The organism is Carboxylicivirga sediminis, assembly GCF_018156225.1.
In the GTDB taxonomy this organism is placed as follows: Bacteria; Bacteroidota; Bacteroidia; order Bacteroidales; family Marinilabiliaceae; genus Carboxylicivirga; species Carboxylicivirga sediminis.
The window spans coordinates 1-57671 of sequence record NZ_JAGTAR010000010.1 but is presented as its reverse complement, the minus strand read 5'-3'; the positions used below and the strand labels follow the sequence as shown (position 1 = coordinate 57671).

The following is a 57671-nucleotide window of genomic DNA, read 5'->3' as shown; positions in this document are numbered from 1 at the left end:
TCGCGGCTGGTTACAATATCCCTGTAGAAAACAAACTTGCAAAGTCATCGTATCAGGTTTATCACATTCGGCCAGGCCTTAATACCTATTATATAAGGCTTAACACAAACTCTGAGCCTATTCCTATTCATCTGTACAAGCAAAAATCCTACGAACTAGCTGCCGATAAGCAAAAGATAGTCTATGGCATCTATCTCGGACTGATGATATTCGTTGTTTTAAACACCTTCTTTCTTTTTGTTTCGCTCCGTAAAAGGCTATACTTGTTTTATGCACTGATAGTCATACTTTATACGAGTTACGCTGCCGTAGTAATAGACGGATTTATAGTCTATTTCATACCTTATGCCAACTTGAAATTCCTCTACACAACCATACCTGCTTTTGGCATCACCCTGCAAACCATCTATTGCCTTGTGTTTCTGGAAGCAAGGAAATATTCACCCAAAGTATTCAAAGTAGTTACGGGCATCATTATATATTTTGCGGCCTGGATGATTGTAAAATTCTTTTTCCCATTCTCTGTTGTCCAACCAATTAATACGGCTAATGCACTGGTTTCTTTTTTATTAATGGGCGTTGTTGGTGTTAAAGTAGGAACTGAAGGCAATAAAATGGGTTACTACTTTGCCTTAGCGTATTTCTTCTACTTCTTATTGGTAGCAGTTCAGGCCGTTTATATTAACACAGGCACTCCCCGCTATATTGGCGGGCTAAGCTATGTTGCTTATGCCACATTAATTGAAGCGTTTCTTCTGTCATTCCTGCTATCAAGAAGGTTTGAATGGGAAAAGGAAGAAATTGAGCATGAGAAACTGGCAGCTCAAATGAAAGTGGTTGAGAAGACGCTGGAAAACAAACGCATTATTGAAGGCCAAAAAAGCAAACTTGAACAGGAAGTTGCCAGCCGCACTATTGAGCTTCAAAAAACGAACCGGCAGTTAACCGAAACAAATGAAAAATTATTGGATTTGAATCGTGAAAAAGACGGACTAATCAATATAGTTGCACACGACCTGAAATCACCATTGTGCAGCATCATCGGCTTTACTGAGTTAATAAAGCGAGAAGGCAAATTAAATCAGAAACAAGATGAGTACTTGTCTATCATCGACTCTGTTTCACAAAATGGATTGTATTTAATTGATGACCTTCTGGATGTTCACTCATTCGAATTCGGTTATTCTAAAGTCAATCACCAAAAAATTCATCTCTCTCAATTTATTAACGATTGGTTAAAAACATTTCATCAACAAATTGAAAATAAGGAACAAAAGGTACATTTTGAAGACAACATGACTAATCAGTCATACAGTACCGATCCATTTATGCTGAGCCGTATATTAAACAACATTCTTTCCAATGCCATTAAATTCTCCGATAAAGGGAAAACAATCCATGTGAAAGCGCATGATACACCAACATCAATTCATATCTCAATACGCGACGAAGGTCCAGGAATCAGCCAGGATGACCAGAAACTCATGTTTAAACGCTTCCAGAAACTATCGGCCAGACCTACAGATGGTGAAAGCTCTAATGGTTTAGGACTGTCTATCGTACAAGCATTAGTCGAAAAACTTAATGGAGAAATATCGGTAAAAAGCCAAGTTGGAGAAGGTACTGAGTTTAACATCAGCTTACCGTTAAACCAACTACCCGAAGACATAAAAAAAGAGAGCTGAAACCTCAGCTCTCTTACCTGTGGAGAATAGCGGAATCGAACCGCTGACCTTTTGACTGCCAGTCAAACGCTCTAGCCAACTGAGCTAATCCCCCATCACTTATTAAATAAGGCCCTTTTAACCTTAGCGAGTGCAAATATAGATGTTTTTTTATTTTTAGCAACACTCCTACTCAAAATGAACACCTGATTTTAGTCACAAAAATGCCTTTTTAGGATTTACTCTTGACAGCTACCCTAAAAACTATGGAAATTTGAATGAAATTTGATTTTAAAATTCTATTTTTATGCACTCAAAATTTGGGTGAGGATTGAAACGGTCCTATTTAAATTGAGAAAAACTGGTAATAATAGCTATCTTTAGGCACCAAAACTTTGATCTATTATGGAAGTAAAAAAGTCGCCGAAGGCAGATCTTGAGAACAAGAAAAGCGTCTTCATGCAGATCGGGTTGGTGGTTACCTTGGCAATTGTTTTAATTGCTTTTGAGTGGACTACTACCGATGTGGATGCATCTCAGTTTGAGATGGTGGAAGAGCTTGAAGCCGAGGAAGAAATCATGCCTATCACAAGGCAGGAAGAAGTAAAACCACCGCCACCACCGCCACCACCAAAGGTTGCCGATGTATTAAACATTGTAGAGGATGATGTGGAGCTGGATGAAGAATTAGACATCGAAGACACTGAGATGGAAGAAGATACTGAGATTGACTTCTCAGACTTAGCCATGGAAGAAGAGGAGTCTGACGATGCACCGGTCTTCTTTATTGTAGAAGACATGCCTGAGTTCCCTGGTGGAGAAGAGGCATTACGCAAGTACATTGCACAATCGGTGAAGTATCCTGTTATTGCTCAGGAAAACGGTATTCAGGGTCGTGTATATGTGTCTTTCGTTGTTAACACTAAAGGTAAAGTAACAGATGTGAAAATTGCCCGTGGTGTTGACCCTAACCTGGATAAAGAAGCTATTCGCGTAGTACAGGCGATGCCAGCTTGGAAACCAGGTAAACAAAGGGGTAAAGCAGTAAAAGTATCTTATACTGTGCCTATCAACTTTGTATTGCAGTAGTAACTACTACAGTAACAATATAAAAAACCCCGCGAATGCGGGGTTTTTTGTTGCTTCAAATTGAACTATATTTGCGCTCAAATAATAAAACTAAAAGGTTGTAAATGATAGAAAGTCCTTCATCACAAAAGGAGCTGGAAAAAGTTGTATTAGTTGCGGTTAAAACACCGGAAGTATCCATGCAACAGGTAAATGAATATCTGGATGAGTTGGCTTTTCTGGCCGAAACAGCAGGAGCCATTCCTTTTGAACGCTTTACCCAAAACCTGACTATGCCCGATCCCAAAACATTTGTTGGACGAGGCAAACTTCAGGAAATAATTGACTTTATGAAGGTGCATGAGGTGAAAACCATCATTTTTGATGATGAATTATCGCCATCGCAATTGCGCAATCTCGAACGCGAACTGAAGGTGCTTGTGCTGGATCGCACCAACCTTATTTTGGATATTTTTGCACGCAGGGCTCAAACGGCTCACGCTAAAACACAGGTTGAGTTGGCGCAATACCAGTATCTGTTGCCTCGATTAACGCGGATGTGGACGCACCTTGAACGCCAGCGAGGTGGTATTGGGATGCGCGGACCGGGTGAAAAAGAGATTGAGACTGACCGTCGTATCATTCGCGATAAAATTGCAAAACTCAAAATTGATCTTAAAAAGATTGATCAGCAGATGGCTACCCAACGTCAGAACCGGGGAAAAATGGTACGCGTAGCACTTGTTGGCTATACCAATGTGGGCAAAAGTACATTAATGAATGTACTCAGTAAATCAGAAGTATTTGCCGAGAATAAGCTTTTTGCAACATTAGACACCACCGTTCGCAAAGTGGTGGTCGATAACATCCCTTTCTTACTGGCCGATACTGTTGGATTTATCCGTAAACTACCTCACCATTTGGTAGAATCGTTCAAATCAACGCTTGATGAGGTGCGCGAAGCTGATATTTTACTTCATGTAGTGGATGTATCACATCCGGGCTTTGAGCAGCAGATAGAGGTGGTTACCAAAACGCTAAATGAGATTGACAATCGTGAGAAACCTTCAATTCTGGTATTTAACAAGGTAGATGCCTACGAATACACCCCAAAAGATGAGGACGACCTTACGCCTAAGAAGCGGGAGAACTATTCGCTGGATGACCTGAAAGAAACATGGATGGGCAAACAGCCCGATTGTATTTTTATATCGGCAAAGAACAAGGTTAACTTTGTAAAGTTTAAGCAGATAATTTACGACGAGGTAAAAAAGATACATTCGCAACGCTTCCCTTTTAACGATTATCTTTACAACTCCTACAATCAGGAAGGTGAATTGGAATAAACACAATACATATCAGGAGAATGTCGAACATTCTCCTTTTTTATATCTGCTGTTCAACAACTAAGCAATAAAGCCTGTATTTTTTGCATGAGAAGTGAAACTTATCAGGGCTGTTAAGGTAAACAGGATATTGATTCACCTCACATCTTGCTATTGAACAATCATGTTTTCACTGGATAAGCTTAAAATAAGAACCCTTAACTTCTTTCATTCGTTCTTTTACCACCTATTGTTTTGGCTGGCTTCACTGGCGATGTATGTGTTCATCACTGGAGATGAATCTACATTCATCAACTACTTTAAGCTATTTACAAAGGATGATATTTATGGCAATACAGTATTGCTGGCATCTATGTTATCTGTGTTGTTTACCAGTTTTGATCTGCTTTTCTCAGATAAACTGATGCGCTTCTCTCCCATCCGAATAATTGTATTACTCCGGTTTTTATTCTACCTGCTAATCGCTTTGCTTATTATATTTCTATCGGCCAATGCCACCATTAAGCCAGAGCAGTTAAAAGACTTTCAAATCTATTACCGTCTGATGCCTGAGCTAACCATTGAGCACGTTCGGTTCATTGTATGGTTTTACATTTCCTGTATTCTCAATAGTTTTTTCAGAGGTGTATTCAGAAAAATAGGTGTTGGCAATTTTTTGCATTGGTTAACCGGAACACTTAATAAACCGCGGGTTGAGAAGCGCATATTCATGTTTATCGACATGAAGTCATCGGTTACTATCGCTGAAAAGTTAGGGCACAAAAAATTCAGTTATCTGGTGCAGGATGTTTTCAGCGATTTAGCTATTGTTGAAAACTACCATGGCGCTATTTACCAATACCTTGGCGATGGGGCAATCATCTCATGGGATTTAAAGCGAGGCATTCGAAATAACAACTGCATTAAAGCATTTTTCGCTTTTCAAAAAGTGATTCAGGGCAAGAACCTTTTTTATGACACTATTTACGGCATCAAACCTGAGTTTAAAGCCGGCATGCACGTGGGCGAAATTATGGTCTTGCAGGTTGGGCGGTTTAAGCGAGACATCTCGTACAATGGCGACACCTTAAATACTACCGCCCGCATCGAATCCATGTGCAATCAATACAAACAATCATTGTTGATTTCTGGTGTTCTTTACGAGACGCTTCGCCATCCGGAAGAATTTGCGACCAAAGAACTGGAGACTATTAAGCTGAAAGGAAAATCAAGGGGAATACAGATTTACCAGGTCGGTCTTAAACGCAAGAAAAAGCGCAAATAAAAAGGAGCAATGCTTAGCATCACTCCTTCCGTATATTATTTGTTTAATATCTCTAATTAATCAGTCCTTCTTTAATCATGTATTCAGCAATCTGCACAGCGTTAAGAGCTGCTCCTTTTTTGATTTGATCGGATACACACCAGAAAGTTAAGCCATTTGGATTGGCTAAATCCTGACGCACACGCCCAACAAACACCTCATCCTTACCAGCTAAGAATAGAGGCATCGGGTATTCTTTATTAGCCGGATCATCCATTAATATAACACCATCAGCTTTTGAAAAAGCTTCCTTAGCCTGCACTGGTGTAATTGGGGCTTCCGTTTCTACCCAAACTGATTCAGAGTGTGCACGAAGAATAGGTACACGGACACACATAGCACTTACTGCAATATCACTATGCATAATCTTACGTGTCTCGTTAAACATCTTCATCTCTTCTTTGGTGTAGTCATTGTCGGTAAACACATCTACCTGTGGAATCAGGTTCATGGCTAGCTGATATTGAAAAGCTTCAACTTTAGTGTCTTCACCGTTAACAATGGCTTTTGTCTGATCCTCCAACTCCTGCATACCACTTGCCCCGGCCCCACTCGATGCCTGGTAGGTAGACACATGCACACGCTTAATATGCGACAACTCCTCGATTGGCTTCAGTGCCACCACCATCTGAATGGTAGTACAGTTAGGGTTGGCTATAATGTTGCGTGGGGCATTTTTACAATCGGCAGCATTCACCTCAGGTACCACCAGCGGCACATCGTCATCCATGCGAAAAGCACTAGAATTGTCAATCATAACCGCACCATGCTTGGTAATTGTTTCAGCATACTCTTTCGAAGTTCCTCCACCGGCCGAAGTCAAAGCGATATCAATATCTTTAAAGTCATCATTATGCTGAAGTTCTTTAACTGTCAACTGCTGACCTTTAAACGTAATTTTTTTACCTGCACTCCTTTTAGAGCCAAATAAAACCAACTCATCCAACGGAAAATTGCGTTCTTCCAAAACCCTTAGGAACTCTTGTCCTACAGCGCCACTAGCACCAACGATTGCTACTTTCATTACTCTAATAATTTAAACTGCTTAAATCATACTTTTCATAGTAAAACAAAAAATATGACCTCAACGGTGATATTAACTTTACATAGTAAGCAAAATGTATTAATTTGTTGTTTGTTGGTGGATTGTTCAATTGCTTACATTTCAATACAAAAATAGAAATATTTACTTTAACCCTTAACCGAATGATGCGATTTTTTGTCCTTTTACTATGTCTCCCACTCAACCTGACAGCCCAATTATATGAATCATTCAGTGACAACAACTTCACTACAGCGCCTCAATGGATAGGCAATGACGATAAGTTTATTGTTAACTCTGAGCAGCTGCTTCAACTTAATGATACTGATGCAGGCACAGCCTATCTGTCAACAGCGTGTAATATTGTTGAGGAAGCCAGCTGGACTTTTCGCGTACAGATGGGGTTTAATCCTTCATCGAGCAACCTGGCACGCGTGTACCTCATCAGCAATAATAGTCAGCTCATTGAGGCCTCCACTGCCGTGTATGTTGAACTTGGAAACACAGCAGATAACATCTGCCTGTATAAGGTTGTAAACGGCGAAAGAACGAAACTACTTGAAGGAGTGACTGGTCGTCTTAACCTGCCAGCTGTAGATATACTTGTAAGGGTTAGCCGAACCGCTAATACCTGGCAGTTGGACGTTAATGATGGTAACGGCTGGATATCAGAAGGAACAGTAAATTACGAATACAATAGTCCTTCAGCTTATTTTGGATGGTATTGTAAATACACCAAAACGCGCGCTGACAAATTCTTTCTGGATGACATTGTGGTTAATGGCCTACCATTCTCTGATAAAACACCCCCTATCATTACCCAGTTTGAACTCATTAATGGCTCAAGCATGCAACTCAGCTTTAATGAACCGTTGGAAGAAAGCAGTATTACCATTGACAACTTCTCATTAGCCAACAGTGGCCGCCAACCATCTTCCTACACCTACTCAAATGATAATCTAGAGCTTACCCTCTTCTTCGACCCAATCATTGACGATACAGATGCTGAACAATTAGTAGTCAAAAACATCAAAGACACAGCTGGAAATAGTATAGAGCCTGTCACAATTGAGTTTAGTTACCAGGTTACACGCATTAACAGCCTTAGGCTTATTGATACTTCAACCTTGGAACTGCATTTTACAAAATCCGTTAATGCGAATGGCTTTATGAATGCCATTTTTACCATTGATGATTATCCAATCAGGATTGGCGACATTAAGACAATTAGTCCGACAATATATAGTGTTACTCTTGCCGAAGCCCTTAATAACGGACAGACCTACCAGCTTACCATCAGTAACGTGACAGATGCAATTGGCGATATCATTCCTGAGAAAACCAGTTCAATTGTATTTTACCAACCCAAACGTTTTGATGTGGTATTTAACGAATGGATGGCCGATCCAACACCTTCAATGGGTCTACCTGAAGTGGAGTACATTGAGCTACTTAACACTTCTGAATTTGAACTGTCATTACATAACTGGAAGCTGTGGATTAACAACAAACAGGTGACCTTGCCTGCAGCCACTCTACCAGCCAGGGCAATGATTTGCCTGCTCAATTCTGCTGATGCAGATAACTGGCCGGAAGATGTACCTGCTATTTTTGTAGATAATATGCCAGCACTTAACAACACCGGTTGCGAACTCGTACTTTCGGATGCCGATGATAATATTATGGATGCTTTCCGCTATTCACCTGCTGCAATTCCAGGCGAAGGTTTTAAACGTGAGGGTGGCTGGTCTGTGGAACGCATTGATCCTCTCAACCAAAGTGGGCAAAAAGATAATTACCACAGGTGCATGAATTTGAGTGGAGGAACACCAGGCACAATTAACTCGGTTTATCGTGGAAATGCTGATATTCAGCCTCCCAACATCGCGCAATGCGTTCTTCAAAGCAACAGCACCTTACTGATTACATTTGATGAAACCATGTTATTTACTGATAATATATCCGTTGAGATAGAGCCTTCACTTACAATCCAAAGACAAGAATCAGACTCGGTCTTTCTGCGTGAGCTGACCATGCATTTCACAGAACCTTTGCATGTGAATGATGCTTATCGTTTATCGGCAATTGGCATTAGTGATTGGGCAGGCAACCTCATGCATTTGGAGTACCCACTATTGTTTGGCGTGCCAGATTCACTTGAAAAGAACGATTTACTTATCAATGAGGTGTTATTCAATCCCTATACCGATGGTAAAGACTTTGTTGAAATTTACAACCAATCAGATAAAATCATTAATCTAAGCGACCTATATCTGCCTGAAATTAATGAAGAGACCATTGAAAAGCTACATGCCATTGATAATATAAACCAGTTACTATTGCCTAAAAGCTACGTAGCTATCTCTCAAAACATAGCCCAACTGAAACAGTTTTACAGCTGCAAGGATGAAACGGCCCTACTGGAGGCACAAACACTACCGACCTACCCCGATCAGGAAGGAATAGTAGCGCTTACCAATAAGCAAGGTATCATTCTGGATGTGTTTAACTACAGCGAACAAATGCATTTTGATTTATTAAAAGACAAAGAAGGGATATCACTCGAGCGCTTATCATGGGAAAGCCCTACAAATGATGCGACCAACTGGCATTCGGCTGCATCAACTGCAGGTTTCGCTACACCAGGCTACACCAATTCGCAAACAACTGAACCATTTAATCCTGAATTACATGCCAAAACAATTTCAGTTACACCTGAAGTATTTACACCCAATAGCGACGGGACAACTGATTTTCTGAACATTTATTATACTACCGAAGAAACAGGCGCCATCGGCACCATTCGCATTTATGACAGCTATGGCAATGAGGTGCGTTACCTGATTAACAACCAGACATTGGCCCAAACTGGCTATTTTACCTGGGATGGTTTAGATGAACAAAGTGCTGCTCTGGCACCTGGTATTTATATTATTTATTTCCAATGCATATACGCCTCCGGCAAAACCGTTGAAGAACGGCATACATGTGTAATTAGTGCACAGAACACCAATTAATGACTTACATATAGCCGAATACGATGGTAAAAGTGTATTTTCATACCCGGAAAAAGACTCAAAGAACAAGGTAAAATGAACAGACAGGAACGTTTACGATTTTGCAAAGCCTGCAAACATCAGAAATTTGATACACACAAAGGTATTATTTGCAGCCTGACGAATGCTCCGGCAGAATTCCAGGTAGCCTGCACAACCTATAGTGAAGACCCGGAGTTAAAGCATAAAGTTGAAATGGAAGCCATACGCAACCAGCTTTATACACAGGAAGCTGACAAAGGCAAACGGTTTATTAATCACTTACTTGATGGCATTTTTGCCTATATATTCATGTTCTTCTTAGCCATTATTGTTGGTGTAATAGTGGCTATTGTAAATCCTGAGGCGGTTAACAGCTTTGAGAACAATATAGGTTTTTCGTATTTCATGATATTCTTCTCATTCTTTATCTACTACCTTGTTATGGAAGCAACTACCGGCCGTACACTGGGGAAAATGATTACCAGAACAAAGGTGATTGATGAAAACGGCAATAAACCTGATTTTTCGACGATTCTCATTCGCTCGTTTTGCCGTTTAGTGCCCTTCAACGCTTTATCATTCCTGTTTGCTGAGCGGGGCTGGCACGATGCGTGGAGCAAAACCCGTGTGGTTGAAAGTAAATAATCCTAGCATCCGGATAGTTAGTCATTAACTCAACGCACAGAAGCGAATAAATTATAGCACTATAACAATAACATCAAAAAGGAGAGTATGTTAGTTACATCTCTCCTTTTCTTTACCAATCTATCAAAAATTAAACTACTTGCTCATTGATGGAGGGAGATGGCTTGTACCCCATTGTTCATTTGGCTCAAGTCCCATCACTAAATTAAGTTCGCCTCCATTTACTAACTCTTCATGGGTAAACCATGAGCGTGATAGCTCCTGACCATTTAGAGTAGCACTTTGGATGTAAATATTTTCAGGTGAATTATTTTGTGTTGTAATTACAAACGATTTACCATTGGCTAAAGCAATAGTTGCTTCATCAAATAATGGAGTACCCAATATATAATTACCATCAGCCGGATTAACCGGGTAAAAACCCATAGAGCTTAACACGTACCAGGCCGACATTTGTCCACAGTCTTCATTACCACACAAGCCATCAACTTCAGTGGTATACATCGTACGCATAATCTCATTGGCACGTTCAGCCGTTTTCCAGGGCATACCAACATAATTGTAGGCGTAGGCCACATGATGACTTGGCTCATTTCCATGCGCATACTGGCCTATTAACCCGCTAATATCAGGTGAAGCATGCGCTCCTTTCACCTCTTCTTCTATGCTAAATAAAGAGTCCAGCTTAGTTACGAATTTATCGGCACCTCCATGCAGCTGCACCAAACCACCAATATCATGTGGAGCAAACCACGAATATTGCCAGGCATTTCCTTCGACATATTCATCATCACGGTGCGACGAGTACAATGGATCAAACTCCTGCTTCCATTCGCCATTGGCCAATTTTCCACGCATAAATCCGGTTGATGCATCAAAATGATTCTTGTAAAAGCCGGCGCGCTTGATAAAGGTTTCATACACCTCATCATTACCTACTGACTTGGCCATTTGTGCAATACACCAGTCATCGTAGGCATATTCCAATGCTTTTGATACCGATTCATTCTCCAAATCAGCAGGCAGATAGCCATACTCGCGATAATACTTAAGACCACTCTTATCGGTCATAGCACTAGCCACCATAGCTTCCAGCAATTCATTGCCATCAATGTCAGTTATTAAACCTTTCTGCCAGGCATCGGCAATTACCGGAATGGCGTGGTAGCCAATCATACAATTGGTTTCGTTACCCACCAGCTCCCAAACAGGCAGCAAACCGCTTTCGCGGTAGATGGCCATAAACGAATGAATAAAATCGTGTACCAAATCTTCCTGCACAATGGTGAATAAAGGGTGACTCGCCCGAAATGTATCCCACAGTGAGAACACTGTGTAACGCTCAAATCCTTCAGCCTTATTAACCTCGCCATTTAGCCCCTTATACTCACCATCATGATCTGAATGAACATAAGGCGCAATCATACTATGGTAAAAGGCTGTGTAGAAAATAGTTTTCACATCTTCTTCAGGCGTTGTCACTTTAATCTTTTGCAACTCTTTCTCCCAACTATCCGATGCATTTTGGCGCTGTTTCTCAAAATCCCAGTCAGCTATTTCCATCTCGATGCTTTTGCGTGCACCATCAATACTGGCCGATGAAAGTCCTACTTTTAGCTTCACTTCACCTGCCACTGACTCATCAAACTTAAGAACAGCCTTCACATCCTGGTCTGTCAATTCATCGAGCTGTTGCAACTCGCCTCCTTTAACCACCTGGAAGTCCTTAACGGCTTGATTGGTTTCAATGACAAAAAACAGCCATTGCTCGTTGGCCCAGCCCGATGACTTACGATAGCCCACAAAACGTGTATCCGTTTCCTTTTTGATGTATGTCTCAACCGGGCGATCCCAGTTAATGGCATGCCCCAAATCAACAATCACTGAGCGCGCATCGCCTTCGGTAAATTGATACCTGTGAAAACCAACTCTGCGTGAGGTTGTTAATTCGGCCTTGATGCCTTTGTCAGTTAAATCTACCATGTAATAACCAGGTTGCGCTATTTCTCTATCGTGCTGATAACTGGCTTTATAGTTTTGAAGAAAATTCTTACCGCCGGCCGTGGTATCTGACTCCACCACCTGATTAGTGGGCAGTATAATTAAGTCGGCCAAATCGCCAATGCCGGTACCACTCAAACACATATGAGCAAAACCAACCAGTTCGGTTGATGTGGTATGGTAACCTGAAACCCAGTCCCAACCACTTACCCCGTTTACCGGACTAAGCTGCACCATGCCAAATGGAGTAGTTGCACCCGGAAATACGTGACCATGCGCCCCTGTTCCTATAAACGGATCAACATAGTCGGTTAATCGAGGCTCCTTTTCTGCAGGCTGGCAAGCATACAAAAAAGCGACTGCTATTAACGCGAATAAAATCTTTGCCTTCATGTTTAGTTTATTTAATTAATTACTATTTGCAACCAAACAGAAGTTGAAGTTTCAAAAGGGTACAGGTTTCTGCACCCCTTTTATGCATTTACTGCTCTATCTGCTCAAGCTCTTTCCACACAACAGCGCTTGCTCCCAACACAGCAATTTTGGCACCATCCAGTTCCGATGGCAACAACTGCACTTTATTGCTGTACAGGAAGCACATATTCTCTTCCATGTGCTTTTGGGTTGGCTTAAAAATATAATCGCCAGCCTGTGCTAAACCACCAAACAGGAATACCGCTTCAGGACTTGAGAATGCCACAAAATCGGCAATGGCACGTCCAAGCATTTCACCGGTTCTTTCGAACGCTTCCAATGCCAGTTCATCACCTTTAACAGCAGCGTCATAAACCATTTTGGAGGTAAACTGACCTGATGGTACTTTTCGCAATTCACTTGGAATTTTTGTGTTGGCATTCAACTCAGATACAGTACGGCAGATACCCGTTGCAGATGCATAAGTCTCAAGGCATCCATTACGGCCGCAACCACACTCGCGACCATTACGCTCAGTAATCACATGTCCAAGTTCACCGGCAAATCCATCATGCCCCAGGACCAGTTCGCTGTTGATAACAATACCGCTACCAACACCGGTTCCCAGCGTTAACATGATAAAGTTCTTCATCCCTTTGGCTCCGCCATACATCATTTCGCCCACGGCAGCCGAATTGGCATCATTGGTTAATACAATAGCCGGGTAGTCATAGTACTGACGCAATAATTCGACAAATGGTACTACATCACCCCATCCCAGGTTTGATGCGCCTACAATTTCGCCGGTGTAGTAGTTGCTGCTTGGTGCACCAACGCCAATTCCCATTACTTCAACTTCTTCGTCAAGTTCAAAAACAGTCTCATTGATTTTGGCACTAAGCACATCCAGGTAGTTCTTTACATCGGTATTCGTTAAAGTAGGTGTTGAGGCTTCCGCCAGCAGGTTTCCCGCTCGGTCGACCACTCCAATTACTGTATTGGTTCCCCCAATGTCAATACCAATGGCTACTTCTTTCTTCATCGCTAAAAGAATTTTAAATTTAATTAAACACTTGTTGTTTTTTGGTTGATGGGTAAATAATGGCAAAACACTATTGCCCGCATAAAGATAAAATTTAATCACCATCCAACTAACAAGTCAATGAATTAAACCTGAATCAATTCCAGACTGTTATTAAAGCACTTAACTTCTAACGCTGTCAAATGTATTGAATTATAAAGGAGGATAACCTTCGCAGAAGAAGCAAAAAGGATGAATTGATAGCGTTTCGCCTTAATTTGAACAAAAGACCACCCAGGACCATTGCCAGTAGCCCTAAAACATCTTATTGCCAAAGAGTCCTTTCTGCCGTCCTTGTCTTTTCCCAAAATAATAGGTGATATCGAAAAATGGCAGAACAGCCATACTGTTGGTATCAACATAGTTAGCAAATGAAAGTGCATAACCAATAGTAAACGACAAACTAGGAATAATTAACGTTTGTAATTCGGCCTGATGCTCCAGTGCTCCATTCCCCGAGAAATTACCCCTGAAGTACTTAAAACCGCCACCAAGCATCAGCATGGGCGTCATTTGCCAGTCGGCCCTTAATTTTAGATAAGCAGAATACCCTGAGCCTGTTAGTGCCGGACTTCTGTTGGCCAGAAAGTGCCCTTTCATTTCACTTAAATCAGAATCGCCGAATGGAACTCCAAAATCAACCCCAAGACCACCAGTCAGAATAATGTACGGTTTATCCCTTCCACAACGGGTATCGCTCATAATTAAACGCGAAACCATTAACTCATTTTTCATTGAAAGAATAAACGGTATCTGCCTGGCATTATCAACCACCGAGCTGTAATTTTTATTATTAAACCAATGTAAGCCGAGCGTTGCTGAATACAAACCATGCTTACTGGCTACATACCAGGTGTCGTTTCGCCATCGTTTCTTGAGGTACACATTGGGCATCCAGTAGTTGAGCAATAGCACAGACGAAAGCTCAAGACCTGGCTTTAAACCATAGCGTGAAGCATTAATAAGACTAATATTCGCGGTGCCATCGTATATTGTATTCGCGGTTTCACCATGCCACAATAAATCATCACGACTGTCATTTTGCCTGGCTCCCATTGGTTGCTTCGGGTTAAAAGCATTAGTGTCATCCTTGTCATAGGCTTCCTGTTGTCGCTTTTTAATTTCTCGTTTGGATGTTCCTTTTTTTCCCTTAAAGCGCTTGTTGCTTTGCGACCATGCATTGGTAACCGTCAAACACATGAGGATGATCGATACTATTTGTAATGACTTCAACATTGAACTATTAAGTTTTTCCTATTGCTAAGAAAATCGTTTTTGACAAATTATAACACATAAATAGATGACGGGCAGTATATTATTGACGAACAGCTCTTCTTTAAGGAGTATTCTGATTAAAAAATCAGAAACTTAAGAAACTTTTAATACCACCAAAGTTTCCCAAGAGGAAAAAGTTTATACTTTTGCAGCATGGAAGAAAAACGCCTGGAAATAATTGAAAGTTCATTAAAGCTATTTTGCCAGTATGGCATCAAAAGCATAAGCATGGACGACATCGCCCGAGAACTGGGCATGTCGAAGAAAACCCTTTACCAACATATCGACGATAAAAACAAGCTGGTGGAAGAAGCCTTAGAACTGGCCAATATGAAAGATATTGAGGTAATGGCTGTTTTTAAGCGTTCAGATTTGAATGCCATCGAGCAATTCTTTGAATTTAAGAAGTTGATGGAGCCACACATTGGGCAGTATCAGCCAACCATATTGTTTGACTTAAAGAAATACTACCCAGCCCTCTTGAACGATTTCAAAGAGAAACAGAAAGAATTTATAATGGAGGCTTATATCGCCAATATTAAAAAAGGCAAACAGGAAGAACTGTACCACGAAGATATAAATGACTCCATCATTGCCCGCCTGCTATTGGCTCATCACCTATTTACATTTGATGACACCAATGGCCTTTTCTCGGTTAATGAACTACGCAATATGGAACTATTCAGCGAAGTGTTTAAATACCACTTCAGGGGTGTTTGTACTGAAAATGGATTAAAGGAAGTGGAACGCCTGTTTTGCGAAAACCAATAATATAACAAATAACACACAACTATGAAGATCAAATTAATCACAGCACTGCTTTTATTCACATCTGGATTAGCACCGCTGGCAGCGCAATCATCTGGCGATTCGCTGGCATTCTCGCTGCAACAAGCAATGGAATATGCCTCCGAAAATGCTTTTCAGAGCAAAAGCGCCACTTATGATATTGAAGCTGCCGAAAAGAGAGTATGGGAGTATATAGCCATCGGTCTCCCGCAGGTAAATGCCGAAGGACAGGTGACAAATAATTTATCCATACAAGAGAATGTTATTACGATGACGCCTGAAGATGGTTCGGAGCCTATACGCCTTAAAACTCAGTTTGGGCAACAATACAACTGGAACGCAACAGGTAATGTGAGTCAGCTAATTTTTGATGGTTCATACCTGCTGGGTATTAAGGCCAGTAGAATATATGTAGACATTAGTGCGAAGAACAAAACCAAGACTCAGATAGATGTGCGCCAATCGGTGGCAGAGGCCTATTATGTGGCGCTGGTAGCGAAAAAGAACCTGGAAACTTTTAGAAAGAATCTGGAAGTCAACGAGCAAACACTAAAGGAAACAGAAGCCTATTTTAACAACGGTTTCCGCGAGATGACCGATGTAGACCAGTTAAAGCTAATGGTTAATAACTCGCGTAACCTGGTACTTGATGCCGAGCGACAACTGACTATTGCCGAGGCAGTGCTTAAGTATTCCATGGGTTTAAGTATTGAGCAACCTATAAAGTTATCGGATGATATTGATTTTCTGCTAACGCCTGTGGAGGCATACTCTCCTCAATCCAATGGGTTTGATGTTAAAACACATATCGACTATTCGATTTTGGAAACCCAGGAAGATGCACAGAAAACCATTATTAAAAATGAGCAAGTGCAGTACCTGCCTAAGATAAATGCGTTTTATAACATCAGCTATATTGAGTTTGGTGATGAATTCAGCAACATGGACAACACCAACTCACAAATGCTTGGCTTATCGCTAAGTATGCCCATTTTCACATCGGGTATGCGCCATGCTAAAGTGAAGCAGGAGAAAATAAACTACCTGAAGTTGCAAAATGATATGCGCATGATGGAAGAAGGACTTAAACAGCAACTGATGGTGGCTGAGTCGAATTTTAAAAACGCAAAAGCGACTTATCTTAACGATAAAGAAGGTGAAGCCATCGCCTTTAGAATTTATGATCGGACGCGCATCAAATTTACGAAAGGGCTGGCATCAAGTACAGAACTATCGCAGAACGAAGGTCAGTATATCCAGTCACAAATAAGCTATATTCAATCAACGCTCAACTTACTGGATACACACATTAAATACCAAAAAGCAATTAACCAACTATAGCCATGATAACTAACATTAACACCCAACTAAACACGAACATCATGAAAAAGTTATTAATATTCCCTCTTATCGCACTAATGGTGGCCTGCTCGGCTAAGCAAAGCGATGATGACAGACAAGTAAAAGAAGAGCAACTCAACCAATACAAAAAAGAGCTAAGCGAACTTAAGAAAAACATTGCCAAGCTGGAAAAAGAATTGGCGGCTGATAAAAAAGAAGGAGCAGTTAATGTCGTGGCTACGCCTGTTGAACCAAGGTTATATGAACATTTTGTGGATGTAACTGGTAAGGTTGAAGCTGACAAAAATATTATCGTCAGCCCCGAAGCTGCAGGTAAAATTGTTTCTATTGAGGTGAAAGAAGGCGACCGGGTGAAGAAAGGTACCGTACTGGCACGACTGAATACAGAGATGACCAAACGTTCACTGGCCCAGATTGATATTAACCTGAAGCTGGCCACTACTACCTTTGAACGACAAGCCGACTTATGGCAGCAAAACATTGGCTCGGAAATGGAGTATCTGCAGGCAAAATCAAACAAAGAGGCGCTGGAACAGCAAAAAGAGGCGCTGGAAGCACAATTAGACCTGGCCATCGTGAGAGCGCCTATCAATGGTGTGGTTGATGAGGTGATTCAAAAGGAAGGTGAGATGGCTGGTCCGCAACTACCTTTTGCACGCCTGGTAAACATCGAGCAAATATACATTACAGCTGATGTATCGGAGATATACCTGCAGCAAGTGCATGCTGGTGATAAAGTTAATCTGGAGTTTCCTGTCATCAACAAAGCGACTGAAGCTAAAATTTTCCGCTCATCTTCGGTGATTGACCCGGGAAGCCGTACGTTCCGCGTGCGTATTAACATGAACAATCAGTCCAATGAAATCAAACCTAACATGCTGGCTGTGCTAAAGCTCAGAACCTTTGCCGCCGAAGATGCCATTATTGTGCCATCCATTTTGGTGAAGAAAGACTTTAGCGGTGAATTTGTTTTTGTTGCTGAAGAAGTAGACGGACAGATGCGAGCTAAAAAACGCTACATCGAAACCGGCATTAAAGACAATAACAACACATTGGTTGTTAAAGGCATTGAGCCCGGCGATAAAATCATTACCAAAGGCTATGCCCAGGTGGTTGACGGCTCTGCAATCTCTATTTAACCTGGCCTAAATCTGATGACAAATGCAAACAGAAAATACGAAGTATAAAGAAAAAGTGTCGACCCGAAAGTTTAAACCAACTTTCATGGCACTTGACAATAAAAATACCATCTACATCCTCACCCTGTTTTTGATTGTGGCCGGATGGATGGGCTACCAATCGATGCAACGGGAGCAGTTCCCCGAGATTGTGATTCCTTACATATCGGTGAGTACGCCCCACCCAGGCAACAGCCCCTTGGACATCGAAAACCTCATTACTCGTCCTTTAGAGAAAGAACTGAAGGACCTGAATGGTGTTAAGAAGATGTCATCCAACTCATTTCAGGACATGAGCCTGATCATTGTGGAGTTTGAAGCAGATGTATCGGTTGAACAGGCTAAACTGGATGTCAAAGACAAAGTTGACAAAGCCATAAGCGAACTACCTGATGATTTGATGGATGACCCGATTGTGGATGACATTGATTTTTCGGAGTTTCCGGTGCTGAATATTAACCTGTCGGGCGACTACAGTATCTATGAGCTAAAGAAGTTTGCCGAAGGTCTGCAGGACGAATTTGAAACACTGCGCGAAGTGAGGGAAGCTGATATCCGCGGAGTTGATGAGCGTGAAATTAAAATTCATGCCGATCCTCATCGTATGGCCGCCTACGATCTGACATTTGACGACATTGAATTTGCCATTATCACCGAGAACTTCACTGTAGGTGCCGGAGAGGTGAAAGTAGATGGTACGCGCCGCTCCATACGTGTGCAGGCCGACTACAAAAACATGGATGAGATTCGCAACACCATTGTAAAGGAAATTGACGGGCGTGCTGTTTACATTAAAGATGTAGCAGAGGTGATTGATGGCTTTGAAGAGCAAAGCACCATCTCACGACTGGATCATAAATCAGTAGTTACCCTCTCCATCGTTAAAAAGAGTGGCCAGAACCTGCTCGACGCAACCGATAAAATTCTAGGCATCATCAAGCAAAAGCAGGAAAGTGAGACATTACCAGCAGACCTGACAGTTACCGTTACCGATGATCAATCTGTATTTGTGCGTGACCAAATCACCAACCTGGAGAACAGCATCTTACTGGGTATGATTTTCGTAATGATTGTGCTGTATATGTTCCTGGGTTTACGCAATGCCATCTTCTCAGGGCTGGCCATTCCTATGTCAATGATTATTTCCATGATGGTACTGAAGCAAATAGGCTATACCATTAACACCATGGTACTGTTTAGCCTGGTACTGGCACTGGGTATGCTGGTAGATAATGCCATTGTGGTAATTGAAAATGTCTACCGGATGATGGAGCACGGCGTGAAACCGGAGAAGGCAGTAAAGAACGGAACCAGTGAGATTGCCATTCCCATTATCTCATCTACAGCAACTACCCTCGCGGCTTTCTTCCCCTTGGTATTCTGGCCTGGTATAGTGGGTAAATTCATGAGCTACCTGCCCATCACACTGATCATTGTATTGGCATCATCATTATTTGTAGCCTTGGTGCTTAACCCTGTATTTGCTTCCCGATTTATGAAACTGGAAGATATCAGGGCGCAAAAGAGTTTTAAGAAGTACTTTATAGTAACAGGAGCTCTGGCTGCGTTGGGAGTTGTATTTTACCTGGGAGGCAGCATTCTTTGGGGCAATTTATTTATCCTGCCATTGCTGGTAACAACACTTAATAAGTATGCACTTAAACCTTCGGCCATATGGTTTCAGTATACATTTTTGCCCATGTTGGAGAACATGTACGAGTCAACATTGCGCAAAGCGCTCGGCCGAAGCACCAGTAAATGGCTATTAGCCGGTTCATTAGGGCTTTTCTTGTTTTCATTGTTCTTTTTCGGCGTTATGCAACCCAATGTTTATTTCTTCCCCGAAAATGAACCCCGAACTATTTATGTTACCATGGAACTGCCACTGGGTACAGACATTGAAGTAACCGATGAAGTAACCAAAAATGCAGAAGAGATTTTGTACAGCACACTGGAACCCTACATGGACATTGTCAAGTCGGTGGGCGTAAGTGTTGGAACAGGTAAAGGTGGCTTATTCGAATCGGGGCGTTCCCCCAATAAATCGTTAACAACCATTACTTTCCTCGATTACCAATACCGACAGGGGCACAGTACACGCGACATCATGTCGAAGCTGTCGAATGCCTTTGATGGCTTTGTGGGCGCGAAAATATTCATTGAGAAAGAGGAAAACGGACCGCCCGTTGGTAAGCCAATTAATATTGAGGTAGCCGGTGATGATTACGATAAGCTGATTGCCGTTACAGAAGATATCAAACGTGTTATTAAGGAAGACCACATCTCAGGTATCGAAAATCTGGAAATGGACCTTAACACCAACAAGCCAGAAATGCAGCTTTTTATCGACAGAGATAAAGTGCGTCGTATGGGACTATCAACTCAGGCCGTGGCCATGGCTCTTCGCACCTCATTGTATGGTAAAGAAATCAGCAAGTATAAAGATGGTGAGGATGAGTTTGACATTATGTTGCGCTTGCAGGATAAATACCGCTACGATGTGTCAACCTTGATGAATCAAAAGATGAAGGTAGATAAAAACGGCGTTATAAGTCTGATACCAATCTCGGCTGTAGCAACTTACGAGTATGCCTCTACTTACGAGAAGATTATCCGAATCGACAACACACGTGTAATCACTCTAAGTTCAAACGTGGTGGAAGGCTACAACGCTAACACCATCAACGCACGCATCAAGCAAGTATTGTCGGACTACCAGATGCCGGCCAACTACACCTGGAAAATGACCGGTGAACAGGAAAGCCAACAAGAAACATCTGACTTCCTGGTGGGTGCCCTACTCTTTGCCCTTGCACTAATTGCGATGATATTGATCACGCAGTTTAACTCAGGTGCTAAGCCACTCATCATTATCGGAACCGTTGGCCTAAGTACCATTGGTGTGTTTATGGGATTAGGTACCTTCCAGATGGATTTCATCATCTTGATGACAGGCGTTGGCATAGTTTCTCTGGCGGGTATTGTGGTGAATAATGGTATCGTATTAATCGATTACATTGACCTGGTACGCGGCCAGATGAAAGATCAGAAAGGCCTAGGTGAGCATGGGCGACTATCGCGTCAGGATGAGATAGACAGCATTGTGCGCGCTGGTAAAACCCGTCTTCGTCCGGTGTTATTAACGGCAATTACAACTATACTTGGCCTGATACCTATGGCTGTTGGTCTGAACTTTGACTTTTTCAGCTTATTCTCAGAGCTGGATCCAAAAATTTACTTCGGAGGCGATAATGCCGACTTCTGGGCGCCAATGGCCTGGACGGTTATTTTCGGGCTAAGCACCTCAACGGTTTTGACCCTCATTATGGCACCAGTAATGTACAATCTGGCGGTTCGAATCCGAAATCGTTTTTCTCGAAAGGACGAAGGAGAGCTCTATGAGAAAATTGATGCGATAAAATAAAAATACAATCATTCTTTTAATAAACGGCCCTTTCACGAGGGCCGTTTTTGTTGTTATAATTTCTTTGTTCACAAGGATAAGCATACGTGAGTAAATTGAATGAATTACTACTCTCATTTGTTTATTTGTTAATATTTAACAATTTTTACAATTTCAAAATACAGAAGAAACACCCTCTCACAACCATCTTTAAAACCTAATAACCGATGCATGAAGCTGCCTGTAAAAGAAATTCGCTCAACGCAGAAGCATCCAACAGCGAATCAGATTCTCAAATCATAAATATTGATAGTCTGCGCATTAAACAGATACAGGACGGTAATGGCAACGCATTTAACGAACTTTTTAATCTATACAAGAACAGAGTGTTTTCATTCATAAAAAGATTAATTAGTAATGAAAATGATGCTGAAGAGTTAACACAGGAAGTATTTGTGAAAATCTGGATGAACAGAATGAGTATTGATCCAAAGAAATCTGTTAATTCATTTATTTATGCCATCGCCCGCAATACGGTTTACGATTTCCTCAGAAAGAAACTATCACATAAAAAATACATTGAAGTATTATCGGATGAATTATCCTCTGACGATTCCTTGATGAATTTTGTGTATTATAACGATGCCAAAAGCATCCTGCAAAAGCTTATAGCAGAACTTCCTCCTCAGAGGCAAAAAATCTTTCTGCTTAGCAGACTGGAGGGAAAAACCTACCGCACCATTGCCCTTGAACTGGGCATATCAGAAAACACAGTTGATACACAAATTCGTAAAGCACTGCGCTTTTTAAAGGATAAATATCCGGAGATAACAAAGTTACTCATCCTGTTTAGCTAATTTTTAGTTTCTGATTAACTGTGCGTTACAAAATTTCTTGCATTTTTTTCACATTCCCCTTCACGGAACATTCCTTTACAAACGTATTACTCTAACAGAATGGATAAACATAGCTACATATCAGAGCAAATTAATCGCATCATTGGCAATAAAAGACTTAGCAAACAACAGCTTGAAGAGGCTGAACATTTCATGAAGTCTTTTAATGACAAAGATGTTGACGATTACCTGCAGCAGGCCTGGAACCGTGCTGCTTCAGATCCTTCTGAAACCAACCTTATCTTTGAACAAATACAACAAAAAACTGGCCCTGAAAATTCTCATAGCCGGCTCAAAAGCTGGCTGACAGGCACTATTGCAGCAGCAATTATTGCAGGTATTTTATATGCCGGCTGGATGTTGACAACAATTGGTCAGCCATCGTCGATTGATTATACGGCCGACTCAGCAACACATGGGAAGTCGCCCAATGCGACAACAGTTGTACTCAAAACGGAAAATGATGTTTATGAGCTAACTAACAACTCCATTGAAGTACAAGACAATGGAATTGCCCTTTACGGACAAGAGCAAAAACTGGAACTCAATCGTTCATCACTACAGCAAGGTAACAAAACGTTGTTAAAGCAAAGCTGGAGCAAGTTGATTGTTCCCCGTGGCAAGGATTTTTATTTAAAGCTACAGGACGGAACAGAAGTATGGATCAATGCAGGATCGACACTTACATTTCCTGACTTTTTTGAAGACCAGCAGCGGATTGTTAAACTGGAAGGTGAAGCCTATTTCAGTGTAAAATCAGACGAATCGCATCCGTTCTTCGTTGAAACGCCAAATGAGACAGTATGTGTTACCGGTACCCAGTTTAATGTATGCACCTACCCTGATGAACCCGTAAGCCGCATTACTTTGGCCGAAGGAAAAGTGAGTGTAACCATCGATGACGAAGAACATCATTTGTTACCCGGAGAGCAATTACAGCAAACTATTACATCGGGCGAAATAAAAAAGGCACAGGTAAATGTCAGTCTATACACATCATGGAAAGATGGCCTCTTTGAGTTTAGCGATATGAGCTTGAAAGAAATCAGCTATCGATTAAGCAAATGGTATGATGTTGAATTTCAATTTGACAATGAGAATCTCGGCCAACTGCGCTTTTCAGGCATGACCAAACGTGAATATGAATTGGAATACTTTTTAAAAATAATTGCTAAAACCACTAATGTAAAATTTGAAAAACATAATTCAGAGATTAAAGTTTCTGAATTCTAATAATCTACACTTTTTAATCTTAAACTATGAAGAAACTGTTTTTATGCAGGTTCATTCAACTTATGAATGAGCATTGGAAAAGGTTCGTCCCATTTCGAATGGCTTTGCTAATAGCTATCCTACTCTTTTCCAGCCTATCTGCACATGCCAACCTCCAACACAAGGTTACAATCCTCAAAAATAAATTAACGCTTGAAGAGTTATTCAACGAGGTTAAGAACCAAACTGGCTTGACCGTTATTTATAGCAACGACCGCCTAAATAAAAATGAGCAGGTTGAGCTAACAAAAACGAGCTTCGAAGTGGATGATTTGCTCAACTATGTACTTGAAAATAAATCACTCGCCATCGAATTCAGAGATGATTATATCATTGTTAAACCCAGCAACCGTTTCAATACAAATGCGCAACAGCAACAGCATATAAAAGGAACCGTAGTTGATGAAGATGGGCTGCCTCTTCCGGGTGTATCCGTTATTTTTAAGGGGACTCAAATAGGCACTGCTACTGGTTTTGAAGGCGAATTTGATCTGGTTGTTCCGGAAGGCAGCACTACCATCGTGGTTTCCTTCATCGGAATGATAACACAGGAAATCAATATTCAAAAACAAACAGAAATTAGAGTTCAATTAAAAACCGAAGCTTCTGATATTGATGAAGTAGTTGTTACAGGATATCAGAAAGTGGATCGCAAGCTTTTTACCGGAGCAGCAACACGCATCAGTGCCGAGGAAGCCAAAATTGATGGTATGGTGGATGTAGGACGGATGATAGAAGGTAAAGCCGCCGGTGTTTCTGTACAAAATGTAAGTGGCTCATTTGGTGCAGCCCCTAAAATTCGCGTTCGTGGTGCGGCCTCTATCTTTGGCGACCAAAAACCACTTTGGGTGGTAAACGGAGTGGTATTGGAAGATGTGGTGGATATCTCACCTGACGAATTATCGTCGGGAGATGCCGAAACACTTATCAGCTCATCCGTTGCAGGGATTAACTCAGATGATATTGAGAGCTTTCAAATATTAAAGGATGCCTCGGCAACAGCGCTTTATGGAGCCCGAGCCATGAACGGGGTTATTGTTATCACCACCAAGCAAGGTACACAAGGTAAACCTCGTATCAATATTACTACAGAGTTTACAACACGTTTAAAACCAAACTATGTGGACTATGACATTATGAACTCTCAGGATCAGATGTCGGTCTTTCGTGAGTTAGAAAGCAAAGGCTCATTCAATCATGCCGATATCATTCGAGGTCAGCATGGTGGTGTTTACTACAAAATGTATGAACAGATAAATACTTATAATCCAGCAACCGGCAAATACAATCTGGCTAATACTACAGAAGCACGTGCCAAGTATCTGCAACAATATGAGATGGCCAACACTGATTGGTTTGATGAGCTTTTTAAAACATCTGTAGCTCAAAACTACTCATTAAGTATTTCATCGGGTAATGAAACGTCACGCTATTATGTATCAACCAGTTTTTATAACGATCCGGGGTGGACGGTTGCTGATGATGTAAAACGCTACACCACCCGCTTAAGAGGTGATTTTGATATTACAGATAAATTAACAGTTGGCATTTCAACATCCGGTTCTATCAGAGAGCAAAGTGCACCAGGCACCTTCGACCGTGTTGAAGATGTTGTGAATGGAGGCGTTAATCGCGACTTCGACATCAATCCTTTCAGCTATGCTTTGAACACCAGCCGCACAATGCGAGCAAGAGACGAAAATGGTAACCTGGAGTATTATCGTCGAAACTGGGCTCCGTTTAACATCCATAATGAAATAGCCAGTAACAGTATCAACTTTACAGTGTTAGACTTAGATATACAGGGTGAACTTGGTTATAAACTTAATAAGCATCTGGAATATAAGTTTATTGGGTCTGTTCGTTATGCAATGAGCACACAGGAGCACAAAATTAACGAAAATGCCAATGTTGCAGAGGCTTACAGAGCAGCCGGAGAATACACCATCCGCGAAGCCAACAAATTTTTATATAAAGATCCAGAAGATCCGAACGCGCTAAAGCAAGTTGTATTACCCAAAGGAGGATTCTACAACCGGGTTGATAACAAATTGGTCAATTACTACATCCGAAATACAATTAATTATAACAACACCTTCAACGACATCCATTCGTTTAACTGGCTATCAGGACAGGAAACACGCTATGCCGACCGTAAAGAAAGCTTTAGCAATGGTTATGGCTATCAATGGAATCGTGGAGGTATACCTTTTACCGACTACCGAATCCTGAAGCAGAACATCCAAGGTGGTTTCCCTTACTACGGAATGAGTGAATCGTATGATCGATTTGTTGCCTTCTTCACTAACCTTGCATACTCATATAAAGGGAAATACACCCTTGGTGTTACTGCGCGTATGGATGGATCTAACCAGCTGGGTAAATCACGAAGTTCAAGATGGCTTCCTACCTGGAATATTAGTGGTAAGTGGAACTTGAAAGAGGAAGCTTTTTTACAAGACAATAACCTTATCTCCTTTCTGGCTATTCGTGGAACATATGGTCTGGTCGGAAGTATGGGACCTGCACGAAACTCATCCCTGATTCTAAAGAATGGTGTTACCTTCCGCCCCTACCAATCAGAAATTGAACCGTACATGTATATCTCTGACTTAGAGAATAGTGAATTAACCTGGGAGAAGCTTTATGAAGCCAATATTGGTATTGACGTTGGTTTTTTGAATAACAGGATCTCATTAGAAACCGACTTCTATAAACGAAACAGTTTTGACCTGATTGCTTGGATTAAAACATCGGGCATTGGCGGTGAGGCATGGAAACTAGCCAACTACGCCGACATGGAAAGTAAAGGTCTTGAATTCTCTTTGGGAACAAAAAACGTGAAACTGAGCAATTTCTCATGGGATACCAACCTGACCTTTGCTTATAACGAAAATGAAATTACCAACCTGCAATCAAAGCCAAGTGTTTATGATTTAATTAGAGCTGAAGGTGGTGCTTTGGAAGGTTATCCGGTCCGTTCGTTGTTCTCCATCCCATTTGCAGGGCTTAACGAAAGTGGCTTGCCACAATTTTACGATGAAAACGGAGATGTGGTTGTTCAGGATATTTATTTCCAGGGTCAGGATGTTGACTTCTTAAAATACGAAGGCCAGATTGATCCCAAAATAACCGGAGGTTTTGGTAATGTTTTTAACTATAAAAACCTTCGCCTGAATGTATTTATGACCTACCAGTTTGGTAATGTTATTCGCTTGTATCCTTCATTTAAGGCTGGCTATTCTGACTGGAATGCCATGACCAACGATATGAAAGATCGCTGGGTTGTGCCAGGCGACGAAAACATTACAACCGTACCTGCCTTGGTACACGATCGTGTATTAAGTGAAGAAACCAACCTAAACAGGGCCTATAATAGTTACAACTACTCTGACCAACGTGTTGCAAAGGGCGATTTTATCCGCTTAAAAGAAGTTTCGCTGGCTTATAACTTGCCAAAGAAAACATTGCAATCAATCGGATTTAAGTCAGCACAATTAAAGCTGCAGGCCACCAACTTATTTTTGCTTTATTCCGACAGTAAGCTTAACGGACAAGACCCTGAATTTTTTGGTTCAGGAGGTGTTGCATTACCAGTACCACGCCAGTTTACATTCACTGTTAAATTAGGAATTTAATAACATGTTAAAGATGAATTACAAAAACGTATATATAGCAGGTGTTGCACTCGCCTTAAGTATGCTTACCGGGTGTAACGATTATCTGGATAAAATACCAGATAACAGAACTGAATTGAACAGTGTTGAGGCCGTATCTGAGTTGCTAACCTCAGCCTATCCTGATGCTTCATACATGATGTTTTGTGAAACCATGTCAGATAACTCAGGTGATAAAGGCAATGGTGCGCAACACATTCAAATAAATGAAGAAGCCTATTATTGGTCTGAAACGTTTAGCAGCACCGGACAGGATACTCCAGAGTTCTACTGGAATGCCAGTTACGAAGCCATCGCTTCAAGCAACCAGGCCTTAAAAGCCATTGAAGAACTTGGCTCCCCTGGCGATGCCATGCCTTACAAAGGCGAAGCATTACTGACCAGAGCTTACTCGCATTTTATGTTGGTTAACCTATTTGCCAAAACCTATAATCCGGAAACAGCAGACAAGGACATGGGCATACCTTTTGTGACAGAACCAGAAGATGTGGTGATTAAGGAATATACACGTCAAAGTGTTGCGAAGGTGTACGAACTAATTCAGAAAGATCTAGATGCCGGTTTACCATTAATACAGGATCAGGCTTACGAAGTTCCTAAATATCATTTCAATGTAGCAGCAGCCTATACCTTTGCATCTCGCTTTTATTTATATACCGGTCAATGGCAAAAGGCAATTGAATGTGCCAATAATGCCCTATCAGTTGAACCAGCTAAACAAATGCGCGATTGGGTAGATGAATATGCAGCCTACACTTATTATGAACTGCGCGCCCGTTATACACATTCCGAAGAATCAGCCAACCTGCTGCTTGCCGGACAAGTAACCTGGTGGGGCAGACAATTTGCATCTGCCAGATATGCACTGACCGGTGCACGAAGAGATGAAATTGTGTATGCCGATAACGTTTCTGGAGGTGATTGGGCTTATAAAATATATGGCTCAAATGAATTATATCTGAATATTCCAAAATTGGAAGAGCACTTTAAATATAACTCAATTAATGCCACTACTGGTCGTGGATATGTTATGTCTCCAATCTTAACAATCGAAGAAGCTTTGCTGAACAGAGCGGAAGCATTGGCCATGAACAATCAGTTTGAAGAGTCAATTACCGATTTAAACGCCTTCTTAAGCAAACGCATTAAGGCTTATGATGCCAGCCATGTACTAACCACTGATCGTGTAAAAACCTTTTATGCCGATAACGAAACAGTACTAAATCCATTCTATTCAATTTCAGAGGATCAACTACCATTTGTTAAATGCCTGGCCGATTTCAGACGAGTAGAATACATACACGAAGGTATGCGCTGGTTCGATGTTAGACGCTTCCGCATGGAGATTGAACACAACATTAATAATGAGGTAGGTGAAGACGGTAAAGAAGTTTTACTGGCTGAAGACCTGCGTAAAGAATGCCAGATTCCTGAACTAGCCATCGAATTTGGATTAACACCTAACCCTCGTTAAACATCAATTGCTATGAAAAAGATTTTATCAATACTATTTGTCCTGGTTATAGCTCTTTCATCATGTAAAGAAGAGGATGATCTTGGGCCATCAATAATAGACACTTCTGCACCATCTCTAAATGATGTTGACACATGGATTAGAAGTGAGTACACCGAACCATATAACATTGAGGTGAAGTACAAATGGGACGACACCGAACTGGAAAACGATAAAATACTGGTTCCTCCTTCAACAGATAATGTTCTGCCATTTTTAAGCACAATGCGCGATGTGTGGATTGATCCTTATAAAATCGAAGGCGGCGAAACCTTCATTAAAACCTATATACCAAAGCTGTTGGTTTTAGTTGGTAGCCGTAATTACAACAACGACGGTACCATTACACAAGGGCAAGCCGAATCGGGCAAGAAGGTAACCATGTATGAATTGAACTATTTCGATCGTAGCAACATCCCTCTTGTTAAACGTCAGTTTCATGTGATGCACCATGAGTTTGCTCACATCTTACATCAAACGGTTATGTACCCGGTTGAGTACACTAAGCTTACTCCTGAAGGCTATACTTCTACCTGGTATAACTTTACCGATGCTGAAGCCAATGAGGAAGGTTTTATTACTAATTATGCCAAAGCTGATCCAAACGAAGACTTTGTGGAGATGATTGCCACCATGCTAACAAACAGTAAAGAGGAGTTTGATGCAATTATTGATGGTATAGCAAGTGACGATGCCAAAACTACGCTTCGCGTCAAGGAATCGTATGTTGTAAACTACTTCTCTCAAATCTGGAACATTGATATCTATTCCTTGCAAAAGCGAATAAACGATGCCATGCTGGCCAATAAAGAAACCGTTGACTAACCGACTAAATCAAACAAAATGAAAAAGTTATTATACCTGTTCATATGCATTTCTTTGCTTTTTTCGGCTTGTACAGACGATAGTAAAGATTCTATATATGATCAAACACCCGACGAAAGGGTAGCTGAAAGAATCAAACAATATGCTGATGCACTTGAGAGCGCTCAGAACGGTTGGAAAACCGTTTATTATCCTAATGATGAGCTGTATGGTGCATTTTCTTATGTGATTAAATTTCATCCCGAAACAAATGAAGTAACCATGTATTCCGATTTATTTGCAGAAGGTTCATCAACAAGCACTTATCGTTTTCAGTTACAGCAAGAGCCATCACTGGTATTTGACACCTTTGGACAGCTACATATTCTAAGCGACCCAGCCAATGGAAAAAAAGGCGAAGGCTATCAGGGAGAATTCGAATTTTTCTTCCGGGAACTAAGCGATGATCGAATTGTGCTGGAAGGCAAAATACATGGTAAAGAGTTAGTTTTGACAAAGGCTGATGCAAATACTCCTGAGCAACTGAAAAGCAATTACACAAATAGTCAGTTATTGCAACCGCAGGCAGGTATGTCTTTCTTTCGCAACCTGGTACTCGAAGGTGACATCAATAAAAAAGTTAGTTTTCAGTATAGTGCAAGTACCCGTCGCGTTTCAACAGCACACATCGAAGGAGAGTCAACCCTTACTCAAAACAAAATTGGTGTAGAATTCACTCCCAATGGATTTAAACTTCATACGCCATTAGTAGTGGATGGTAGAAGTATTCAGTCATTTGTCTACGACGAGGTTACCAGTTCATTTAAAGTTAGCGACGATGGCATTACTGGTGAACTTAAATACGATGATGCACCACCATACATTGTAGAAGGTATTGCCGATGATATTCTGTCAGGTGGGTTCTATTCCATCGATAGCTATAGCAACACGCTTGTACCATATGTTGAGGATGTAAAAAAAGATGTACCTACATTTAAAGGCTTCCAGCTATATTTTCAAAGAAGCTGGATTCTCTGCTACTCAAACCCGGCACACGACGGCACCAACAAATGGTCAGGTTTCAGAAATTGTGTGTTCACCAAATCTGCTGAAGACAAAATATTTATTGATACATCAGCGCTCGACTTAGCCTTCTCAGTCTGGTTTTACGAAGTATGGCAAGTAAATAATGGTGCTAAAGGACTAATGGCCTTTTTATGGGATACCGATGGCTTTTATATTGTCAGAGAATCAGCTGATGAGTTTTACATGGTGAGTGTGGCCGACCCAAGTAAATACATCCTGGTAGGGCGATAAAAGGATTTAAAATAAGGTTTGAGTTAATATTGGTGATATTAACGTTACTAAAGCAGTCTTTATTCAAGGACTGCTTTTTTAGTTTTTACAACTTATCACTTTTCTCATTTGTCACACCCGCCTTCTCCTATTCATTTTTTTCTTTATCTTAAGCGGCTATAGCATCTGGTATATATATTAATGAGCAACCCAATATTGATAAGTATGGAAAAACAAGAGGCATTAATTAATTGGTTTAAGAAGAATACCGAAGGTTACCTGCTCTTTTCAGGCGGATTTGACAGCAGTGCAGTGTTGGGGGCCGCCATGAAAGCCAATGCAAACATACAACCCATATGGGTTAACAATGGCTTTAACCGGGCCCAAGCCGGTGACATGATCATACAGGCACGTAATCTGGGTGCTGCAGATCTGAAGATTATTGAAGTAACACCGGGCGAAACGGTTATTGCCAACCCTGAGCGTCGTTGTTATCATTGTAAGAGCCATATTCTATCTTTGGTGCCAAAAGACGGGCGAACAATCTATGACGGCACCACAGCCAGTGACCTGGGAAACTACCGCCCTGGCAAAAAAGCTTTGGACGAATACCATGTTAAGTCGCCACTTGCTGAACTGGGGATCTCTTCCTGGGAAACCAAAGAAATAGCTCTGGCCTTTGGAGCCGATCCATTATTTGCTGAACATGAAAGCTGCCTGGCTACCCGTATCAATTACAATGAACTTTTAACAAGTGAACGTATCAAGGCTATTTATGAAGTAGAAAATTATATCATTGATAAAACGGGTGATTTCCATGTGCGTTGTCGCATAGATGATAGCGACCATATGCGTATAGAGCTAACAAAGCCTGAAAGTTATGCATTAATAACAGATGAAAAAGTGCGTGAGGAACTATTTGAAATTGGTGGCAAAGTATGTCTGTTTGTAACCATTGATGTTAAACGATCGCGCCCCAATGAATACGATAAACGGATAAAAAAATGAAATGCCGTAGACTAAGGATGGTCGATGGTAGACAGAACGAGTGAGCACTTACTCAACACAGTGAATCAATTCAACAAATTTACCAAATCAACAACAGCCAATGACTTTCGACGAACTCTTTGACCAAATACAGCAAGGCAAGATAAGTAAAGAAGAAGCCCAACGCCATTTTTCGCTTGACTGGATGGAAACAGCCAGCCGTTATATTCTGGATGTTAACCGGGGCATGCGCACCAACATACCCGAAATTATTTATGGCGAGTATAAGACACTTGAGCAAACCATTGAACTGGCTACTAAGCTACTTGAAGAGCATCCGCGAGTAGTAGTTTCGCGCAGTCCATTTTACAAAGAGTTGAATGAGCATTTTAAAAACGACTTTCCTGTGCTATGGTCGGTTAATGCAACAGTAATTGGTGAAATGCCTGCCACCAAAGGGAAGGTTCTGGTTATCAGTGCCGGTTCGGCCGATCACCCGGTCACCTATGAATGTGAAGTAATACTCAAAGCTGTTGGTGTAGAACCCCTGGTGTTTGAAGACCGTGGTATTGCGCACCCAACACGCGTGTTAGAAGCCATCAAGCAGGGCATTGAACAGGATGTGGCAGCTGTAATTGTGGTGGCCGGCATGGAAGGTGCACTGGCACCCTTCGTATCCTCACTGGTGCCATTGCCTGTAATAGGTGTTCCAACTTCGGTAGGCTACGGTTTCAGGGCCAAAGAAGCTGCATTGACAAGTATGCTGGCCAGTTGTGCACCCAACCTCACCGTGGTGAACATTGATGGAGGCCTCCGTGCTGCTGTGGTGGCAGCGTTAATTGCGAAGAACAGGTAATAACAAGCCATGTACGGTTAAAACAGCAATACTACTGATTTATAAAAGGTCACTACTTGCTATAGTGACCTTGCTACCATACTTTTCAAAAGTGCTAACTGGATTTCCAGCTGCCTTTTCAACTTCATATCTTTTTCGGTGAGTGCTGCCACTTCTAAATCTTCAATAGCATCGGTTCGCTCCAGTTCAACAATGGCCATAGCTGCAGCCAATCGTACCTCTTGTGACTCATCACGCAACAAACCAATCACCTTTTTCTTAGCCGACCAGGATGACAGCATAACCAACTGATGAATGGCCTCAACCTTCTGCTTTGGGGTTCCCCATAACATCTCATAATACTGGTCCTGTTGATGCAATCGCTCTTTTGTATATAGAATCTCCTGCTCATATATATGGGGGCGCACCACTTGTTTGGTATACGATATAAACGGTTGTTTAAGCGCCCATCGGACCATGCGTGGAATCATCCAACGCATACCTGGCGTATTTTCCGGATGGCCAACAAAGGTAACAACACGTCCTTCTCCTGCTTCGGTAGCGGTAATAAAAGGACGATTGTTCGTCATATTTGCCGGAGTGCCTTCAACAGTATGCACATCACTCAACATGGTTGATAAAGATTGAGCTTTAAACAATGGTTCTTTGGGCAAAGTGAGTACCGGACCTTCATAATATTGCGAAAACCACACATCCCTCCCACCTAGCTCAGGAAATATCTTTTTACCTTCTTCAGTAAGCGAAAACTTTACCAGTCCATGCCCCCGGTGATCGTGTTCAATATCGATAGCCTGCATGCCACTTAAGTCCAGAGAGGGATAACCATCGGTTTGTGACAGCACATAGGAACCTGCACAAATACCCAACACGCCCATACCCTGTTCTGTTACCAGCTCTTTAACACGCTGCATGCCTAACTGACCAAGTTTAATAGTTTGGGCTTTACCTGAACCTCCGGGAAACAGAATCAAATCAAAATTCAATATTTCATCACTCATAATGGTGGCTGCCCCTATTATCTCTGGCTGCATCAGCGAATCTATCCGCAGTGCTTCGTAAGCATCGGTAATACAACCGGGGCTATCACCATTGGTGTCAAATAAACCAACACGTATCTTATTCTGGTGCGGTATTATATCTGTATCGCTCGTCTGGGTGCAGGCTCCCAAACCTAATAAAACGATTAGGAGGCAGTAGTAAAGGTTTCTCATAGGTAGGTACTTTCAATTATCATGAGTTAAATTACGTCGTTTATCAATTGTAAAACAATGAGATTTATTAGCATGCCCCTGCTTATCCTGTAGGCATACGCCAACTGTTGGCATAACATAAATTTTTGGCGTACAAATGTACAATAAGAGGGTAAACACATTCTCTTGTTAAGCTACTAATCCCCAATATCAGGCTAGTAATCAAAGCATTGTTACCATCCATCTAAAAACAGGTGCGTTTGAGCAAATTAGATAATACCTTTATTTTGCATCCAAAGCTATGATTATGAAGAATTTTGCACTCTTTTCACTTTTTGTGTTGTGCGCTCTATGGGCGGATGCACAAGAACCTGCCAGCTATGTTAATCCATTTATTGGCACCACCAATTATGGCGCCACTTACCCTGGTGCGGTAATGCCACATGGGATGGTGTCGGTGGTTCCCTTTAATGTGACACCACATAAGGGCAATGAATATTCCAATACGGACAGCTGGTGCAGTAATCCATATGTATACAACAATGAATGGATGACCGGCTTTACACACGTCAATTTAAGTGGCGTTGGTTGCCCCGATTTGGGCAGTATTATAGTGATGCCCACCACCGGCGAACTGAATGTAGATGTCAATGAATATGGCACTACTATATCGGACGAAAAAGCCAGACCTGGCTATTACTCTACAAAGCTTAATCGCTATAATATTTTGGCTGAAGTAACAGCCACGATGCGTTCCGGAATCAGCCGATTCACATTCCCTGAAGGCAAAGCAAACATTCTGATTGATTTAGGACATGGCCTCACCAATGAATCAGGGGCACACATTAAGCGTGTTTCTGATAATGAAATTGAGGGTTACAAGCTGATGGGCACCTTCTGCTACAGTCCACAGTCGGTGATGCCTGTATACTTTGTTGTACGCATTAAACGTGACAACATGCAAAGTGGCTATTGGAAATTTCAGGATAAATTACCTGGTGCCCGACATAACTGGAGCTCAACCAGCGATACCTATAAGTTATATAAGCGGTACAATAAAGAATTATCGGGTGAGAAGATAGGTACTTACTTTTCGTTTGATGCTACAGAGGGCGAACAGGTTGAAGTACAGGTTGGCGTTAGTTATGTAAGTATTGAAAACGCACGTGAAAACCTGGATGCCGAACAAACAAACCTTTCCTTTGAACAAATTAAGAAGCAAGCCTACGTCACCTGGAACGATGAGCTAAAAGTTATTGAAGTTGAAGGAGGTACTTACGATGATAAAGTTAAATTCTATTCCGCCCTCTATCATTTGCTATTACACCCCAATATTCTGCAGGATGTAAACGGGCAATATCCGGCCATGGAATCAGATGCCATTTTAAGTCTTGATAACCAGGACAGATATACTGTCTTTTCGTTGTGGGATACCTATCGCACAGTTCACCCGCTTATCTCACTGCTATACCCGGAGAAGCAACTGGACATGGTGCGCACCATGGTTGATATGTACAAAGAAAGTGGCTGGCTTCCTAAATGGGAAATCTACGGCAGAGAAGCTCATGTGATGGAAGGCGATCCTGCATTAATCGTTATTGCAGATACCTATCGCCGTGGCCTTACCGACTTTGAGGTTGAAACCGCCTACGAAGCGATGCTCAAACATGCCAATACGGTTGATAACCACTTCCTGCGTCATGATAATGATTTTTACCTGGAAAATCATTACATACCATTTCTGAAAGACTATGATAATTCGGTTTCGCAGGCCCTTGAATTATATGTGGCAGACTATAATCTGGCATTGATGGCAAGCGAAATGGGTGATAAAACCACCTATAAAAAAGCCATGCAACGCTCACTGGGTTACCGCAACTATTTCGACAAAGAGTTTAAGCTGTTGCGCCCGGTAACAGAAGAAGGCAAATTCATGGAAGGCTTTGATCCTGTTCAGGGCGAGAATTTTGAACCGGTCCATGGTTTCCATGAAGGTACATCGTGGCAGTATTCCTTTGCTGTACCTCATGATGTAAAAGGATTAATGCGCTTAATGGGGGGGAAGAATAAATTTGTTCAGCAGCTGAATAAATGTTTCAAAGACAGCCTGTTTGACATGAGCAACGAGCCAGATATGGGCTACCCTTACCTTTTCAACTATTCTAGTGGAGATGAATGGCGCACCCAGAAACAAGTGCACGATTGCATCAACCGCTACTACAAGAATTCGCCGGATGGATTACCTGGCAACGATGACACAGGCACACTTTCAGCCTGGTTAATTTATAGTATGATGGGTATATATCCGGTTTGTCCGGGCGATATGAACTACACGCTATCAAGTCCGGTATTTGATAAAGTAACTATCCATTTGAATAAGGAGATTTACAAAAAAGAGAAGATTATTATTGAAGCTGATCGCAAATCAGTCAATGATATCTATATAAAAGGTATTGAAATAAATGGTAGTCCTTATAACCGCTATTTCATCAGTCATAAAGACCTAATAGAACTGGGACATATAAAGTATAAACTTGGTGCTGCACCAAAACAATAACATTAACAATGAACCTACGAATCCTGATAATACTGTGTATCATTACTGTTGGAGGATTCCTGTATTTTTGTTCAGAAGAAGACAGGGAACTACAGGTGATGAGCTTTAACATACGCTACGACAATCCTGCCGATGGCATCAATTCATGGTCTAACCGTAAGGATATGGTCTATCGTTTTATCAATGAGCAACAACCTGACATTATCGGATTCCAGGAAGCACTTAAAAACCAAATGGATGATCTTCAGAGCAACCTGGAGAGCTACAGCCATGTTGGTGTGGGACGTAACGATGGCAAGGAAAGTGGTGAGTTTGTACCTGTATTTTACCTTAAGGATAAATATGAGCTACTGGCTTCATCACACTTCTGGCTGTCGGAAACACCCGAAATACCTGGCAGCCGCAGTTGGGGTGCTGCGTTACCCCGCATTGTAACCTGGGTGCAGCTTAAAGAGCGACAAAACGGCTATATCTTTTATGTGTTTAATACGCATTTCAGTCATGTAAGTGCCTATGCCCGTAATGAAAGTGCCATATTACTGGTGAATAAGATCAAAACCATAGCCGGAGAAGCACCCGTGGTATTAACAGGTGATTTTAATGCGCAACCCGATGAGCGTATGTACAGTACCCTTACTGAAAACTGGGAGGGTTACCACCAGTTGTGGGACAGTCGGACTCTTCCAATTAAAAAAACAGTCGAAAGCCAGCAAACCTTTAATGGTTTTAACCCTGAAACCCCGGAGATAGTAATTGACCACATTTTCATTAATGGTTTTTTTAATGTACAGACATTTAACACCCATCAGGTAACTGACAACAAAGTATTTATATCCGATCATTATCCTATTACAGCCAGACTTTCTTTCAGAATGAATAAAAGAGAAGTGCAGAGTGAAGGAAAAAAGTTGATGCAAAATGCACAAATGCCCATTATCGAATATGAGCAGCTTTGTTTTTTTGATTCAACCATCATCAATATTAAACCTCAAGGTCAGAATGCAACCATCTTTTACACCCTTGAAGATGAACAACCGGATAGTGCCTGTACCCAATACCAGAAACCCATAACCCTTAAAAGCAGCGAAACCCTCAAAGCACGTGCGTTTGCAAAAGATATGTATCCATCGCATGTTGCCGTGCAAACACTCATTAAGCGCAGGCCTAATAATGCCAGATTGATTGAAGTGATACCTGAAGCCGATGAGAAATACTACTCACCTAACTACCAGTCATTATTTGACAATAAACAAGGCAACCCTATTAAGCTGGATGATGGTTCGTGGTGCGGATTCAATGGCACCGATAATGATTTCTTATTCGACTTTAAAAAGAAAGTCCATCTGGAGGAAGTATATGTTTCTTGCCTTTCACAGCCATCACAGTGGATTGTCAATCCTTCAAAGATTGAAATCAGAACATCAAATGATGGCATTAATTACCAGGTAGTATCCAGCAAAGTACTTCCAACATCGTTCAATGAGTCGGAAACCGGGCATATGGTCGTTCACTTGCCTTTTACTGCCAAGGCACGTTATGTAAAAGTATCAGTGTATAATGGAGGTATACTTCCTCACACGCACAGTGGCAAAGGCAATCCTTCCTGGACCTTTATTGACGAACTGGTGGTTCAGTAATAATTATTCAGCCGTTAGTTTCACTAAATACCCGTTGTGTTTGCGAATGTTTAAAACACGGTCCTGATCCAACAGCAGGTACTGCCCTTTTATACCTTTGAGAATTCCACTGATTGAAGCTTCTTTATCAAAAGTAAGTGATTGCGGCTTGAGTGGGAATGTCTGTACCGGATAACTGAGTTCCCACACAGGCTCTTCGTTTACCACATATTGCTTTAATTCAGCTGGCAGAAGTCCAATGGCTTTCTCTTTCTCTGCATGAATATCAATTGCACGAGCCTGTTCATTTTTCAACATACTTCGCCAGTTGGTTTTATCAGCAAAGTAATCCTTTAAGAAAACTTCCACCACACCTGCAATATGGCGATTGGGTACTTTGGCAACAATCACAGCTTTCCAGGCTCCCTGATCAATCCAGCGAGTAGGTATCTGGGTTTCTCGCGTAATACCTACTTTAATACCCGAAGCAACCGCCAGGTACACATAGTGAGGAATCAAACAATGTGATTGGGCAAATGCCATATCGCGTGCTTCCCCCAGGTGAGCACGGCACATTTCCGGCTTGAGAACACACTCTTCGGTTTCCGGCGCAGTCTGGAAGCAATTATAACAGAAACCCTGCGAAAACGACTTTGACGTTTTTTTACCACAGGCTATACAGTTAATTTGGTGCTGATAATCCAGGGTAATTGATTTGCCAATTAATTGGTTCATGTTTATTAACTCATCATTAAGTTTTAATTGGTAGTCCACCTCCCCATTAACCAAACTGGTTTTCATCTTTAATAAATTACCCTGTGCTTCCATCCCTATCGTATTTTGTTGTTAATTGTTATTTCTGTAAATCGTCGCTTTTCGCATTAACTATTTTATATAGCTTGTCGGAGCGCCTCACTTTTTGTTCAACCACTATACTGAACCGTTCGCCCTTAACTGTTTCATCTACCTCTTTCAGGTCCACCCGTATTTCGGGCACAGTCATCTGAATCACGCCCGTTGTTGGACCTGTAATTAGTATCTCATCCCCCACTTTCAGCGATTGTGTTTCCATCAGAAATTCAGCCACCTTTAGTTTTGGGAAGTAGTTCATTCCCTTACCAATGTATATCTTCTTTTTAGTGGCTCTGGAACCGTAATTATGACTCCATTCGCCCAGTTTCTGTCCGAGGTAATAACCATCCCAAAAACCTCGGTTAAACACCTCAGAAAGGCGCTCATCCCAATCCTGGATCTTATCGTCATCAAAAGAGCCGTCTAATACCGCTTCTATGGCCTCATTGTAACATTCACAAACCGTTTTCACATATTCGGCTGAGCGCGCTCTTCCTTCAATTTTGAAAACGCGCACACCTGCATCCATCATCTTGTTTAGAAAGTGAATCGTCTTCAAATCCTTTGGCGACATGATGTAGTCGTTCTCCAATTCCATCTGGTTGCCCGATTCCTTCTCTGTCACTGTGTAACCTCGGCGACATGGTTGCAAGCAACCACCACGATTAGCCGAAGCATTTAACTGATGGAGACTAATGTAACATTTACCTGAGGTAGCCATGCACAAGGCACCATGTGCAAACATCTCAATCTGAATCAATTCACCTTTAGGGCCTCTTATATCTTCAGCAATAATAGCCTCATGAATAGCCTTAACCTGATTCATATTGAGTTCGCGGGCCAACACCACCACATCGGCAAAATTGCTGTAGAACTTAAGCGTCTCTACGTTGGAGATGTTAACCTGGGTTGAAATATGTACCTCAACACCTTTGTTATGCGCATAATTAATGGCTGCCTGGTCGGATGCAATCACAGCTGTTACCCCCACCTCTTTTGCCACATCAATAATCTCACGCATGGTATCCAACTCTTCATTAAAGATAACCACATTAACCGTCAGGTAGGTTCGTATGTTATTTTCTTTTGCAATTCTAACAATCTCACGCAAATCGTCATTCGAAAAATTATTGGATGAACGTGAACGCATATTCAACTGCTCTATCCCAAAATACACCGAATCGGCACCTCCCTGTATAGCCGCTCTCAATGACTCATAAGAGCCAACAGGCGCCATAATCTCAAAATCTTCTCTCGTCAATTGCTGTAAGCTCATCTCATCTGTTTTTCGAATCATTATATAATACTTGCAGGTAAGCCTTAGCCTTCAAACTATCCTCTGCCGTTTGCTTGCCTTCCATTACAATAAATTTCTTCAGGTTATTACTATAGGCCTGATACTTTCCTTCTTCAACCAATCCCATGCCATTGGATGGCATCACAAAAAAAGCAAAGGATTGACTGGTTTCATCTAATATGTTTTTACTAAATCGCATATCAGTAGCCTGAATATTTAGCTGGCTTAACAGTGTTTTGGCCATGTCTGTTTGCGATCCAATTTTGTTAACCGTTGTATCTTTCACCGCCAAAGCACCCCCCGTCCACAGCATTGGTATATGGAAAAAATCTTTCTGATCCATGCTTAACTTCTCTGGACCAGGAACACCATGATCGGCAATCAGCACAAATAAGGTGTTATCCCAAAGGCCCCTTTGCTTCACCTCATTCATAAATTCACCCAGACACTGATCTGTATAGGCAATAGAGTTATGATAGTCGTTTTTATATTTTCGCTCCATAGGAACAATAAATGGCTCGTGACTGCTCAAGGTAAAAAAGAACTTAAAATAAGGTTCTTGTGAAGATAACATTTCGTCTAATAACCGATCGAATACATACTCATCATGCACACCCCATTTCTTCCCCTGAAACTCATCGGGAAACTCATCGATAGAAATAACTTCTTCGAAACCGGCCTGCTTCACAAACGAATTCATGTTTTTAAACTTAATATCACCACCATACAGATATGACAATTCCTGATAGCCGGCCTGCTTCAATTTATTGGGTAAATAGGGCAGTGAATTTGTCTTCTCGGGGAAGCGAATAATTGAATAGGATGGTAATACCTGATAACCCGCCATGGCGGCCACCAAGCCTTTATCGGAGCGATTAGCTGCGGCATAAATATCGGTAAATAACACACCTTGCGAAACCAGCTCGTTAAAATGCGGTGCGACTGGTTGCCCATCCAGAGACTCAATCACATGTGCGGCAAAACTTTCAAGTAAAATCACAACCACGTTGGGACGATCATTCTTCAATAATCGGGGGTATTGACCTGACTCCTCCATCATTTGCTTGAAAATAGCATCAGCCTCCTCATCGGGCATATAATGATAAGCAATCTTGGTGGCATCCATACGCTTCATTGAATAGGCCAGATTCCAAAGCGGATTAATGGCTGTTTGGTTGGCAAAACGATGTGCTGAGAAATAGGCAACACCTGTATTAATTGGTGCAACACCCAAACTGCCTCTAATGGGCAGAATAAGTAAAGATCCTGTAAACAATACTAACAGCAGGCTCACCGCAAAATGTTTAAACTGAAAAGGTCTCTTGCTTATTTGTTTATTGTCACTCTTCACCAGACGCTGGTAGACAACTATAAAACCGGCAATAACAATTATACACACTAACAGAAAAAGCACTGTTTCGTACCATTTGAGTGAAGCCATCACAATATCTGGTGTCTTCAGAAAACCAATGGCCTCCAAATCAATATGTCGACCCCAATATGAAAACAGATTAATATCAGATAACAGGAAAATAGAAATAACAGCTATTAAAAGGTAGGAAATATAATCAATCACTCGCAGCCAGAACCTGCCTGTAAAGAGTAAAGCCAGAATCTGGGATACAACAGCCAATCCGACCAAATAACCTGTAAACGAGCTATCAAGCCTAAGGCCAACCACAAAAGCCTGCAGAATACTGCCAATTGTAGCTTCGTGCGCATAGCTTAAATTAAATAAAACAAATAAGGCCCGCAGAACTGTGAAAAGCACCATCCAGAATGCAAACAGTCGTAGTACTTTATAAATATATGGCTTAATCATCTTCGCTCTTTCTATTTTATGAAAGTGCAAAAATAAGCAGTTGTTCGTAATTGTGAGAAAAAAACAGGTAATCAGGTATAAAAAATCCTGTTATCGTACTTTGTTGGCAATTAATTCCTGAAGGTGCAATTCCAGGTTCTGAACCATCTTATCAACAGAAAATTGATTAGTGACATGCTCCCGGGCTTTTCGACCTTTATCTACAAGGTTCTTATCCGCCAACAGCTTACTAATAGCCTTGCTGAGCTCACTGACATTGCCCGAAGTCACGATATAGCCATGCTCTTCATCCTTCATCAGTTCTGAAACACCATTAACATCGGTACTTACGGCCGGCACCCCGTTAGCCAACGCTTCCATCAGTGCATTGGGCATCCCTTCGTATAATGAGGGCAGCACAAAAATATCAGCCACCTTAAGTAAGGCATGCACATTGGCCTGAAATCCTATCAGATGTACATTCTGTTCAAGACCAGCCTGCATAATCTGTTTCTTTAAACTGGCCTCTAACTTGCCTTTACCGGCAATGATAAAATGCACGTTATTATCCTGTTTGACAATCTGCTGAGCTGCCTCAATTAAAAACTGAAATCCTTTTTGTTGTGCCAGCCTGCCGGTTGATACAACAATACGGGTCTGCCCATTTATTACAGGCAAAATAGAAGTCAAATCAAATGCATCATTCTTCTCTTCCAGACATGGAATACCATTATGAATTACCTTCACATAGTCTTTGCCCCACCATCCATAACTATCATATTCCTTTTTGATAGAGTAAGTATTAGTAATAATGCCATCGCACAGCGGCAAGAAACTCCATTTATACTTGTTGGATTTATGAAGCAACTGAACACCTTGCCGACTAATTACTAAAGGACCACGAGTAAGTTTTGACATGAGGCCTGCCACACGTACATCTTTGTTCTGGCAACCGATAATCAAATCGATTTCTTCTTTATCAACCACATTACGCAACTGAATACCACCCCTTAAGCTGATATCGGAATAGATATCAATATTAACTACTGTTAATCCGGCCGATTTTGACCTGTATTCTAGAATAGAATGTTTGCGACAGCCAATAAGCACATGATGCCCCTTTTTCATTAATTCCTTGGCAGCAAGAACCATCCATTTCTCACCACCACCCCACTTTTTCTTCCCTATAGAATTAATAAATAAAAGCCGCATCAATAATTTAAAGGTTAAAGATAAATTGCGGGCCAAAGCCCGATAAGTTTACATAATTCGACCCGAAGATAGCCTTTTAATTGTAAAAGGTAAATTTAGTACAACTTATTTATTTGTTATCTTTGCATTTGATTTTCGTGAGAAAAGAATTGGGAAACACTTATCGCCATCAAATTTTATTGTAACATGGATGTAATTTTACTTGCTGCGGGAGTAGGTAAACGAGCAAAGCTTAACTTACCCAAACAGTTTTATAAAATAAATGGAAAACCTTTTTTGGTATATTCCATGGAGAAACTTCTGAAATGTGAATCTGTTAGCCGCTTAATAGTGACATGCCAACCCGAATACATGCAGGAATACCAGCGCTATGTTGACGAATATGACATACCTAACGTTGTGTATGTTGAAGGAGGAGAAACCAGGCAAGCCTCTGTATATAATGCATTACAACAGGTTACATCTGATAAAGTCATGATTCATGAAGCGGCACGACCACTGATTTCTGAAGAATTCATCCAAGAGGTGGTAGAAGCTTCTAAAACTGAAGATGCGGTTGTACCCACTATTCCGATTAAGTTTACCGTATCCAGGGGAGGAAAGTATATGAGTGGAGAACTGGTACGTGATGAATTACATAATGTGCAATTACCACAAGTATTTACAACAAGCCTGCTAAAAGCCTATCATGAGAAGGCAAAACAAGAAGCATATAATGCAACCGAAGACGGTTCTTTGTTTTTTCACTATGGCGGGAAAGTAAGGTTTGTTGAAGGTCGAGAATCTAATATCAAAATCACTACTCCGCTAGATATTGAATTGGTTAATAAACTTTTAAAGTTTTAATAATGGAGGGAAAGATAATTGTTGTAACAGGTGCGAGTAGTGGAATAGGATTACAAACAGCTATTAAGGCTCAGGAGGCTGGAGCGACAGTTATTTTCGCCAGTCGCAATGCTAAAGACAGTAAGGCTGTTAAAACCGCAATCCACGGCTCCTCCATTGCCAAGAACCTCGATGTTGGGTGTGAGAAATCCGTTAAAGAGTTTTTTAATGACATTAAAGAAACATACACCTCAATTGATGCATTAGTCAACTGTGCTGGTTTTGTTAATCCTGAAAGCTTATTAAATACCTCTTTGGAGAATTGGAATACTACGCTCAATATTAATTTAACCGGTACATTTCTAACCTGTAAACATGCTACACTCCTTATGAAGCGCAATGGTGGCAAAATAATAAACGTTGCTTCCACTGCCGGGTTGACACCCCGACCAGGTTGGAGTGCATATGCAGCAGCTAAAAGTGGTGTCATTAATTTTTCAAATGCTATAGCTGAAGAACTTAAGGATTATAGGATTAAAGTTTTTGTTATCTGTCCGGGCAGAACAGCTACACCATTAAGAAAAATTTTAGCCCCAAACGAAGATCCTAACTCAATAATGCAACCTGAAGCAGTTGCTGACGTAGTAATGATGTGCTTCACTAAGCAAGCCGAAGTACTAGAAGGTCAACCTATTCTGGTACGGGAACGCTTCTAGCCTTTCATTGGCTATCGTTTGAAAGCACTTACCTAGCCCAAAACTCATGTGAGCTGATAATTGCTAATTCGATAAGATTATGATATACAACAAGGAAGCCAGGGAAGAAGGAAATAACGACATCGAAAAACTGCACAAGGTGTTGCTGGAGATGCTTAAAGTCATTGACAATATTTGCAGAAAGCATAAGCTATGTTATTGGCTTGATGCAGGTAACTTATTAGGCCATGTTCGCCACAATGGCTTTATCCCATGGGATGATGACATTGACTTGGCGATGCCTCGGGAAGATTATGAGAAGTTTTTACAGGTTGCACCAAATGAACTACCCAAAGACTTATTTTTTCAATATAAAAATGTAGATGCCAAAAAAAGCAAATGGGTTAAGATACGCGACAACTACAGTACCGTTGTAATGGACTATGAACTGGGTAAATCACCAAACTACCACCAGGGCATTTTTCTTGATATCTTTCCCTATGACTTACTGGAAGATGACTTTAGGGATATTAAAATCATAATTAACCGAAGGTTCAAAAAGGCCAGGAACCCACTGCTGAGAAAATCTCGCTGGTTACTGAATCAAACATTCACTTTACCAGTTAAAGCAATAGGTATGGAACGCCTTAAAAAGTATTTTCTGAATAGGTACTGCGGACCGAACCCTAAAATAGTTAGTATGGGGATTGAAATACCAAATTTCTATCATACATTTGACTATAGCACAGTATTTCCACTAAAAGAAATTGATTTTTTAGGCATTAAAGTATATGCCCCTAACGATATTGATAAGTACCTAACTGACATGTATGGTAACTATATGAAAATACCAGATAAAAATAATCGCGTAATTCACGCTAAGAAGATAATGCCATACACTAAATGTAATCACCCTTCATCAATAGAATACTAACAAATATGATTTCATCCAAACCAAGCAACGAAGTATATCATACTATTTTTTTAACGCATCACCTTTATTATATCCCACAATTTATTCCTATTGCAAAGGAGTTAAAGAAGCAAAATAAGCGTTTTATGTTTCTGCTATTAGGGCTGGATTCGGCAGATAAAAACCAGGTAGCATATAACTACTGTGAGCAGGAAGGCTTTAGCCCACATTTTTATGACCAGAATGCCAGTCCTTATCAATGCCGATTTCTGATTAATGGGTCGCATAGCTTCCCTGAGCTGCCTAACCTTCATTACGACTATTCAGCGTCCGTTATTCACGGGATAGGAACAAAAGCAGGCTACTATACTGAAGAACTCAATAAACACGATATTCGATTTGTGGAAGGAGAACAAAGGATTGAGCTAATAAAAAAATCTTTCCCCGACACGAAATGTCAATTATTCAACGTTGGTTTTGCTAAATTAGATGAAGCGTACACTTTAACTGCTGAAGACAAAAACAAATTGTTGGAAGGCTACAAGCTTGACCCAACAAAACAAACAATTTTATACGCCCCAACATTTTACCCAAGCTCCATTGATAATATGCCCAATGGATTTCCAGCAGATTTTGCGGATTACAACATCATAATTAAACCTCACTTTTTCTCTTTTGAGAAGAAAACCTACAAGTATCAGGTGAGAAAATTTAATCGATGGGCGAAATATAGTAATGTCTTTTTAGCCGGTCCGGAACTATTCAATCTGGTTCCATTCATGACCATTTCAGATATTATGATCTCAGATGAATCGTCAGCAATTTTTGAATTTGCGGCTCTAAATAAACCTGTTATCCTAAACCAGAATGTGCGTTACCGGTGGAGCTATCGATTATTTAAATCAAAAATTCGGAAACGCATGGATAATCAGATGAATCCGTTTAAAGAGGTAGCACAGGTTATTAATAATTACAAAGAGCTAAAACCAAACATTCAGGCTGAATTAAAAAAGCCTGAACGTAAAGCAGAGGCCAGAAAAAAAATATCAGAACAAATAGTAGGACTGGCTGATGGCCATGTGTCAGAGCGCATAGTAAGTATAATGAATAAACTGCTGGAGGATTAATACAAAAGGTTTCTTTCAAGCGATTAATTCTGCATTAATACAACATTGATAATTGTAATTGTATCTGGTTCCTTATTTTTGTGTTACTTTTTTTGAACACAAACGAAAGAACTTAACTACTTCAACAACAACTGTAACTCAAATGAAATATGAAACGAGCCATGAGAAATACCTCTCGTACCTTAAAAAAGGTTCATTGGGTAAGTTTCATGTATTCTTTTAAAATTAAATACTCATGAAAATTGTAATATTGGCAGCCGGCATTGGCTCACGTTTAGGTAATCCTTTTCCAAAACCTCTGACACCTCTCAATAGTGGTAAAACCATCATGCAGAACCAGGTGGATAACCTTAATGAGTGGTTTGATTCAGAAGACATCAAATTGATTGTGGGGTTTAAGAAAGAATTGATTATGGAGGAATTTCCCAACTTAACGTTCATCTACAACCCGGTATTTGATCAAACCAACACGTCGAAAAGCCTGTTAAGAGGATTAAAAAAGTGTAAGGGTAATGGCGTATTGTGGCTCAATGGTGATGTTGTATTTGAAAGCAAAGTACTTGAAAAACTGAAACCTTATATTGATAAGGACCAATCTTTTGTTGCTGTTAATAATAGTGCCGTTGCTGAAGAGGAAGTAAAATACACGGTCAACGAGAAAGGTTTCATTAATGAGATTTCTAAAACCGTAAAAAATGCACTTGGCGAGGCTGTGGGCATTAATTACATTTCTTCAAAGGATATTAGCACATTGATTGACTATCTAGAAAAATGTGCCGACAATGACTATTTTGAGCGCGGCATTGAAATGGCCATTGAAGATAATAAGCTGGATATTCTGCCAGTAAATATTTCAGAATTTATGTGTATGGAGGTTGACTTTGAAGAAGACCTTAACGCGGTCAATAAGCTAATTGACAACCAATAGACGCATCCATATGAGAGCTGTTCTTTTTTGCATTAATCCTTACGCCTTTGGCATTCTGTTGCCTCTCTACGAGGAACTTAAGAAGCAAAACCATGATATTATCTGGTATATACCTGATAATTTAAGGCACAAAAGTCCTGATGGTATTCTACAGTCGGCCAACTGTAATACAATGGCTGAATTAATGAGATTTAATGCCGATGTAAATTTTGTGCCCGGCAATGTGATTCCGCACTATCTACCTGGCGTTAAAGTGCAGATATTTCATGGTTTTGCAGGTGAAAAAAAAGGACACTTTCATATTCGTCATTATTTTGATCTATACTTAACACAAGGCCCCTACTTCACTGAGCGCTTTCAACAATTAGCCGCTAAGTATAAGAACTTCGAAGTGGCCGAAACAGGCTGGTGCAAACTGGATATCCTCTATAAGGATAATGATACCAAAAAACCAGCCGATAACAAACAGCACATCCTATATGCACCAACCTTCTCTCCCCGCCTTACCTCAGGTGAGAAATATATGGGTGAAATTGAGAAGCTATGCGCCAATAAAGATTTGTTGGTTCATATCAAGTTTCATGACCTGATGAATAAGCAGATAGTTGAAAAATATCATCAGCTGGCTCATTCTATTGACAATATGTGCATCAGCACTGAAGCCAACATCTTACCACTGATGAAACAATGCGACTTGATGATTAGCGATACCTCATCGGTGGTGTACGAATTCCTGCTGCTGGATAAACCCGTTATCACACTTGAAACAACCTCAAAACACATCCGCTGGGATGATATTAACCAGTCGAGTGACTTACGTTCTGTGGTTGAAAATAACCTGACCAACGATCCGTATAAGGCCGAAAGAAAATGGTTTATTGACAACTACCATCCTTATGCTGACGGACAATCAGCCGCCAGAATGATTGAGGCTGCTAAGCACTATATCGTTAATCATGGAATACCACAAGTGCGTAAGCTGTCATTTTTGCGACGTAGAAAGATGAATAAAATGTTTGGTAAAAAACCGCAGCTATGATGAGATATTGATAAGTTTACGATGACGTGCCCGTTGTTTCAACCACTCATACAAGTCAATATTCATCAGCACCAGCAAGAAACCATAGACGCTATCTTCAACGGGAATGGTGCCCATGCGCAGGCCCAGGTTTTCGGCATTATTGTACCACACTATAGGCTCATCAATAAAGGAACCGGTTAGTATGCCGTTGCTCAAAAAGAAGAAAGGCAGAATAATAAAGTAGGACAGATAGACATAGGACAAATCGCGCCGTTTATAAAAAGCTATCAGCAAATACATGCCAGCCAAAGCAGCCGTTAAAGAGGTATACCAACGCCCATAAAACCCAATAGCTGTTAATAAGAAAACCATAGCCAGTGTAAGGGTAATAGCTGACTGAAAAGACCTGAGTGGATTTGTGTTGACCAGATACCTCATGGCAAAATAGTTAAAAACACAGGCATAAGGAATCGCTATAAAGAACAGCACTTCCTCAAGGGGCAGATTGAGCAGATAAACACCGGTTAAATAATCGGGATTAAAACCCCAGACGCCCATTCGGGTGAAATAGTAGTCCCATACCAAAAACACAAAGGCCACCAACAGGTTAGCAGGTATAAAATAACGCCACTCTTTAACAAAGGCATGGCGGCGGTAAAAACTGGCCACCAGCGGTATAAAAATGCAGGCAATATTGATGATTAGATACGTGTACTTTTCCATCCGCCATTATTCAACAAGCAAGGAGTTTTCTTTGGCCTCTTTGATATAATGCCAGGGCACCAATAGCATCCCAAAACACTTACCACCGGTATGATGGCTGCCGTGCGCCCTGCGCAAGCCTTTAAAATAGGCATGCTCTACACCGTTTAGCCAATTAAAGCGCTGATGAATAAACACATCGTGCACCAGAAAGTAAGCCATGCCATACAGCATGATACCCAATCCGATAAAAAACAGGTAGTTTAATGTGGGATGAAACCCGAAATAGAACAACAATATGCTTGGTGTAGCAAAAATAAAGAAGAAACTGTCGTTCTTTTGAAACACCTGACCTTTTCGGGGGTGATGATGGTCTTCGTGCAGCACCCATAAGAAACCATGCATGATGTACTTATGTGTAAACCAGGTTACACCTTCCATAAACAGAAATGTGGCCAAGGTAATTAGAATGTATAGCAGTATCATAGCTTATGATTTTGACGTATTTTAGTAATATTCGCTTTCATCAGTTGTTTATAGGTATCTGGCAACTCAGCCTCTTCAATGTGCTCAATAACAAAGTTAATATCGCTTTTCATGTTATCCTTATAGCCTAAAAAAGCAGGCACTTCACTCTGAATTAGTAATCTGACATAGTAGCCTTCGATATTATTCGGATGACTGATGATATAGGCTTCCAACTGCTCTTTCCCTTCATTGAAATACTTCAGTTTCTTAAACGGATTAGCTGCATACTCGGCACGTTGCATAGATGCAGCCAGCTGGTAGGGCACTATCAATGCATCATCAAGACCTTCCACCATCTTCAGAAATTCGTTTAAGTCTTGCTCACTGGCGATACTATGAAAACTATTCCGTACATCATTTAAGCTATTTGCCAGCGTCAGCAGCGAAACCAAATAAAATCCTATAACAGCCAGCCATCGCATCAAATAGCATTTAACTTGTAACGCAGGTATGACTCCACCAAAATCTCCAGCTTCAGAAAATTATTGATGCGGATGCGTTCCTGACGAATGCGCTTACTATCGGCCGCCTTAAGCTCCTGTAGTAATCGCTTATAGTATCGGTAGGCCAGGTAAACCCCTAATCGGCCTTCCAGAGGCAACTGAATAACACCTTTGTAAGCCTCACTAAAATCAGCTTCAATATCTTTAATAATCTCCTGCTTGGCTCTGTCATCCAACTGCCCGTTTATCAGGTTTGGAAAATAGGAGCGGCCAAGTCCATTGGCATCATCCTTATAATCGCGTAAAAAGTTGACCTTCTGAAAAGCCGACCCCAAGCTCATGGCATACGGGCGTAATTCTTTAAACCGGGCCTCATCACCTTTCACAAACACTTTGAGGCACATCAGTCCAACCACATCGGCCGAACCATAAATGTAATCTTTGTATTCTTCAACCGTAGTGTATTCGGTCTTGTACAAATCCATCTTCATACTCTCCAAAAAATCATGTACCAACTCATACAAACTGTATTGGTGCACAACCTCTTGAAAAGCATTGAGAATAGGATTCATACTAATTCTTCTTTTCAGAGCTTTTTCATAGTTCTCTTCGAACTCATACAACAGTTCCTCCTGGTTGAAACCATCAAACGTGTCTACTATTTCATCGGCATAGCGCACAAAGCCGTATATGGCATAAATGGCTGGCCTTACTGAAGGGGCCAATAAAGTGATAGCTTTTGAAAATGAAGTGCTATAGGCTCGCGTCACTAATCGGCTGCAGTTGTAGCTCGAAGAATCGAATAATTGTTTCATAGGGCGTGGAATTTCTGTATTAATTGACTTACAATCTTACCCGAAATAAGCGATGGTGGCACTCCGGGACCAGGGACCGTCAGCTGGCCGGTAAAAAATAAATTTTTGACCTTTCGGCTTCGTAGTTTAGGGCGCAAAACATGTGTTTGCAGCAAGGTATTGGCCAAACCATAAGCATTCCCTTTAAAGGAATTATACCTTGATATAAAATCACTTACACTAAACGACTCTTTAAACAAAACATGAGAACCGAGTTTTTGTTTAGTGTTTTCTTCCAGTCGCTGAATGATTATGTCGAAATAATGCTGACGTATGGATGCATTGTCTTCCAATCCCGGGGCCAGGGGAATCAGGAATATACCCGCTTCTTTTCCTGGGGGAGCCACTGTATCGTCGGACATCGAAGGAAAACTGGCATAAAACAATGGCTCTTCAGGATATTTTGGTGTATCATAAATGGCAGCTGCATGATTGTCAAAATCCACATCAAAAAAGAGTGTATGATGCGCCAGACCATCAAGTTTCTTATCAAACCCCACATAAAATAATAAGGCTGATGGGGCAAAGGTTTTTTTATTCCAGTAGTTGGGCGAGTACTGACGATATGGCTTTGGCAGTAGTTGCTCGGTATGTTCATAATCAGCACCGCTAAGCAATATATCGCAGTCAAAGGATTGATGACCGGCCAGCACCTTTTTAGCTACACCTTCATGAATCACAACCTCTTCGACCGGCGTATTCAATTCTATTTTAACATCCAAGCTAACAGCCAGGCGTTTCATGGCAGCAGCCACTTCATACATGCCACCTTTGGGATACCACGTTCCAAGGGAGAAATCGGCATAGTTCATAAAATTGTAAAAAGCCGGAGTTGTCGATGGCTTGGCACCTAAAAACAGAACTGGAAATTCCAGTATTTTCTGCAATTTCGGATGTTTCACATAAGTGGCCACATCCTGCTTAATACTTTTGGTAAAAGTACCCAGTCGCTTAATTGTTTCAGGAGTAACTATTTCCCATATTTTTTCGCCCGGCTGATACACCAGATCCTTAACGGCAATATCATAATTGCTTTTCGCTTTATTGAGAAACTGGTTTAAACGAGCTCCGCTGCCAGGCTCAACGGCCTCAAATGCAGCACTAATCTCATCTCCATTGGCACTTAATGTAAAGAAATCATCATGACCAAAACAAACGGAATAGGACGGATCGAGTCTTATTAAATCATAGGCTTGCGCAATGTTCTGTCCAAAATCTTTAAAGAAGTTTTCAAAAACATCCGGCATCCAGTAAAACGTTGGGCCCATGTCAAAAGTAAAACCATCACGTTTCAACTGACTGGCCCTGCCTCCCACCGATTCGTTTTTCTCTAATATGGTTACGTCGTAGCCTGCCTTGGCGAGGTAACAACTGGCCGAAAGGGATGAAAAACCGGCACCAAGTATTATGACTCTTTTCTTCTGCTCCAAGGTTTGATAATTATATTGTTCAATTATTTTTTACTTTTATTAAACAATGTAAACTGCGAATAGTTCATTAATTATAGACCTTTTTATCTTTTTTGTCAATATCTGCCTCACCCTTTAAGCAGTTAACACACAATTAAAGGCATAAAAAAAGCCACTCCTTTTGGAGCAGCTTCAGTTATACTTGGTGGATAATAATTATCCTTTTTTCTCTTTCTTTTCTGAGCAACAGGCTTTCTTCTCAGTACATGCTTTTTTCTCTTCACATGACTTCTCTTTGTTACATTCCTTTTTCTTCTTATCCTCTTTTTTCTGCTCAGTCTTAACAGGCTCCTGATCCATAGTAGCAGCCAAAGCAGGGGTTGTAATTGCTAAAGTAAAAACAAAAAGGAACGAAAGGATTAATGTCTTTTTCATAATCGTGTTTTTTTAAAATTAATTTCTTGTTTGTGATAGTACAAAACTAGGTTTCGACGGAGTAAATGTAAGTTATCTGCCTGTTATCTGTTGTTAAGGCGATGTTAAAAGAAGATATGCAGGTCTTTTATTTTGGTAATTTTGTGACCAGAATAAGAATACGTACATTTAAGAAAATGGGGAAAAATAAGAGATATAATGCTTTATCCATCGCCACCTTTATCGGGCTGGCATTGTTGCTGTTTATTCAAATCAACTACATTGTAAAAGCAGCACGACTGGAGGAGAAAAACTTTAACCACAGGGTGGTAATGGCATTGAAAGATGCGCGCGATGAAATAGGTAACCGCCTGTGTCCCGATATGGATAAGTTTTTGTGTGGTAATAACTGTATCAATGCCCGAAAAAAAAGTGCTGAGGTGGATAGCATCATTCACTCACAACTGGAAATATATAACCTGCCACTCAATTACAGCTTTGCTGTTACCGATTCTATCCTGGGCAAAAATTCATCAGCATTATGGGGGCCTAAATGCTACCAGCAAACACTCAATGGACTGCTCGAACGTGAAGGCATACGCCTCAGGCTGCAGTTCCCTGACCGAAACAGATTTATTCTCACACAGATGAGTGGAGTATTCATCTTGTCCATTGCCATCATTCTGTTTCTGGTTATATCATTTATTATACTATTGCGAATGATGAAGCGTGAACAATTGCTGATGGTGCACATGCGCGAATTTGTTAACAACATGCTCCATGAGTTTCAAACACCATTAGCCAACATCAGGCTGGCAGCCAATCTCATTATCAAGAAAAAAGGTGACACTGCCAAAACGAATGATTATGCACAGGTGGTGCTGAATGAATACAGCCGCATGCAGTCACATGTGGAAGATATTCTGAAACTGTCGTGCGAAACAGCTAAAGAAGTTGAGCTTAACGAGGTAAATATGAAAGAAGTGATTGAGCAATCAGTTCAGTCGTTTACCTACCGCATTGATGAGTTGGGCGGAAGCATAACAACTAATTTCTATGCAGGCCATCATCGCCTAAACAGCCACAACGGTCGTCTGACTTTAGTAATATCCAACCTGCTTGATAATGCCATTAAGTACAGTAAAGATACACCATCCATTACCATTGAAACAGATGCTTATAAAGGCATGTTGCGTATAAAAATAAAAGATAAGGGAATTGGCATTGCCAAAAAGGAATTGCCATATATATTTGATCAATATTACCGGGTTGGCACCGGCGATGTGCATGATGTAAAAGGTTTTGGCCTGGGATTAACCTTTGTGAAAAAAGTAATTGAAGAACACAACGGCCAAATAACTGTTGAAAGTGAAGAAGGCAAAGGAACTTGTTTTACCCTAATATTACCCTTAAAATAATGGCGCGAATACTGTTAGTTGAAGACGATATAAGCATGGGCTTTCTGCTGGTTGACTTTCTGGAGTCGAATGGCTTTGATGTGAAACTTTACAAAGATGGCAAGAAAGGTTTGGAAGCTTTTAGAAAAGGCAAATACGACTTTTGCATACTGGATGTGATGCTGCCCGGCATGGATGGCTTTACCATTGCCGAAAACATCAGGCAGGAAGATAAGAAGGTACCCATCATATTCCTAACAGCCCGCTCCATGAAGCAGGATAAAATAAAAGGCTTTCAGTTGGGTGTGGATGATTATATTACCAAGCCATTTGATGAGGATGAGCTGCTTTATCGCATCAAAGCCATTTTAAACCGCATCAATCTGCAAGAAGAAAGCAACAAGGAAGACATCACCAGGTTTACCATAGGTAGCTATCGATTTGATGCAGCCAATCAGAACCTCGAAGGCAACGGCTTTGCGAAACGTTTGACCCAAAAAGAATGTGATGTTTTAAAAATCCTCTGCCTGTCGAAAAATGAGATTGTTAAACGTGAGGATATATTGATAGCCATATGGGGTGAAAACGATTATTTTCACGGCCGTAGTCTCGATGTGTTTATTGCCAAACTAAGAAAATACCTGAAAGAAGACGAATCGGTTTCGATTGAGAACGTTCCTAAGGTAGGATTTGTACTAAACGGATAGATAGACCCCAAGCTGCTTAAGGCAAGTTGACATGCATAACGAGATTAAAACATACGACCTGACGCAAACCGATGGTGCATCCATTGATTTTATTATTAAATCAACAGCTGATATTTTTGAACAACTGCAGGGGCACCCTGAAATGCAGGATCATCCGCACCGCCATAACTATTTTACCATCATTTTGGTGGAAGACAATCCTGGCGGAGTTCATATCATCGATTTTAAGGAGTACCCCCTCAATGGTCCGTCTATACACTTTGTTTACCCGGGACAAGTGCATCAGTTTTTAAGCGAAACGAGTCCTAAAGGTTATGTTTTAAACTTCAGCCGTACTTTCCTGATGAAAAACGGGATTCCTGATGAGCTAATCGACCGTGTTTATTTATACAATACCTTTGGTGACTCGCCACCTATGCCGGTCAACCAGGAGCAATTAACTGTATTTAGCGACATCATCAGGCAAATGCAACAATATCAGCAAGGCGAGAACTACTTCCGCTACGAAGCTTTAGGCGCTCTGCTTAAGCTGTTTATCATTAACATATCAGGTGCCTGCAGCCTTTCAAAATTAAACACCGAATATGATACGGGCAGTAATCGGCTTATCCGCGATTTTAAAAAGCTGATTGAATCCAACTATCAACAAAGCCACAAGGTGCAGGATTATGCCGAACAACTGGCTGTATCGGCTGATTACCTGAATCGCTATGTCAAAAGCAAAACCGGCAAATCAGCCAAAGAATACATTCAGGATAAACTGATGATTGAAGCCAAGCGCCTGCTGCTATTTACCGAACTCTCGGGCAAAGAACTGGCCTATGAATTAGGCTTTGAAGAACCATCGCATTTTAATGCCTTTTTTAAAAAAGTGAGTGGATTCAGCCCCATAGCTTTCCGCCAGGAAGTGCGCCAATAAATACCTGACTATGAAGGTCATCAGCTTCAATGGTTACCACCCCGATTAGATGGACACCATTAGGCCTTTATATCCTGTAGCGTATCATCCTTATCAAACACGGCTTTCACAAAAGGACATTCGGGCGCTATCTTTATATTGGACGACCGGGCAAATGAGATAGCTGCCTTAACCAATTGCTTCCCATACCCTTTTCCGCCAAAAGCTTCTCCCACATTGGTATGATCAATGGTTATTGTGTCATCACCGTTACGATAGAAAGTCATCTCGCCAGCCTTGGCAGCATCTTCATAAAGGACAAATCGCCCGTTTTTGGCATTATCTTCCAATTCTATCTTCACCATAACTCTCGCTTTAATTAGTCTTTAACCTGAGAAATAATAACTACAATAATACGCATTTATCAGCTCGAATAACAAATAAAAGAGTGACAGGTCTGATTTTTATAATCCAACGACTATTTTTTGTAATCGCCACACTACAAATTGCTTGTATGTTTGTATCGTACAAAAAATTACAGCAATGCAAGCACAAGTTTATAAATCAGAAAGCAGAGGAAAAGCAGATTATGGATGGCTGAAGGCTAATTACTCATTTAGTTTTGCCAATTACTATAATCCTGAACGCATTCACTTTGGTGCATTACGAGTATTAAACGACGACGTGATTGCACCATCGGGTGGATTTGATACGCACCCACACGATAATATGGAAATAATTACCATTCCTCTGAGTGGCCGTCTGGCACACAAAGACAGTATGGGACATACATCCTATATTGAAAAAGGTGAAATACAGGTAATGAGTGCGGGAAAAGGCATCTTCCACAGTGAATTTAATGGTAGTGATATCGAAGCGCTTAACCTGTTTCAGATTTGGCTGTTTCCTAAAGTGCGTAACGTTGAACCCCGCTATCAGCAAATTGCTCTAAAAACACTGGAAAAGAAGAATGAGCTGTATCAGATATTAAGTCCGGATAAGGATGATGAAGGAGTTTGGATTTACCAGGATGCCTGGTTTCATATGGGCCAATTCGACAGCGCCTGGCAAGGAAACTACCAAACTAAAAAGGATGGTAATGGCATTTACCTGATGGTTATTGAAGGTGAAGTAAACGTAGCAGAACAGCAACTTACCAAGCGCGATGCCATTGCCATTAGCGATGCATCAGAAATTAAGATAGAAGCTTTAGCCAATACACAATTTCTGATAATGGACATTCCAATGAATTATTAACCTGAGTTCGATTAAAATTACAGAGCTCAAAATTTCTTAAATAACTGATTTACAATGCGAATTTCAGAAGCGTAGCGAGCTACGGTGATGAAATTTAAAGCAGTAAATCGATTATTTA

At 41.0% G+C, this 57671-nt stretch carries 46 protein-coding genes and 1 tRNA gene (1 of these 47 running past the window's edge); 30 read left to right on the top strand and 17 right to left on the bottom strand.

The genetic code is table 11. The features are described from left to right. Positions 1–1685, top strand: partial view of a sensor histidine kinase gene (locus KDU71_RS08315; protein ID WP_212189533.1) — the 3' portion only. It extends 346 nt beyond the left edge of the window; only the last 1685 of its 2031 coding nucleotides appear in the window; its start codon lies off the left edge, out of view; its stop codon occupies positions 1683–1685. Positions 1686–1705: 20 nt separating this feature from the next. Here KDU71_RS08315 and KDU71_RS08310 read toward each other — a convergent pair. Continuing rightward, positions 1706–1779 (bottom strand) — tRNA-Ala (locus tag KDU71_RS08310). Between the two features lie 290 nt (positions 1780–2069). On the opposite strand from KDU71_RS08310, the gene KDU71_RS08305 reads away from it, so the two are divergent. The 3 genes from KDU71_RS08305 (at position 2070) to KDU71_RS08295 (ending at position 5342) form a co-directional block, all read left to right on the top strand. Continuing rightward, the gene (locus KDU71_RS08305; RefSeq protein ID WP_212189531.1) at positions 2070–2753 is read left to right on the top strand and encodes an energy transducer TonB; all 684 of its coding nucleotides are present in this window, start codon (positions 2070–2072) and stop codon (positions 2751–2753) included. A gap of 104 nt (positions 2754–2857) precedes the next feature. Then, positions 2858–4078 (top strand): GTPase HflX, encoded by a 1221-nt coding sequence (gene hflX, locus KDU71_RS08300; protein ID WP_212189529.1) that lies wholly within the window; start codon positions 2858–2860, stop codon positions 4076–4078. A 163-nt stretch (positions 4079–4241) separates the two neighbouring features. Continuing rightward, positions 4242–5342, top strand: a complete 1101-nt coding sequence (locus tag KDU71_RS08295) for an adenylate/guanylate cyclase domain-containing protein (RefSeq protein WP_212189527.1) — start codon at positions 4242–4244, stop codon at positions 5340–5342. 52 nt (positions 5343–5394) lie between these two features. Here the strand turns inward: KDU71_RS08295 and KDU71_RS08290 are convergent, their stop codons facing one another. Continuing rightward, positions 5395–6405, bottom strand: coding sequence for an aspartate-semialdehyde dehydrogenase (locus KDU71_RS08290; protein ID WP_212189525.1), 1011 nt, complete (start codon positions 6403–6405; stop codon positions 5395–5397). A gap of 182 nt (positions 6406–6587) precedes the next feature. On the opposite strand from KDU71_RS08290, the gene KDU71_RS08285 reads away from it, so the two are divergent. After that, positions 6588–9440: a lamin tail domain-containing protein gene (locus KDU71_RS08285; RefSeq protein WP_212189523.1), complete on the top strand. Its 2853-nt coding sequence runs from the start codon at positions 6588–6590 to the stop codon at positions 9438–9440. Between the two features lie 75 nt (positions 9441–9515). Next, complete coding sequence (locus KDU71_RS08280) at positions 9516–10106, top strand: RDD family protein (RefSeq protein ID WP_212189521.1); 591 nt, start codon at positions 9516–9518, stop codon at positions 10104–10106. Positions 10107–10241: 135 nt separating this feature from the next. Here the strand turns inward: KDU71_RS08280 and KDU71_RS08275 are convergent, their stop codons facing one another. The 3 genes from KDU71_RS08275 to KDU71_RS08265 all read right to left on the bottom strand — a co-directional run bounded on the left by KDU71_RS08275 (position 10242) and on the right by KDU71_RS08265 (position 14838). Further along, positions 10242–12500: a GH92 family glycosyl hydrolase gene (locus KDU71_RS08275; RefSeq protein WP_212189519.1), complete on the bottom strand. Its 2259-nt coding sequence runs from the start codon at positions 12498–12500 to the stop codon at positions 10242–10244. Positions 12501–12588: 88 nt separating this feature from the next. Then, a complete protein-coding gene (locus KDU71_RS08270; protein WP_212189517.1) occupies positions 12589–13563 on the bottom strand; it encodes an ROK family protein in 975 nt (324 codons plus the stop codon). Positions 13564–13857: 294 nt separating this feature from the next. Next, positions 13858–14838, bottom strand: coding sequence for a hypothetical protein (locus KDU71_RS08265; RefSeq protein WP_212189515.1), 981 nt, complete (start codon positions 14836–14838; stop codon positions 13858–13860). A gap of 192 nt (positions 14839–15030) precedes the next feature. Here KDU71_RS08265 and KDU71_RS08260 point away from each other — a divergent pair, with 192 nt between their 5' ends. The 12 genes from KDU71_RS08260 (at position 15031) to larB (ending at position 32910) form a co-directional block, all read left to right on the top strand. Continuing rightward, the gene (locus tag KDU71_RS08260) at positions 15031–15648 is read left to right on the top strand and encodes a TetR/AcrR family transcriptional regulator (protein ID WP_212189513.1); all 618 of its coding nucleotides are present in this window, start codon (positions 15031–15033) and stop codon (positions 15646–15648) included. A gap of 21 nt (positions 15649–15669) precedes the next feature. Continuing rightward, a complete protein-coding gene (locus KDU71_RS08255) occupies positions 15670–17007 on the top strand; it encodes a TolC family protein (protein ID WP_212189512.1) in 1338 nt (445 codons plus the stop codon). Positions 17008–17048: 41 nt separating this feature from the next. After that, the gene (locus KDU71_RS08250; protein WP_244828289.1) at positions 17049–18167 is read left to right on the top strand and encodes an efflux RND transporter periplasmic adaptor subunit; all 1119 of its coding nucleotides are present in this window, start codon (positions 17049–17051) and stop codon (positions 18165–18167) included. A gap of 22 nt (positions 18168–18189) precedes the next feature. Next, positions 18190–21630: an efflux RND transporter permease subunit gene (locus KDU71_RS08245; RefSeq protein ID WP_212189508.1), complete on the top strand. Its 3441-nt coding sequence runs from the start codon at positions 18190–18192 to the stop codon at positions 21628–21630. 206 nt (positions 21631–21836) lie between these two features. Beyond that, positions 21837–22466 (top strand): RNA polymerase sigma-70 factor, encoded by a 630-nt coding sequence (locus KDU71_RS08240; RefSeq protein WP_212189506.1) that lies wholly within the window; start codon positions 21837–21839, stop codon positions 22464–22466. Positions 22467–22565: 99 nt separating this feature from the next. Continuing rightward, positions 22566–23738 carry a FecR family protein gene (locus KDU71_RS08235; RefSeq protein ID WP_212189504.1) on the top strand — a complete coding sequence of 391 codons (1173 nt, stop codon included), beginning with the start codon at positions 22566–22568 and terminating at the stop codon, positions 23736–23738. A gap of 26 nt (positions 23739–23764) precedes the next feature. Continuing rightward, positions 23765–27415: a SusC/RagA family TonB-linked outer membrane protein gene (locus KDU71_RS08230; RefSeq protein WP_212189502.1), complete on the top strand. Its 3651-nt coding sequence runs from the start codon at positions 23765–23767 to the stop codon at positions 27413–27415. A gap of 13 nt (positions 27416–27428) precedes the next feature. Continuing rightward, positions 27429–28928, top strand: a complete 1500-nt coding sequence (locus KDU71_RS08225) for a RagB/SusD family nutrient uptake outer membrane protein (protein WP_212189500.1) — start codon at positions 27429–27431, stop codon at positions 28926–28928. A gap of 12 nt (positions 28929–28940) precedes the next feature. Next, the gene (locus tag KDU71_RS08220) at positions 28941–29792 is read left to right on the top strand and encodes a zinc-binding metallopeptidase (RefSeq protein WP_212189498.1); all 852 of its coding nucleotides are present in this window, start codon (positions 28941–28943) and stop codon (positions 29790–29792) included. An 18-nt stretch (positions 29793–29810) separates the two neighbouring features. Further along, positions 29811–31088, top strand: a complete 1278-nt coding sequence (locus tag KDU71_RS08215) for a DUF4302 domain-containing protein (protein WP_212189496.1) — start codon at positions 29811–29813, stop codon at positions 31086–31088. A 204-nt stretch (positions 31089–31292) separates the two neighbouring features. Further along, the gene (locus KDU71_RS08210; RefSeq protein ID WP_212189494.1) at positions 31293–32075 is read left to right on the top strand and encodes an adenine nucleotide alpha-hydrolase family protein; all 783 of its coding nucleotides are present in this window, start codon (positions 31293–31295) and stop codon (positions 32073–32075) included. 100 nt (positions 32076–32175) lie between these two features. Next, positions 32176–32910: a nickel pincer cofactor biosynthesis protein LarB gene (larB, locus tag KDU71_RS08205; protein ID WP_212189492.1), complete on the top strand. Its 735-nt coding sequence runs from the start codon at positions 32176–32178 to the stop codon at positions 32908–32910. Between the two features lie 59 nt (positions 32911–32969). On the opposite strand, the gene KDU71_RS08200 is transcribed toward larB, so the two are convergent. Beyond that, positions 32970–34121 carry a hypothetical protein gene (locus KDU71_RS08200; protein WP_212189490.1) on the bottom strand — a complete coding sequence of 384 codons (1152 nt, stop codon included), beginning with the start codon at positions 34119–34121 and terminating at the stop codon, positions 32970–32972. Positions 34122–34407: 286 nt separating this feature from the next. Here KDU71_RS08200 and KDU71_RS08195 point away from each other — a divergent pair, with 286 nt between their 5' ends. Continuing rightward, the gene (locus KDU71_RS08195) at positions 34408–36657 is read left to right on the top strand and encodes a GH92 family glycosyl hydrolase (protein WP_244828286.1); all 2250 of its coding nucleotides are present in this window, start codon (positions 34408–34410) and stop codon (positions 36655–36657) included. 8 nt (positions 36658–36665) lie between these two features. After that, positions 36666–38294: an endonuclease/exonuclease/phosphatase family protein gene (locus KDU71_RS08190; protein WP_212189486.1), complete on the top strand. Its 1629-nt coding sequence runs from the start codon at positions 36666–36668 to the stop codon at positions 38292–38294. Positions 38295–38297: 3 nt separating this feature from the next. On the opposite strand, the gene KDU71_RS08185 is transcribed toward KDU71_RS08190, so the two are convergent. The 4 genes from KDU71_RS08185 to KDU71_RS08170 form a co-directional block, all read right to left on the bottom strand. Beyond that, positions 38298–39074, bottom strand: coding sequence for a DUF2797 domain-containing protein (locus tag KDU71_RS08185; protein ID WP_244828284.1), 777 nt, complete (start codon positions 39072–39074; stop codon positions 38298–38300). Between the two features lie 52 nt (positions 39075–39126). After that, positions 39127–40422, bottom strand: a complete 1296-nt coding sequence (locus tag KDU71_RS08180) for a peptidase U32 family protein (protein WP_244828282.1) — start codon at positions 40420–40422, stop codon at positions 39127–39129. Further along, positions 40403–42244 carry an LTA synthase family protein gene (locus KDU71_RS08175; RefSeq protein ID WP_212189481.1) on the bottom strand — a complete coding sequence of 614 codons (1842 nt, stop codon included), beginning with the start codon at positions 42242–42244 and terminating at the stop codon, positions 40403–40405. Before KDU71_RS08175 ends, KDU71_RS08180 begins: the two co-directional genes overlap by 20 nt. 90 nt (positions 42245–42334) lie before the next feature. Continuing rightward, positions 42335–43435: a glycosyltransferase family 4 protein gene (locus tag KDU71_RS08170; protein ID WP_212189480.1), complete on the bottom strand. Its 1101-nt coding sequence runs from the start codon at positions 43433–43435 to the stop codon at positions 42335–42337. A gap of 186 nt (positions 43436–43621) precedes the next feature. Between KDU71_RS08170 and ispD the strand changes: the two genes are divergently transcribed. The 6 genes from ispD (at position 43622) to KDU71_RS08140 (ending at position 48962) form a co-directional block, all read left to right on the top strand. Then, positions 43622–44281, top strand: coding sequence for a 2-C-methyl-D-erythritol 4-phosphate cytidylyltransferase (gene ispD / locus KDU71_RS08165; RefSeq protein WP_212189478.1), 660 nt, complete (start codon positions 43622–43624; stop codon positions 44279–44281). A 2-nt stretch (positions 44282–44283) separates the two neighbouring features. Beyond that, positions 44284–44976 (top strand): SDR family NAD(P)-dependent oxidoreductase, encoded by a 693-nt coding sequence (locus KDU71_RS08160; RefSeq protein ID WP_212189476.1) that lies wholly within the window; start codon positions 44284–44286, stop codon positions 44974–44976. Positions 44977–45055: 79 nt separating this feature from the next. After that, positions 45056–45889: a LicD family protein gene (locus tag KDU71_RS08155; RefSeq protein ID WP_212189474.1), complete on the top strand. Its 834-nt coding sequence runs from the start codon at positions 45056–45058 to the stop codon at positions 45887–45889. 125 nt (positions 45890–46014) lie between these two features. Next, positions 46015–46995: a CDP-glycerol glycerophosphotransferase family protein gene (locus KDU71_RS08150; protein WP_212189472.1), complete on the top strand. Its 981-nt coding sequence runs from the start codon at positions 46015–46017 to the stop codon at positions 46993–46995. Between the two features lie 235 nt (positions 46996–47230). After that, positions 47231–47923, top strand: a complete 693-nt coding sequence (locus KDU71_RS08145; protein ID WP_212189470.1) for a phosphocholine cytidylyltransferase family protein — start codon at positions 47231–47233, stop codon at positions 47921–47923. A gap of 10 nt (positions 47924–47933) precedes the next feature. Beyond that, a complete protein-coding gene (locus KDU71_RS08140; protein WP_212189468.1) occupies positions 47934–48962 on the top strand; it encodes a CDP-glycerol glycerophosphotransferase family protein in 1029 nt (342 codons plus the stop codon). Here the strand turns inward: KDU71_RS08140 and KDU71_RS08135 are convergent. The 6 genes from KDU71_RS08135 to KDU71_RS08110 all read right to left on the bottom strand — a co-directional run bounded on the left by KDU71_RS08135 (position 48957) and on the right by KDU71_RS08110 (position 53315). After that, on the bottom strand, positions 48957–49667 hold the full coding sequence (locus KDU71_RS08135; RefSeq protein ID WP_212189466.1) for a lycopene cyclase domain-containing protein: 711 nt from the start codon (positions 49665–49667) through the stop codon (positions 48957–48959). The genes KDU71_RS08140 and KDU71_RS08135 overlap by 6 nt on opposite strands. A 6-nt stretch (positions 49668–49673) precedes the next feature. After that, the gene (locus KDU71_RS08130) at positions 49674–50132 is read right to left on the bottom strand and encodes a sterol desaturase family protein (protein ID WP_212189464.1); all 459 of its coding nucleotides are present in this window, start codon (positions 50130–50132) and stop codon (positions 49674–49676) included. Continuing rightward, positions 50129–50596, bottom strand: coding sequence for a hypothetical protein (locus KDU71_RS08125; RefSeq protein WP_212189462.1), 468 nt, complete (start codon positions 50594–50596; stop codon positions 50129–50131). Before KDU71_RS08125 ends, KDU71_RS08130 begins: the two co-directional genes overlap by 4 nt. Then, on the bottom strand, positions 50596–51432 hold the full coding sequence (locus tag KDU71_RS08120) for a phytoene/squalene synthase family protein (RefSeq protein ID WP_212189460.1): 837 nt from the start codon (positions 51430–51432) through the stop codon (positions 50596–50598). The genes KDU71_RS08125 and KDU71_RS08120 overlap by 1 nt, the downstream gene beginning before the upstream one ends. After that, positions 51429–52901, bottom strand: a complete 1473-nt coding sequence (locus KDU71_RS08115) for a phytoene desaturase family protein (RefSeq protein WP_212189458.1) — start codon at positions 52899–52901, stop codon at positions 51429–51431. Before KDU71_RS08115 ends, KDU71_RS08120 begins: the two co-directional genes overlap by 4 nt. Before the next feature lie 195 nt (positions 52902–53096). Continuing rightward, entirely contained in the window at positions 53097–53315 is a 219-nt protein-coding gene (locus KDU71_RS08110) for a hypothetical protein (protein WP_212189456.1), read from the bottom strand. Between the two features lie 176 nt (positions 53316–53491). On the opposite strand from KDU71_RS08110, the gene KDU71_RS08105 reads away from it, so the two are divergent. From KDU71_RS08105 to KDU71_RS08095, 3 genes are read left to right on the top strand one after another with little or no spacing between them, the layout of a single operon-like run. Beyond that, positions 53492–54712 (top strand): sensor histidine kinase, encoded by a 1221-nt coding sequence (locus tag KDU71_RS08105; protein ID WP_212189455.1) that lies wholly within the window; start codon positions 53492–53494, stop codon positions 54710–54712. Then, positions 54712–55398, top strand: coding sequence for a response regulator transcription factor (locus KDU71_RS08100; protein WP_212189454.1), 687 nt, complete (start codon positions 54712–54714; stop codon positions 55396–55398). The genes KDU71_RS08105 and KDU71_RS08100 overlap by 1 nt, the downstream gene beginning before the upstream one ends. A gap of 31 nt (positions 55399–55429) precedes the next feature. Next, the gene (locus tag KDU71_RS08095) at positions 55430–56317 is read left to right on the top strand and encodes a helix-turn-helix domain-containing protein (protein WP_212189452.1); all 888 of its coding nucleotides are present in this window, start codon (positions 55430–55432) and stop codon (positions 56315–56317) included. A gap of 59 nt (positions 56318–56376) precedes the next feature. Here the strand turns inward: KDU71_RS08095 and KDU71_RS08090 are convergent, their stop codons facing one another. Then, positions 56377–56661, bottom strand: coding sequence for a GNAT family N-acetyltransferase (locus tag KDU71_RS08090; RefSeq protein WP_212189450.1), 285 nt, complete (start codon positions 56659–56661; stop codon positions 56377–56379). Between the two features lie 178 nt (positions 56662–56839). Here KDU71_RS08090 and KDU71_RS08085 point away from each other — a divergent pair, with 178 nt between their 5' ends. After that, a complete protein-coding gene (locus KDU71_RS08085; RefSeq protein WP_212189448.1) occupies positions 56840–57553 on the top strand; it encodes a pirin family protein in 714 nt (237 codons plus the stop codon). Positions 57554–57671: the final 118 nt, after the last annotated feature.

What these genes read in the sequence shown, in the direction of transcription:
- KDU71_RS08135 (WP_212189466.1), bottom strand. Translation starts at nt 49,667, where the DNA reads ATGGAAAAGTACACGTATCTAATCATCAATATTGCCTGCATTTTTATA.
- KDU71_RS08290 (WP_212189525.1), bottom strand. Translation starts at nt 6,405, where the DNA reads ATGAAAGTAGCAATCGTTGGTGCTAGTGGCGCTGTAGGACAAGAGTTC.
- KDU71_RS08215 (WP_212189496.1), top strand. Translation starts at nt 29,811, where the DNA reads ATGAAAAAGTTATTATACCTGTTCATATGCATTTCTTTGCTTTTTTCG.
- KDU71_RS08125 (WP_212189462.1), bottom strand. Translation starts at nt 50,596, where the DNA reads ATGCGATGGCTGGCTGTTATAGGATTTTATTTGGTTTCGCTGCTGACG.
- KDU71_RS08255 (WP_212189512.1), top strand. Translation starts at nt 15,670, where the DNA reads ATGAAGATCAAATTAATCACAGCACTGCTTTTATTCACATCTGGATTA.
- KDU71_RS08100 (WP_212189454.1), top strand. Translation starts at nt 54,712, where the DNA reads ATGGCGCGAATACTGTTAGTTGAAGACGATATAAGCATGGGCTTTCTG.
- KDU71_RS08270 (WP_212189517.1), bottom strand. Translation starts at nt 13,563, where the DNA reads ATGAAGAAAGAAGTAGCCATTGGTATTGACATTGGGGGAACCAATACA.
- KDU71_RS08090 (WP_212189450.1), bottom strand. Translation starts at nt 56,661, where the DNA reads ATGGTGAAGATAGAATTGGAAGATAATGCCAAAAACGGGCGATTTGTC.
- KDU71_RS08305 (WP_212189531.1), top strand. Translation starts at nt 2,070, where the DNA reads ATGGAAGTAAAAAAGTCGCCGAAGGCAGATCTTGAGAACAAGAAAAGC.
- KDU71_RS08175 (WP_212189481.1), bottom strand. Translation starts at nt 42,244, where the DNA reads ATGATTAAGCCATATATTTATAAAGTACTACGACTGTTTGCATTCTGG.
- KDU71_RS08285 (WP_212189523.1), top strand. Translation starts at nt 6,588, where the DNA reads ATGATGCGATTTTTTGTCCTTTTACTATGTCTCCCACTCAACCTGACA.
- KDU71_RS08150 (WP_212189472.1), top strand. Translation starts at nt 46,015, where the DNA reads ATGTTTCTGCTATTAGGGCTGGATTCGGCAGATAAAAACCAGGTAGCA.
- KDU71_RS08155 (WP_212189474.1), top strand. Translation starts at nt 45,056, where the DNA reads ATGATATACAACAAGGAAGCCAGGGAAGAAGGAAATAACGACATCGAA.
- KDU71_RS08190 (WP_212189486.1), top strand. Translation starts at nt 36,666, where the DNA reads ATGAACCTACGAATCCTGATAATACTGTGTATCATTACTGTTGGAGGA.
- KDU71_RS08245 (WP_212189508.1), top strand. Translation starts at nt 18,190, where the DNA reads ATGCAAACAGAAAATACGAAGTATAAAGAAAAAGTGTCGACCCGAAAG.
- KDU71_RS08230 (WP_212189502.1), top strand. Translation starts at nt 23,765, where the DNA reads ATGAAGAAACTGTTTTTATGCAGGTTCATTCAACTTATGAATGAGCAT.
- KDU71_RS08110 (WP_212189456.1), bottom strand. Translation starts at nt 53,315, where the DNA reads ATGAAAAAGACATTAATCCTTTCGTTCCTTTTTGTTTTTACTTTAGCA.
- KDU71_RS08220 (WP_212189498.1), top strand. Translation starts at nt 28,941, where the DNA reads ATGAAAAAGATTTTATCAATACTATTTGTCCTGGTTATAGCTCTTTCA.
- KDU71_RS08195 (WP_244828286.1), top strand. Translation starts at nt 34,408, where the DNA reads ATGAAGAATTTTGCACTCTTTTCACTTTTTGTGTTGTGCGCTCTATGG.
- KDU71_RS08280 (WP_212189521.1), top strand. Translation starts at nt 9,516, where the DNA reads ATGAACAGACAGGAACGTTTACGATTTTGCAAAGCCTGCAAACATCAG.
- KDU71_RS08210 (WP_212189494.1), top strand. Translation starts at nt 31,293, where the DNA reads ATGGAAAAACAAGAGGCATTAATTAATTGGTTTAAGAAGAATACCGAA.
- KDU71_RS08200 (WP_212189490.1), bottom strand. Translation starts at nt 34,121, where the DNA reads ATGAGAAACCTTTACTACTGCCTCCTAATCGTTTTATTAGGTTTGGGA.
- KDU71_RS08235 (WP_212189504.1), top strand. Translation starts at nt 22,566, where the DNA reads ATGGATAAACATAGCTACATATCAGAGCAAATTAATCGCATCATTGGC.
- KDU71_RS08170 (WP_212189480.1), bottom strand. Translation starts at nt 43,435, where the DNA reads ATGCGGCTTTTATTTATTAATTCTATAGGGAAGAAAAAGTGGGGTGGT.
- larB (WP_212189492.1), top strand. Translation starts at nt 32,176, where the DNA reads ATGACTTTCGACGAACTCTTTGACCAAATACAGCAAGGCAAGATAAGT.
- KDU71_RS08180 (WP_244828282.1), bottom strand. Translation starts at nt 40,422, where the DNA reads ATGATTCGAAAAACAGATGAGATGAGCTTACAGCAATTGACGAGAGAA.
- KDU71_RS08240 (WP_212189506.1), top strand. Translation starts at nt 21,837, where the DNA reads ATGCATGAAGCTGCCTGTAAAAGAAATTCGCTCAACGCAGAAGCATCC.
- KDU71_RS08145 (WP_212189470.1), top strand. Translation starts at nt 47,231, where the DNA reads ATGAAAATTGTAATATTGGCAGCCGGCATTGGCTCACGTTTAGGTAAT.
- KDU71_RS08265 (WP_212189515.1), bottom strand. Translation starts at nt 14,838, where the DNA reads ATGTTGAAGTCATTACAAATAGTATCGATCATCCTCATGTGTTTGACG.
- hflX (WP_212189529.1), top strand. Translation starts at nt 2,858, where the DNA reads ATGATAGAAAGTCCTTCATCACAAAAGGAGCTGGAAAAAGTTGTATTA.
- KDU71_RS08225 (WP_212189500.1), top strand. Translation starts at nt 27,429, where the DNA reads ATGAATTACAAAAACGTATATATAGCAGGTGTTGCACTCGCCTTAAGT.
- KDU71_RS08260 (WP_212189513.1), top strand. Translation starts at nt 15,031, where the DNA reads ATGGAAGAAAAACGCCTGGAAATAATTGAAAGTTCATTAAAGCTATTT.
- KDU71_RS08095 (WP_212189452.1), top strand. Translation starts at nt 55,430, where the DNA reads ATGCATAACGAGATTAAAACATACGACCTGACGCAAACCGATGGTGCA.
- KDU71_RS08160 (WP_212189476.1), top strand. Translation starts at nt 44,284, where the DNA reads ATGGAGGGAAAGATAATTGTTGTAACAGGTGCGAGTAGTGGAATAGGA.
- KDU71_RS08105 (WP_212189455.1), top strand. Translation starts at nt 53,492, where the DNA reads ATGGGGAAAAATAAGAGATATAATGCTTTATCCATCGCCACCTTTATC.
- KDU71_RS08085 (WP_212189448.1), top strand. Translation starts at nt 56,840, where the DNA reads ATGCAAGCACAAGTTTATAAATCAGAAAGCAGAGGAAAAGCAGATTAT.
- KDU71_RS08250 (WP_244828289.1), top strand. Translation starts at nt 17,049, where the DNA reads ATGAAAAAGTTATTAATATTCCCTCTTATCGCACTAATGGTGGCCTGC.
- KDU71_RS08275 (WP_212189519.1), bottom strand. Translation starts at nt 12,500, where the DNA reads ATGAAGGCAAAGATTTTATTCGCGTTAATAGCAGTCGCTTTTTTGTAT.
- KDU71_RS08295 (WP_212189527.1), top strand. Translation starts at nt 4,242, where the DNA reads ATGTTTTCACTGGATAAGCTTAAAATAAGAACCCTTAACTTCTTTCAT.
- KDU71_RS08120 (WP_212189460.1), bottom strand. Translation starts at nt 51,432, where the DNA reads ATGAAACAATTATTCGATTCTTCGAGCTACAACTGCAGCCGATTAGTG.
- KDU71_RS08130 (WP_212189464.1), bottom strand. Translation starts at nt 50,132, where the DNA reads ATGATACTGCTATACATTCTAATTACCTTGGCCACATTTCTGTTTATG.
- KDU71_RS08185 (WP_244828284.1), bottom strand. Translation starts at nt 39,074, where the DNA reads ATGAAAACCAGTTTGGTTAATGGGGAGGTGGACTACCAATTAAAACTT.
- KDU71_RS08140 (WP_212189468.1), top strand. Translation starts at nt 47,934, where the DNA reads ATGAGAGCTGTTCTTTTTTGCATTAATCCTTACGCCTTTGGCATTCTG.
- ispD (WP_212189478.1), top strand. Translation starts at nt 43,622, where the DNA reads ATGGATGTAATTTTACTTGCTGCGGGAGTAGGTAAACGAGCAAAGCTT.